General features: G+C 59.1%; 49 protein-coding genes and 3 pseudogenes (1 of these 52 only partly in view). 28 read left to right on the top strand and 24 right to left on the bottom strand.

The window, feature by feature from the left end:
* Both recO and pdxJ read left to right on the top strand, forming a co-directional pair.
* Positions 1-604 carry the 3' portion of a DNA repair protein RecO gene (gene recO / locus DU29_RS0123405; protein WP_028623896.1) on the top strand. Its footprint begins 80 nt before the window's first position, so 604 of the gene's 684 nt are visible here — the last part of the coding sequence; the start codon falls outside the window, past its left edge; it ends in the stop codon at positions 602-604.
* A gap of 51 nt (positions 605-655) precedes the next feature.
* Positions 656-1,402, top strand: coding sequence for a pyridoxine 5'-phosphate synthase (gene pdxJ, locus DU29_RS0123400; RefSeq protein ID WP_008151581.1), 747 nt, complete (start codon positions 656-658; stop codon positions 1,400-1,402).
* A 127-nt stretch (positions 1,403-1,529) separates the two neighbouring features.
* Here the strand turns inward: pdxJ and mltF are convergent, their stop codons facing one another.
* Complete coding sequence (mltF, locus tag DU29_RS0123395; RefSeq protein WP_028623895.1) at positions 1,530-2,990, bottom strand: membrane-bound lytic murein transglycosylase MltF; 1,461 nt, start codon at positions 2,988-2,990, stop codon at positions 1,530-1,532.
* 274 nt (positions 2,991-3,264) lie between these two features.
* Here mltF and purL point away from each other — a divergent pair, with 274 nt between their 5' ends.
* The gene (purL, locus tag DU29_RS0123390) at positions 3,265-7,161 is read left to right on the top strand and encodes a phosphoribosylformylglycinamidine synthase (protein ID WP_028623894.1); all 3,897 of its coding nucleotides are present in this window, start codon (positions 3,265-3,267) and stop codon (positions 7,159-7,161) included.
* Between the two features lie 5 nt (positions 7,162-7,166).
* Positions 7,167-7,478: a Nif3-like dinuclear metal center hexameric protein gene (locus DU29_RS0123385; protein WP_028623893.1), complete on the top strand. Its 312-nt coding sequence runs from the start codon at positions 7,167-7,169 to the stop codon at positions 7,476-7,478.
* A 189-nt stretch (positions 7,479-7,667) separates the two neighbouring features.
* Here DU29_RS0123385 and DU29_RS0123380 read toward each other — a convergent pair whose 3' ends face one another.
* Both DU29_RS0123380 and DU29_RS0123375 read right to left on the bottom strand, forming a co-directional pair.
* Positions 7,668-8,174, bottom strand: coding sequence for a L,D-transpeptidase family protein (locus tag DU29_RS0123380; RefSeq protein WP_028623892.1), 507 nt, complete (start codon positions 8,172-8,174; stop codon positions 7,668-7,670).
* A gap of 83 nt (positions 8,175-8,257) precedes the next feature.
* The gene (locus DU29_RS0123375) at positions 8,258-8,809 is read right to left on the bottom strand and encodes an NUDIX hydrolase (protein WP_028623891.1); all 552 of its coding nucleotides are present in this window, start codon (positions 8,807-8,809) and stop codon (positions 8,258-8,260) included.
* A 146-nt stretch (positions 8,810-8,955) separates the two neighbouring features.
* Between DU29_RS0123375 and DU29_RS0123370 the strand changes: the two genes are divergently transcribed.
* The 5 genes from DU29_RS0123370 (at position 8,956) to purT (ending at position 12,303) form a co-directional block, all read left to right on the top strand.
* Positions 8,956-9,555 (top strand): CoA pyrophosphatase, encoded by a 600-nt coding sequence (locus DU29_RS0123370; protein WP_028623890.1) that lies wholly within the window; start codon positions 8,956-8,958, stop codon positions 9,553-9,555.
* Positions 9,556-9,613: 58 nt separating this feature from the next.
* Complete coding sequence (locus DU29_RS0123365) at positions 9,614-10,138, top strand: gamma carbonic anhydrase family protein (RefSeq protein WP_028623889.1); 525 nt, start codon at positions 9,614-9,616, stop codon at positions 10,136-10,138.
* Positions 10,135-10,350 carry a DUF1289 domain-containing protein gene (locus DU29_RS0123360; protein WP_028623888.1) on the top strand — a complete coding sequence of 72 codons (216 nt, stop codon included), beginning with the start codon at positions 10,135-10,137 and terminating at the stop codon, positions 10,348-10,350. The genes DU29_RS0123365 and DU29_RS0123360 overlap by 4 nt, the downstream gene beginning before the upstream one ends.
* A gap of 205 nt (positions 10,351-10,555) precedes the next feature.
* Complete coding sequence (locus DU29_RS0123355) at positions 10,556-11,023, top strand: preQ0 transporter (RefSeq protein WP_028623887.1); 468 nt, start codon at positions 10,556-10,558, stop codon at positions 11,021-11,023.
* 98 nt (positions 11,024-11,121) lie between these two features.
* A complete protein-coding gene (gene purT, locus DU29_RS0123350; protein ID WP_028623886.1) occupies positions 11,122-12,303 on the top strand; it encodes a formate-dependent phosphoribosylglycinamide formyltransferase in 1,182 nt (393 codons plus the stop codon).
* A gap of 102 nt (positions 12,304-12,405) precedes the next feature.
* Here the strand turns inward: purT and DU29_RS01000000130350 are convergent.
* From DU29_RS01000000130350 to DU29_RS0123335, 3 genes and pseudogenes are all read right to left on the bottom strand, one after another.
* Positions 12,406-13,729 (bottom strand): annotated as a pseudogene (locus tag DU29_RS01000000130350) (MFS transporter).
* Between the two features lie 237 nt (positions 13,730-13,966).
* Positions 13,967-15,211, bottom strand: coding sequence for an HlyC/CorC family transporter (locus tag DU29_RS0123340; RefSeq protein ID WP_028623885.1), 1,245 nt, complete (start codon positions 15,209-15,211; stop codon positions 13,967-13,969).
* Between the two features lie 12 nt (positions 15,212-15,223).
* Positions 15,224-16,036: a cytochrome C assembly family protein gene (locus DU29_RS0123335; protein ID WP_028623884.1), complete on the bottom strand. Its 813-nt coding sequence runs from the start codon at positions 16,034-16,036 to the stop codon at positions 15,224-15,226.
* 195 nt (positions 16,037-16,231) lie between these two features.
* On the opposite strand from DU29_RS0123335, the gene ffh reads away from it, so the two are divergent.
* The 11 genes from ffh (at position 16,232) to DU29_RS0123270 (ending at position 26,862) form a co-directional block, all read left to right on the top strand.
* The gene (ffh, locus tag DU29_RS0123330) at positions 16,232-17,608 is read left to right on the top strand and encodes a signal recognition particle protein (protein WP_028623883.1); all 1,377 of its coding nucleotides are present in this window, start codon (positions 16,232-16,234) and stop codon (positions 17,606-17,608) included.
* Positions 17,609-17,857: 249 nt separating this feature from the next.
* On the top strand, positions 17,858-18,109 hold the full coding sequence (gene rpsP / locus DU29_RS0123325; protein ID WP_010463010.1) for a 30S ribosomal protein S16: 252 nt from the start codon (positions 17,858-17,860) through the stop codon (positions 18,107-18,109).
* Positions 18,110-18,114: 5 nt separating this feature from the next.
* Entirely contained in the window at positions 18,115-18,651 is a 537-nt protein-coding gene (gene rimM / locus DU29_RS0123320) for a ribosome maturation factor RimM (RefSeq protein WP_028623882.1), read from the top strand.
* Positions 18,633-19,406 carry a tRNA (guanosine(37)-N1)-methyltransferase TrmD gene (gene trmD / locus DU29_RS0123315; RefSeq protein ID WP_173860472.1) on the top strand — a complete coding sequence of 258 codons (774 nt, stop codon included), beginning with the start codon at positions 18,633-18,635 and terminating at the stop codon, positions 19,404-19,406. The genes rimM and trmD overlap by 19 nt, the downstream gene beginning before the upstream one ends.
* Before the next feature lie 45 nt (positions 19,407-19,451).
* The gene (gene rplS / locus DU29_RS0123310; RefSeq protein WP_003175895.1) at positions 19,452-19,802 is read left to right on the top strand and encodes a 50S ribosomal protein L19; all 351 of its coding nucleotides are present in this window, start codon (positions 19,452-19,454) and stop codon (positions 19,800-19,802) included.
* Between the two features lie 145 nt (positions 19,803-19,947).
* Positions 19,948-20,361, top strand: a complete 414-nt coding sequence (locus tag DU29_RS0123305) for an acyl-CoA thioesterase (protein ID WP_028623881.1) — start codon at positions 19,948-19,950, stop codon at positions 20,359-20,361.
* Between the two features lie 72 nt (positions 20,362-20,433).
* Positions 20,434-21,330: a site-specific tyrosine recombinase XerD gene (gene xerD, locus DU29_RS0123300; RefSeq protein ID WP_028623880.1), complete on the top strand. Its 897-nt coding sequence runs from the start codon at positions 20,434-20,436 to the stop codon at positions 21,328-21,330.
* 255 nt (positions 21,331-21,585) lie between these two features.
* Positions 21,586-22,317: a bifunctional protein-disulfide isomerase/oxidoreductase DsbC gene (dsbC, locus tag DU29_RS0123295; protein WP_028623879.1), complete on the top strand. Its 732-nt coding sequence runs from the start codon at positions 21,586-21,588 to the stop codon at positions 22,315-22,317.
* Positions 22,318-22,450: 133 nt separating this feature from the next.
* The gene (locus DU29_RS0123290) at positions 22,451-23,755 is read left to right on the top strand and encodes a homoserine dehydrogenase (RefSeq protein WP_028623878.1); all 1,305 of its coding nucleotides are present in this window, start codon (positions 22,451-22,453) and stop codon (positions 23,753-23,755) included.
* A 66-nt stretch (positions 23,756-23,821) separates the two neighbouring features.
* The gene (gene thrC / locus DU29_RS0123285; RefSeq protein WP_028623877.1) at positions 23,822-25,231 is read left to right on the top strand and encodes a threonine synthase; all 1,410 of its coding nucleotides are present in this window, start codon (positions 23,822-23,824) and stop codon (positions 25,229-25,231) included.
* Between the two features lie 1,343 nt (positions 25,232-26,574).
* Entirely contained in the window at positions 26,575-26,862 is a 288-nt protein-coding gene (locus tag DU29_RS0123270; RefSeq protein WP_028623875.1) for a DUF3509 domain-containing protein, read from the top strand.
* A 167-nt stretch (positions 26,863-27,029) separates the two neighbouring features.
* Here the strand turns inward: DU29_RS0123270 and DU29_RS0123265 are convergent, their stop codons facing one another.
* Positions 27,030-28,001 carry a TIGR02285 family protein gene (locus tag DU29_RS0123265; protein ID WP_050483164.1) on the bottom strand — a complete coding sequence of 324 codons (972 nt, stop codon included), beginning with the start codon at positions 27,999-28,001 and terminating at the stop codon, positions 27,030-27,032.
* Positions 27,928-29,127 carry a CaiB/BaiF CoA transferase family protein gene (locus DU29_RS0123260; RefSeq protein ID WP_028623873.1) on the bottom strand — a complete coding sequence of 400 codons (1,200 nt, stop codon included), beginning with the start codon at positions 29,125-29,127 and terminating at the stop codon, positions 27,928-27,930. The genes DU29_RS0123265 and DU29_RS0123260 overlap by 74 nt, the downstream gene beginning before the upstream one ends.
* 146 nt (positions 29,128-29,273) lie before the next feature.
* Between DU29_RS0123260 and DU29_RS0123255 the strand changes: the two genes are divergently transcribed.
* From DU29_RS0123255 to DU29_RS0123245, 3 genes are all read left to right on the top strand, one after another.
* On the top strand, positions 29,274-29,816 hold the full coding sequence (locus DU29_RS0123255) for a YaeQ family protein (RefSeq protein WP_028623872.1): 543 nt from the start codon (positions 29,274-29,276) through the stop codon (positions 29,814-29,816).
* A 57-nt stretch (positions 29,817-29,873) separates the two neighbouring features.
* Complete coding sequence (gene recJ / locus DU29_RS0123250) at positions 29,874-31,583, top strand: single-stranded-DNA-specific exonuclease RecJ (protein ID WP_028623871.1); 1,710 nt, start codon at positions 29,874-29,876, stop codon at positions 31,581-31,583.
* A 280-nt stretch (positions 31,584-31,863) separates the two neighbouring features.
* Positions 31,864-32,970, top strand: a complete 1,107-nt coding sequence (locus DU29_RS0123245) for an NADH:flavin oxidoreductase/NADH oxidase (protein WP_028623870.1) — start codon at positions 31,864-31,866, stop codon at positions 32,968-32,970.
* 275 nt (positions 32,971-33,245) lie between these two features.
* Here DU29_RS0123245 and DU29_RS0123240 read toward each other — a convergent pair whose 3' ends face one another.
* The 4 genes and pseudogenes from DU29_RS0123240 to DU29_RS0123225 form a co-directional block, all read right to left on the bottom strand.
* Complete coding sequence (locus DU29_RS0123240) at positions 33,246-34,370, bottom strand: OpgC family protein (RefSeq protein ID WP_028623869.1); 1,125 nt, start codon at positions 34,368-34,370, stop codon at positions 33,246-33,248.
* 301 nt (positions 34,371-34,671) lie between these two features.
* Positions 34,672-36,488, bottom strand: a pseudogene (locus tag DU29_RS01000000130345) (DAHL domain-containing protein).
* The gene (locus DU29_RS0123230) at positions 36,485-37,444 is read right to left on the bottom strand and encodes a cytochrome c peroxidase (protein ID WP_028623868.1); all 960 of its coding nucleotides are present in this window, start codon (positions 37,442-37,444) and stop codon (positions 36,485-36,487) included. The pseudogene DU29_RS01000000130345 and the gene DU29_RS0123230 overlap by 4 nt, the downstream one beginning before the upstream one ends.
* A gap of 44 nt (positions 37,445-37,488) precedes the next feature.
* Positions 37,489-39,363: a putative bifunctional diguanylate cyclase/phosphodiesterase gene (locus DU29_RS0123225; protein ID WP_028623867.1), complete on the bottom strand. Its 1,875-nt coding sequence runs from the start codon at positions 39,361-39,363 to the stop codon at positions 37,489-37,491.
* Between the two features lie 287 nt (positions 39,364-39,650).
* Between DU29_RS0123225 and DU29_RS0123220 the strand changes: the two genes are divergently transcribed.
* Together DU29_RS0123220 and DU29_RS0123215 are read left to right on the top strand one after the other, a co-directional pair.
* The gene (locus tag DU29_RS0123220; RefSeq protein ID WP_028623866.1) at positions 39,651-40,289 is read left to right on the top strand and encodes a LysE family translocator; all 639 of its coding nucleotides are present in this window, start codon (positions 39,651-39,653) and stop codon (positions 40,287-40,289) included.
* A 2-nt stretch (positions 40,290-40,291) separates the two neighbouring features.
* Positions 40,292-40,789 (top strand): GNAT family N-acetyltransferase, encoded by a 498-nt coding sequence (locus DU29_RS0123215; RefSeq protein ID WP_028623865.1) that lies wholly within the window; start codon positions 40,292-40,294, stop codon positions 40,787-40,789.
* Between the two features lie 55 nt (positions 40,790-40,844).
* Here DU29_RS0123215 and metR read toward each other — a convergent pair whose 3' ends face one another.
* Positions 40,845-41,762, bottom strand: coding sequence for a transcriptional regulator MetR (metR, locus tag DU29_RS0123210; protein WP_028623864.1), 918 nt, complete (start codon positions 41,760-41,762; stop codon positions 40,845-40,847).
* A 144-nt stretch (positions 41,763-41,906) separates the two neighbouring features.
* Between metR and DU29_RS0123205 the strand changes: the two are divergent.
* A pseudogene (locus tag DU29_RS0123205) lies at positions 41,907-42,589 on the top strand (5-methyltetrahydropteroyltriglutamate--homocysteine S-methyltransferase); the annotation flags it as partial.
* A 145-nt stretch (positions 42,590-42,734) separates the two neighbouring features.
* Positions 42,735-43,769, top strand: coding sequence for an alpha/beta fold hydrolase (locus tag DU29_RS0123200; protein WP_028623862.1), 1,035 nt, complete (start codon positions 42,735-42,737; stop codon positions 43,767-43,769).
* A gap of 24 nt (positions 43,770-43,793) precedes the next feature.
* On the opposite strand, the gene DU29_RS0123195 is transcribed toward DU29_RS0123200, so the two are convergent.
* The 11 genes from DU29_RS0123195 to DU29_RS0123145 form a co-directional block, all read right to left on the bottom strand.
* Positions 43,794-44,123 (bottom strand): GlpM family protein, encoded by a 330-nt coding sequence (locus DU29_RS0123195; protein ID WP_177326981.1) that lies wholly within the window; start codon positions 44,121-44,123, stop codon positions 43,794-43,796.
* A gap of 8 nt (positions 44,124-44,131) precedes the next feature.
* Positions 44,132-45,460, bottom strand: a complete 1,329-nt coding sequence (locus DU29_RS0123190; RefSeq protein ID WP_028623860.1) for a sigma-54-dependent transcriptional regulator — start codon at positions 45,458-45,460, stop codon at positions 44,132-44,134.
* Positions 45,457-47,358: a sensor histidine kinase gene (locus DU29_RS0123185; RefSeq protein ID WP_028623859.1), complete on the bottom strand. Its 1,902-nt coding sequence runs from the start codon at positions 47,356-47,358 to the stop codon at positions 45,457-45,459. Before DU29_RS0123185 ends, DU29_RS0123190 begins: the two co-directional genes overlap by 4 nt.
* A gap of 221 nt (positions 47,359-47,579) precedes the next feature.
* A complete protein-coding gene (locus DU29_RS0123180) occupies positions 47,580-48,314 on the bottom strand; it encodes an amino acid ABC transporter ATP-binding protein (RefSeq protein WP_028623858.1) in 735 nt (244 codons plus the stop codon).
* On the bottom strand, positions 48,311-48,982 hold the full coding sequence (locus tag DU29_RS0123175; protein WP_028623857.1) for an amino acid ABC transporter permease: 672 nt from the start codon (positions 48,980-48,982) through the stop codon (positions 48,311-48,313). The genes DU29_RS0123180 and DU29_RS0123175 overlap by 4 nt, the downstream gene beginning before the upstream one ends.
* Positions 48,982-49,728, bottom strand: a complete 747-nt coding sequence (locus tag DU29_RS0123170; RefSeq protein WP_028623856.1) for an amino acid ABC transporter permease — start codon at positions 49,726-49,728, stop codon at positions 48,982-48,984. Before DU29_RS0123170 ends, DU29_RS0123175 begins: the two co-directional genes overlap by 1 nt.
* 193 nt (positions 49,729-49,921) lie before the next feature.
* On the bottom strand, positions 49,922-50,836 hold the full coding sequence (locus DU29_RS0123165; RefSeq protein ID WP_028623855.1) for a glutamate/aspartate ABC transporter substrate-binding protein: 915 nt from the start codon (positions 50,834-50,836) through the stop codon (positions 49,922-49,924).
* A gap of 346 nt (positions 50,837-51,182) precedes the next feature.
* Positions 51,183-52,721, bottom strand: a complete 1,539-nt coding sequence (gene glpD / locus DU29_RS0123160; RefSeq protein ID WP_028623854.1) for a glycerol-3-phosphate dehydrogenase — start codon at positions 52,719-52,721, stop codon at positions 51,183-51,185.
* Between the two features lie 294 nt (positions 52,722-53,015).
* On the bottom strand, positions 53,016-53,771 hold the full coding sequence (locus DU29_RS0123155) for a DeoR/GlpR family transcriptional regulator (RefSeq protein WP_028623853.1): 756 nt from the start codon (positions 53,769-53,771) through the stop codon (positions 53,016-53,018).
* Between the two features lie 95 nt (positions 53,772-53,866).
* Entirely contained in the window at positions 53,867-55,369 is a 1,503-nt protein-coding gene (glpK, locus tag DU29_RS0123150) for a glycerol kinase GlpK (protein WP_028623852.1), read from the bottom strand.
* A 73-nt stretch (positions 55,370-55,442) separates the two neighbouring features.
* The gene (locus tag DU29_RS0123145) at positions 55,443-56,294 is read right to left on the bottom strand and encodes an MIP/aquaporin family protein (RefSeq protein WP_028623851.1); all 852 of its coding nucleotides are present in this window, start codon (positions 56,292-56,294) and stop codon (positions 55,443-55,445) included.
* A gap of 369 nt (positions 56,295-56,663) precedes the next feature.
* Here DU29_RS0123145 and ybaK point away from each other — a divergent pair.
* Positions 56,664-57,129: Cys-tRNA(Pro) deacylase (ybaK, locus tag DU29_RS0123140; protein ID WP_028623850.1), on the top strand; the 466-nt coding region annotated here is incomplete at its 3' end.

Here is a 57,129-nt window from a genome sequence, read left to right as displayed (position 1 = left end):
CACGCCGCAAGGTCGGCTGCGGGCGGTGTTGCGCAGTGCGCGGGGCAAGGCGGGCACATTGGCGCGGCCGTTCGTGCCGCTGGAAGTCGAATTTCGCGGACGCGGCGAACTTAAGAACGTCGGCCGCATGGAGGCCGCCGGCGTTTCAACCTGGCTCAATGGCGAGGCGCTGTTCAGCGGCCTCTACCTCAATGAACTACTGATTCGCCTGTTGCCCGCCGAAGATCCGCACCCCGGTGTATTCGATCACTACGCCGCGACGCTGCTCGCGCTCGCCGAAGGTCGTGCGCTGGAGCCGCTGTTGCGCTCCTTCGAGTGGCGGCTGTTGGACGACTTGGGCTATGGCTTTGCGCTGACCACCGACATCCACGGCGAACCCATCGCGCCGGACGGTCTCTACCGATTGCAGGTGGACGCCGGTCTGGAGCAGGTCTATCTGCTGCAACCCGGCCTGTTCAACGGCACCGAACTGCTGGCCATGGCTGAGGCTGACTGGGCGGCACCGGGTGCGCTGTCTGCTGCGAAACGACTCATGCGCCAGGCGCTGGCCGTGCATTTGGGCGGGCGTCCGCTGGTTTCCCGAGAGTTGTTTCGAAAGCCGTAAATTCCTTGTGTATGCTGTGCACCGAACTTTCCCCTCTTCAGGAGCGCTTCCGTGACCACCAGCAATCGCATTCTTCTCGGCGTGAACATCGACCACGTTGCCACGCTGCGTCAGGCCCGGGGTACACGGTATCCGGATCCGGTCAAGGCGGCACTGGACGCGGAAGAGGCGGGCGCAGACGGCATCACCGTGCACCTGCGTGAAGACCGTCGGCACATTCAGGAACGCGATGTGCTGCTGCTCAAGGACGTGCTGCAAACGCGCATGAACTTTGAAATGGGCGTCACCGAAGAAATGATGGCGTTTGCCGAGCGCATCCGCCCGGCGCACATTTGTCTGGTCCCTGAAACCCGTCAGGAGCTGACCACCGAAGGCGGTCTGGACGTGGCGGGGCAGGAGGCGCGGATCAAGGCGGCGGTGGATCGTCTGGCGAAGATTGGCTGCGAAGTATCGCTGTTCATTGATGCGGACGAGCGTCAGATCGAAGCGTCGCGTCGCGTCGGTGCGCCTGCCATCGAATTGCACACAGGCCGTTATGCTGATGCCGAGACGCCGACGGACGTCGCCGAAGAACTCAAGCGTGTCGCCGATGGCGTGGCGTTCGGTCTGGCGCAGGGTTTGATCGTCAACGCCGGTCACGGTTTGCACTATCACAACGTTGAAGCGGTCGCAGCGATCAAGGGCATCAACGAGCTGAACATCGGTCATGCCCTGGTGGCGCATGCGTTGTTTGTCGGGTTCAAGTCGGCGGTATCGGAAATGAAAGCGCTGATTCTGGCGGCTGCGCTGAAGGGGTAAGACCGAGGCGCTCCCATCGCCGGCAAGCCAGCTCCTACAGAAACGTGTTGCAAACCTGACCTGCGCAGCGACCCGAACTTGTAGGAGCTGGCTTGCCGGCGATAGCGTCTTCGAACATCGCGCAAATCTAGAGCTGCGGGCTTTCCTGATTCGGCTTGGATTTGTCGATCGCCGGTACGTGCAGGTTGCCCTCGGCGACCTGATCACCTTCGAGCTGCGGCTGCGTCACCCACGTGAGAATGTCGTAGTAGCGACGAATGTTCGCCACGAAATGCACCGGCTCGCCGCCCCGGGCATAACCGTAGCGGGTCTTGCTGTACCATTTCTTCTCGGACAGCCTTGGCAGGATTTTCTTCACGTCCAGCCATTTGTCCGGGTTCAGCCCTTCCTTTGCCGCCAGTTTGCGCGCGTCATCCAGATGGCCGCTGCCGACGTTGTAGGCTGCCAGAGCGAACCACGTACGATCCGGTTCCTGAATGGACGAATCGAGCTGATCTTTCATGTAAGCCAGATACTTGGCGCCGCCCATGATGCTTTGCTTGGGGTCCAGACGATTGGACACGCCCATGGCCTGCGCGGTGTTCTGGGTCAGCATCATCAAGCCGCGCACACCGGTTTTAGACGTCACCGCGGCCTGCCACAGCGATTCCTGATAACCCACTGCGGCCAACAGGCGCCAATCGACTTTTTCCTTCTTCGCGTAATTTTTGAAGTGCTGCTCGTATTTGGGCAGCCGTTGCTGCAGATGCTGTGCGAATGTAGTAGCGCCGACGTAGCCAAGCATGTCAACGTGACCGTAGTAGCGGTCCTTCAGGCGTTGAAGGGTGCCGTTTTTCTTCACCTTGTCGAGGTACGCGTTGATCTCGTTGAGCAGGCTGTTGTCATCGCCGGGGGCTACCGCCCAGCTCTGATTGCTGGCGTCACCGAGGTCGAAGGCCACCCGCACGTTCGGGAAATAAACCTGGTTCATCGCCACTTCGTTGGAGTCGACGAGGGTCAGGTCGATCTGGCCCTCATCCACCATGCGCAGCAGGTCAACCACCTCAACCGCGTCGGATTCTTCGTATTCAATGCCGGGAAACGTCTGCTTCAGCGCTAGCAGTTGCCCGGCGTGAGTGCTGCCCTTGAGCACCATGATCTTCTTGCCCACCAGATCCTTCGCATCGGTCGGCCGCGACTGGCCGTTGCGATAGATAATCTGCGGGGTGACTTCCAGGTAAGAGTGGGAAAACCGCACCTGCTTCTTGCGTTCTTCGCTGCTGACCAGGCCGGCAGCCGCCAGCACCGGGCCGGTGGGCTTGCCGACCTGATTGAACAGGTCGTCGAGGTTGTCGGCAGTTTCAATCTTGAGCTCGACCCCCAGATCGTCGGCAAAGCGCTTCACCAGCTCGTATTCGAAGCCGGTTTCACCGTTGCGATCCTGGAAGTAGGTAGCGGGGCTGTTTCGGGTAACCACCCGCAGCACGCCATCCTCCTTAACGCGCTCAAGCGTGTTGGGTTTATCAACACAGCCACCGAGCACCAGGAAGAGTCCGGTTGCGATCAGCCATTTGGCGTACCGCGGACGCAAAGCCGTTGGAGAAAACATCTGCGCAGTATACGCAAAGGACAACGAGCGCCATATCTCGACAGCGAAGGGCTTGTCTGCTAGAGCGCAAGAAACTTGCCCGCAGCCCGTAGGAATAGGCTCCGGGGGCAATTTGTCACATAAAAATTAAGCGCCCGGAAGTGCTCCTCCAAGGCGCGATTGGCCTGCCCGACGTCCGGGGATTGGCGTGCGTAGCGTTTCGGGTGATGTCGCGGGCGGTTTAGGCTAGAATGCACGGCCTCAAAGCACACCCCTTCCCGAGGCTGTCCCGAAGATGTTGATCCTGCGCGGCGCTCCTGCCCTTTCTGCCTTTCGCCACAGCAAACTCCTTGAGCAACTGAGCCAGAAGGTCCCGGCTGTCAGTGGCCTGTACGCTGAATTCGCTCACTTCGCCGAGGTTACCGGCGTCCTGACCGGCGATGAACAGCAGGTGCTCGCGCGCCTTCTGAAGTACGGCCCGACTGTCCCGGTACAAGAACCCACCGGCCGTCTGTTCCTGGTGTTGCCGCGTTTCGGCACCATCTCGCCATGGTCCAGTAAAGCCAGCGACATCGCACGCAACTGCGGCCTGAGCAAGATCCAGCGCCTGGAACGCGGCATCGCGTTCTACGTGGCGGGCCAGTTCAGCGACGCCGACGCGCAGTTGATCTCGGCTGCTCTGCACGACCGCATGACCCAGATTGTCCTCGACAACCTCGAACAGGCCGCAGGCCTGTTTAGCCATGCCGAACCGAAGCCACTGACCGCGATTGATGTGCTGGGTGGCGGCCGTGCTGCGCTGGAAACAGCCAACACCGAGCTGGGCCTTGCGCTCGCTGAAGACGAAATCGACTACCTGGTCAACGCCTTCATCGGCTTGAAGCGCAACCCGCACGACATCGAACTGATGATGTTCGCCCAGGCCAACTCCGAGCACTGCCGTCACAAGATCTTCAACGCCAGTTGGGATATTGACGGTCAGAGTCAGGAAAAAAGCCTGTTCGGCATGATCAAAAATACTTACCAGATGCACAGCGAAGGCGTTTTGTCGGCGTATAAGGACAACGCCTCGGTGATCGTCGGTAACGTCGCCGGCCGTTTCTTCCCGGACCCGGAAACCCGCCAGTACGGCGCGGTGCAGGAGCCGGTGCACATCCTGATGAAGGTTGAAACCCACAACCACCCGACCGCGATTGCCCCGTTCCCTGGCGCATCGACCGGCAGTGGCGGCGAGATTCGCGACGAAGGCGCGACCGGTCGCGGTGCCAAGCCCAAGGCTGGCCTCACCGGTTTCACCGTATCGAACCTGCAGATCCCCGGTTTTGAACAGCCGTGGGAAGTGCCGTACGGCAAGCCCGAGCGCATCGTTACCGCCCTGGACATCATGATCGAAGGCCCGCTGGGCGGTGCCGCGTTCAACAACGAATTCGGGCGTCCGGCCCTGACCGGTTATTTCCGTACCTTCGAGCAATCGATCACCACTCCGCGTGGTGACGAAGTTCGCGGCTACCACAAGCCGATCATGTTGGCCGGTGGCATGGGTAACATCCGTGCCGAACACGTCCAGAAAGGCGAGATCACTGTCGGCTCCAAGCTGATCGTGCTCGGCGGCCCGGCGATGCTGATCGGTCTGGGTGGCGGTGCAGCGTCCTCGATGGCCACCGGCACCAGCTCGGCCGACCTCGATTTCGCTTCGGTGCAACGCGAAAACCCGGAGATGGAACGTCGCTGCCAGGAAGTCATCGACCGTTGCTGGCAACTGGGTGACAAGAACCCGATCAGCTTCATCCACGACGTAGGTGCGGGCGGTCTGTCCAACGCCTTCCCGGAACTGGTCAACGACGGCAACCGCGGTGGCCGCTTCGAACTGCGCAACATTCCAAACGACGAGCCGGGCATGGCCCCGCACGAAATCTGGAGCAACGAATCCCAGGAACGCTACGTTCTGGCGGTGGGTCCGGCGGATTTCGAACGCTTCCAGGCGATCTGCGAACGTGAGCGTTGCCCATTTGCGGTTGTGGGTGAAGCCACCGCCGAGCCGCAGCTTACTGTTACAGATAGCCACTTCGGCAACAGCCCGGTGGACATGCCGCTGGAAGTGCTGCTGGGCAAAGCCCCGCGCATGCACCGTTCGGCCGTTCGCGAAAACGAACTGGGCGACGATTTCGATCCGTCGACGCTGGACATCGCAGACTGCGTCGAACGCGTCCTGCATCACCCGGCCGTGGCAAGCAAAAGCTTCCTGATCACCATCGGCGACCGCACCATCACCGGCCTCGTGGCCCGTGATCAGATGGTCGGCCCATGGCAAGTGCCGGTGGCCGACGTTGCCGTCACCGCCACCAGCTTCGACGTCTACACCGGTGAAGCCATGGCCATGGGCGAGCGTACTCCGCTGGCGCTGCTGGACGCTCCGGCGTCGGGCCGCATGGCCATCGGCGAAACCCTCACCAACATCGCCGCGTCGCGCATCAACAAGATCTCCGACATCAAGCTGTCGGCGAATTGGATGTCCGCGGCCGGCCACCCGGGTGAAGACGCGCGTCTGTACGACACCGTGAAAGCGGTCGGGATGGAATTGTGCCCTGAGCTGGGCATCACCATTCCAGTGGGCAAGGACTCCATGTCCATGGCCACACGCTGGAACGACGAAGGCGTCGACAAAACCGTGACGTCGCCGATGTCGCTGATCGTGACCGGTTTCGCGCCAGTGGCTGACATCCGTCAGACCCTGACCCCGGAACTGCGCATGGACAAAGGCACCACTGACCTGATCCTGATCGATCTGGGCCGTGGGCAGAACCGCATGGGCGCCTCGATCCTGGCCCAGGTTCATGGCAAGCTCGGCTCGCAAGCGCCGGACGTCGATGATGCCGAAGACCTCAAAGCCTTCTTCGCGGTAATCCAGGGCCTCAACGCCGACGGTCATCTGCTGGCCTACCACGACCGTTCCGATGGTGGTCTGCTGACCAGCACCGTGGAAATGGCGTTCGCCGGCCACTGCGGTCTGAGCCTGAACCTCGACGGTCTTGCGGAAACCTCTGCCGACATCGCGGCGATCCTGTTCAACGAAGAGCTGGGCGCGGTCATCCAGGTTCGCCAGGACGCTACCCCGGACATCCTCGCGCAATTTAGCGCTGCCGGTCTGGGCGATTGCGTGTCGGTGATCGGTCAGCCAATGAACAACGGCCAGATCAACATCACCTTCAACGGTGACACGGTGTTCGAAGGTCAGCGTCGTCTGCTGCAACGTCAGTGGTCGGAGACCAGCTACCAGATCCAGCGTCTGCGTGACAACGCCGATTGCGCCGAGCAAGAGTTCGACGTGTTGCTGGAAGAAGACAACCCGGGCCTGAGCGTCAAGCTGAGCTACGACGTCAATCAGGATGTCGCGGCGCCCTACATCAAGAAAGGCATCCGCCCACAGGTGGCGGTGCTGCGTGAGCAGGGCGTCAACGGTCAGGTGGAGATGGCAGCTGCGTTTGACCGCGCCGGTTTCAACGCGATCGACGTGCACATGAGCGACATTCTGGCCGGCCGTGTCGACCTGAACGAGTTCAAAGGTCTGGTGGCTTGCGGCGGTTTCTCCTACGGCGACGTACTGGGTGCCGGCGAAGGCTGGGCCAAGTCCGCACTGTTCAACAGCCGTGCTCGCGATGCGTTCCAGGGTTTCTTCGAGCGCACCGACAGCTTCACGCTTGGCGTGTGCAACGGTTGCCAGATGATGTCCAACCTGCATGAACTGATCCCTGGCAGCGAGTTCTGGCCACACTTCGTGCGCAACCGTTCCGAGCAGTTCGAAGCGCGCGTGGCGATGGTTCAGGTTCAGGAGTCGAACTCGATCTTCCTGCAGGGCATGGCCGGTTCGCGTATGCCGATCGCCATCGCTCACGGCGAGGGGCATGCCGAGTTCTCCAGCGAAGAAGCCTTGCTCGAAGCCGATCTGTCCGGTTGCGTGGCAATGCGTTTCGTCGATAACCACGGCAAGGTCACCGAAAGCTACCCGGCCAACCCGAATGGCTCGCCGCGCGGGATCACCGGGCTGACCAGCCGCGACGGTCGCGTGACGATCATGATGCCGCACCCGGAGCGCGTGTTCCGCGCCGTGCAGAACTCGTGGCGTTCGGAAGACTGGAACGAAGACGCGCCATGGATGCGCATGTTCCGCAACGCTCGCGTGTGGGTGAACTAAGTACTGTGTACAAGCTGAGTTTTTTTGTTCCTGACAGTCACGTCGACGGTGTCAAGAGTGCCGTATTCGCCGCCGGTGGCGGTCGGATCGGCGCTTACGATCACTGTGCGTGGCAAGTGCTGGGCCAAGGCCAGTTTCGTCCGCTGGAGGGCAGTCAGCCCTTTATCGGTGAAGCGGGGCAGGTCGAGCAGGTTGAGGAATGGAAGGTTGAGCTGGTAGTGGCAGACGAGTTGATTGTGGCCGCAGTAGCCGCGCTGAAACTCAGCCACCCTTACGAAACACCGGCTTATGAAGTGGTGCGGTTGGAGGAGTTCTAGGTCTCCGGTCGCTGAAATGAAAAACCCGCTGATGCAGATCAGCGGGTTTTTTATTGCCCGGTGCGGCGTTATCTCTCAGGGCCTCTTTCGCGAGCAAGCCTGCTCTGACATTTGTTCTGTCGTATACCGATCAAATGTGGGAGCGGGCTTGCTCGCGAAGGCGGTCTGCACGGCGCCAGACATTCAGGCCTACGGGCGAATCTCGATCATCGTGCCGTCTGGCACCAGATCCCACACTTCGCGCATGTCGACATTGCGCATGGCGACGCAGCCGTCAGTCCAGTCCAGGGTATGGAACAGGTCTTCGGGGTTTTCCTCTGAATGCGGAGTGCCATGGATCATGATCATGCCGCCCGGCTCAACGCCCTCACGGCGGGCTCGCGCGGCATCGCTGATGTTCGGATAGGAAATGTGCATCGAAAGGTTGAATTTGTCGCTGGTCTTGCGCCAGTCCAGCCAATAAAACCCCTCCGGGGTGCGTTTGTCGCCTTCTATCAGTTTCGGGCCTTTCTTCGCGCCTTTGCCCAGGGAGATGCGATAGGTCTTGAGTGCCTTGCCGTCGTTGATCAATTGCAACTGGTGGGCGGATTTGAGAACCAGGACTTTCTCGATGACTTTGCCGTCATAGGTTCCCACGGGGGACGCTTGGGACACTGCAACCAACGACAGGCAAAAAAAGGCAAGCAACCAGCGCATCAAAACGGTATCCCAAAGAGTGTCGCGATGTTTGTAGGAGCTGCTGCAGGCTGCGATCTTGCCACGTCTGCGCAGAGTGCGAATCAAGTCAGGGCGGATTGCACCAGTGGTGGAATCGACTCCGAACGCACGGGATAGACCTCATTGCGCCGATCGGCGAAGAAGCATTCTAAAGTACGGCCCACCGTGCGGAAAGCCAGCTCGGACCAAGGGATGTCGGTTTCCTCAAACAAAGCCACTTCGAGACTTTCGGGGCCGGCAGCAAAATCCAGGTCAACCAGTTCGGCGCGAAAAAAAACGTGCACCTGACTGATGTGCGGCACGTCGATCAATGTATAGATATTCAAATCACGCACCCGCGCGCAGGCTTCTTCCGCCGTCTCGCGGACGGCTGCCTGCTCGATGGTTTCGCCGTTTTCCATGAAGCCGGCCGGCAGCGTCCAGTAGCCGAGTCGCGGCTCGATCGCGCGGCGACACAGCAACACCTTGCTGCCCCACGTCGGCACGCAACCGGCCACGATGTTGGGGTTCTGGTAATGAATGGTCTGACAGCTGTCGCAAACAAATCGCAGGCGTGAATCGCCTTCTGGAATGCGCTGGGTCACCGGTTTGCCGCACTGACTGCAAAATTTCATGCTTGGGTTCCTGAAGTCTGCGCCTATCTTGGCGTGTGGCGGTGTCAGTCGGCAAGTTGTCGTTTCGCGACACGAGGCTGTTCGGGGGTTGGGCGGCCGATGTGATTGGTGCATGATGCAAGGTAGCGAATAAATCGAGAAGACTCATGCTGGACGAGCTACTTCACCGTGTAAGCAATCACACGCCGCGAACGCTGGAAACCGATAAACGTTTCCCCGAGGCCGCCGTCCTGGTGCCTATCACCCGCAGCGATGAACCGGAGCTGGTGCTGACCCTGCGCGCCAGCGGGCTCTCGACTCACGGCGGCGAAGTCGCATTCCCCGGCGGTCGTCGTGACCCCGAAGACCCGGACCTGATTTTCACAGCCTTGCGCGAAGCCCAGGAAGAAATCGGTTTGCCGCCGGGCCTGGTCGAAGTGATTGGCCCGCTCAGCCCGCTGATTTCTCTGCACGGCATCAAAGTGACGCCCTATGTCGGGGTGATCCCTGATTTCGTCGAGTATCAACCCAATGATGCCGAGATCGCTGCGGTGTTCAGCGTGCCGCTGGAGTTCTTTCGCGAGGACCCGCGCGAACATACGCACCGCATCGATTACCAGGGCCGCAGCTGGTATGTGCCAAGCTACCGTTATGGCGAGTACAAGATCTGGGGTTTGACGGCAATCATGATCGTCGAGTTGATCAACCTTCTGTATGACGCGAAAATCAGCCTGCACCAACCGCCCAAGAGTTTCATCAATACCTGAAGCCATTCGTATGGTGTGAATTAGCGTGTGAGCCTGCCTGGCCCTTGAGGACAATAAAATGAAATATCGCTTGGGCGACGCCCGCGTCGAAACCCACCCACAGAGCTGGGTCGCGCCTAACGCCGTGCTGGTGGGCAAGGTCAAGCTGGAGGAGGGCGCCAACGTCTGGTTCAACGCCGTGTTGCGTGGCGATAATGAGCTGATCCTGATCGGCAAGAACAGCAACGTGCAGGACGGCACGGTGATGCACACCGACATGGGCTACCCGTTGACCCTCGGCACCGGGGTGACCATCGGCCATAACGCCATGCTTCATGGCTGCACGGTGGGTGATTACAGCCTGATCGGGATCAATGCGGTGATCCTCAACGGCGCCAAAATCGGCAAGCACTGCATCATCGGCGCCAACTCGCTGATCGGCGAGGGCAAGGAGATTCCCGACGGTTCGCTGGTCATGGGGTCGCCCGGCAAAGTGGTGCGCGAATTGACCGAGCAACAGAAGAGCATGCTCGAAGCGAGCGCCGCGCATTACGTGCATAACTCGCAGCGTTATGCCCGCGATCTGGCCGAGCAGGAGCAATGACCACAGCGGAGCGCCCGGTCCGCTCACCCTGCGTGAATATCTGTGCGCTGGACGAGGCGGACATCTGCACCGGGTGTCAGCGCACCGTGGAAGAGATCACGCGCTGGAGCCGGATGAGTAACGACGAGCGCCGAGCGGTGCTGGGGTTTTGTCATGAGCGGGCCAAATCCAGTGGGCTGCTCTGGATGCTGGGAAAAACCCCCGACCTGTAGCAGCTGGCGAAGCCTGCGTCCGGCGGCGCAGCCGTCGTGAGTTCAGGCGACGCGGTGTTTCAGAAAGACCTCGCGCTCAGGTTTTACGACGGCTGCGCCGCCGAACGCAGGCTTCGCCAGCTGCTACAAAGACCGTATCCAGGTTTGGCAGCTGTGGATGGCTGCAGTACCCTGCGCACCAAACTGACAGGTATCACCCGCCAACATGCTCTTCCTGATCGCCTACATCAGCAGCGTCGTGCTGATCAACTACGCCTTTTCCACCGCGCCACACCTGGACATCATCTGGTCGGCGTGGGGCGGGCTGGTGTTCGTTCTCCGCGACATGGTGCAAATCCGCTTCGGCCACGGTGCAATTGTGGCAATGCTAGCTGCGCTGGTACTGTCCTACGTCACCTCCGACCCCTCCATCGCCTTGGCCAGCGCGACGGCATTCGCTGTGTCGGAGTGCATCGACTGGCTGGTGTTCACCATCACGAAACGCCCACTGCACGATCGCCTGTGGATAAGTTCCGCGCTGAGCATCCCGCTCGATACTTTCATCTTCTTCGGCATGATCGACGCCTTCACCCCGGCCGTGATAATCACCGCCATGGCCTCGAAATTTGCCGGCGTCACGGCCGTGTGGCTGATCATGGCGTGGCGTTTGCGCAAACAGGCCGTCACCGGCTGAGCGAAACCCTCCGGTTCATGTAAAATGCCGCGCTTTCTCCCCATGGGAAGCGTGCCAGGCTCGCGTCCCTCGCTGATCCGCTTCTTTGAGGACCTGAGATGACCCGTATCGGAACTCCATTGTCGCCCACCGCGACCCGCGTATTGATGTGTGGCTGTGGCGAGCTGGGCAAGGAAGTGGTGATCGAGCTGCAACGCCTGGGCGTTGAAGTGATTGCCGTGGATCGCTACGCCAACGCACCGGCCATGCAGGTGGCCCATCGCAGCCACGTGATCAACATGCTCGACGGCGCTGCCCTGCGTGCGGTCATCGAAGCCGAGAAGCCGCACTTCATCGTGCCGGAAATCGAAGCCATCGCCACTTCGACCCTGGTCGAGCTGGAAGCTGAAGGCTTCACCGTGATCCCGACCGCGCGCGCCGCGCAGCTGACCATGAACCGCGAAGGCATCCGTCGTCTGGCCGCTGAAGAACTGGGCGTGCCGACCTCGCCGTACTTTTTCGCCGATACCTTCGAGGACTACAGCAAAGCCGTCGAAGACCTCGGTTTCCCGTGCGTGGTCAAGCCGGTGATGAGTTCGTCGGGCAAAGGCCAGAGCCTGCTGCGCAGCGCCGATGACGTGAAAACCGCCTGGGATTACGCCCAGGAAGGTGGTCGCGCCGGTAAAGGTAGGGTGATCATCGAAGGCTTCATTGATTTTGATTACGAAATTACCCTGCTGACCGTGCGCCACGTCGGCGGCACCACCTTCTGCGCACCGGTGGGTCACCGTCAGGAGAAGGGCGACTATCAGGAATCCTGGCAGCCGCAAGCCATGAGCCCGGTGGCACTGGCTGAATCCGAGCGTGTCGCCAAAGCCGTCACCGAAGCCTTGGGCGGTCGTGGCCTGTTTGGTGTCGAGCTGTTCATCAAGGGTGATCAAGTGTGGTTCAGCGAAGTCTCGCCGCGCCCGCACGACACGGGTCTGGTCACGCTGATTTCTCAGGACTTGTCGCAATTCGCTTTGCATGCGCGGGCGATTCTGGGCCTGCCGATTCCGTTGATCCGCCAGTTCGCGCCTTCGGCATCGGCGGTGATCCTGGTGGAAGGGCAGTCGACGCAGACAGCGTTCGCCAATCTCGGTGCTGCGCTGAGCGAACCGGATACGGCGTTGCGTTTGTTCGGCAAGCCAGAAGTGCATGGCCAGCGTCGGATGGGTGTGGCGCTGGCGCGGGATGAGTCGATCGAGGCTGCTCGCGCTAAAGCGACCCGTGCTTCGCAGGCTGTTGTTGTAGAGCTTTAAAAGCATCGCGAGCAAGCTTTGCTCCCACAGGTTCGCGTCGCACGCATAATTGGGTGTCGACATTGACCTGTGGGAGCAAGGCTTGCCCGCGATGGCGGTCTATCAGGCAACCCGATTCAAATCGTTATCGCGCGTCTCTTTCAGACACAGCACCGCAATCAGACTCAGCACCGCTGCTCCCGACACATACCCGCCGACGTAACTCAATCCGCCCATCGCCACCAGCTTCTGCGCAAAAAACGGCGCCGCTGAAGCACCGACGATTCCGCCAAGGTTGTAGGCCGCCGACCCTCCGGTGTAGCGCACATGCGTCGGAAATAACTCGGGCAGTAGCGCCCCCATCGGCGCGAACGTTACGCCCATCAAAAACAACTCGATGCACAGGAACAGCGCCACGCCCCAGGTCGAACCCTGGGTGAGCAACGGTTCCATCAGAAACCCGGACAGCACCGCGAGCACGCCACCGACGATCAGCACCGGTTTGCGCCCATAGCGATCGCTCGCCAGCGCTGACAACGGCGTTGCCGCCGCCATGAACAGCACCGCGAAGCACAACAGCGCGAGGAAGGTTTCGCGGGTATACCCCAGCGTCGACACGCCATAACTCAGTGAGAACACGGTCGAGATGTAGAACAGCGCGTAACAGACCACCATCGAGCCGGCGCCCAGCAACATGGGTGCCCAGTATTGGCTGCACAGTTCGACCAACGGGATTTTTACCCGTTCCTGGCGGGCCATGGCGTTGGCGAATACCGGCGTTTCATGCAGCTTCAGGCGCACGTACAGGCCCACCATCACCAGCGCAGCACTCAGCACTCAGCAGGAACGGGATGCGCCAGCCCCATGAGCGAAACTGTTCGTCATCCAGAGTCATGGCCAGCGTCAGAAACAGCCCGTTCGCCGCCAGGAAACCGATCGAAGGGCCGAGCTGCGGAAACATGCCAAACCAGGCACGCTTGCCTTTGGGCGCGTTCTCCGTCGCCAGCAATGCCGCACCGCCCCATTCGCCGCCCAGTCCCAAGCCTTGGCCAAAGCGCAACACGCACAGCAGAATCGGTGCCCAGGCGCCAATGCTGTCATAACCCGGCAGCACGCCAATCAGCGTCGTGCACACGCCCATCAATAGCAACGAGGCGACCAGCGTCGACTTGCGCCCGATGCGATCACCGAAATGGCCGAACAGCGCCGAACCCAGCGGGCGGGCGAGGAAGGCGATACCGAACGTGAGGAATGCCGAGAGCATTTGCGCGGTGCCGGAGGTCTGCGGAAAGAACACAGGGCCGATCACCAAGGCGGCGGCCGTGGCGTAAACGTAGAAATCGTAGAACTCGATGGCCGTGCCGATAAAGCTCGCCGTGGCCACGCGGGTGGCGGAGTTGGTCGGTTGTTCGGGCGTGGTTTCGCTGTAAGTCGTGCTGGTCGTCATGCGTTAATCCCTGACAGTCATGCCCCAGTGGAGAGAATTATTATGGTGGAACACCCAGGGATGTGGGTTTGACTCGGGGTGCGGGTAGCACGGGGTGGGGCGGGGCTTGGGTAAGCGGATTCGATTATAGGAAGGCGGCTAACGATTGAACAAGGGGAACAACCTGAAAAGATCGCAGCCTCCAGCGGAGCACATTCCAACTGTGGGAGCTGCCTCAGGCTGCAACCTTTTTGATATCTAGCGGGCGGGCACAACGGTTGGAACGGTGCTGTTATGCCAGATCAGCACGCGCGTAACGCGGTTGTCCTCGGTTTCGAGAATCTCCAGCCGATAACGTCCGATCTTCAGGCACACCGGACTTTTGGGGATCGTCTCCAGCGCCTCGGTGACCAGCCCGTTGAGGGTTTTCGGGCCGTCACTGGGTAAGTGCCAGCCGAGGTTCTTGTTCACATCGCGAATCGACGCGGCACCGTCTATCATCATGCGCCCGTCGGCCTGCGGATGAATGTGCGGATTCTCCAGGCTGTGCTGGCTTTCGAATTCGCCGACAATTTCTTCAAGAATGTCTTCGAGGGTGACAATACCCAGCACTTCACCGTACTCGTCGACCACCATGCCCAGGCGTCGCTGCTGCTTGTGAAAATTGAGCAGTTGTAGCTGCAGAGGGGTGCTTTCCGGCACGAAGTAGGGGTCGTGACACGCGGCCAGCAGCGCTTCGCGCGTCAGCTCGCCACCGGCCAGCAGATGGCGGATCTGCCGGGTATTGAGCACCGCTTCCACCTGATTGATGTCGCTATGGAATACCGGCAGGCGCGTGCGTCGGTTGGCGCGCAGCTGTTCTAGGATTTCTTCAATCGAGTCATCAAGGTTGATCCCGTCGACTTCGCTACGCGGCACCAGAATGTCGTTGACCGTAATGTTGTCCAGTGCATGGATGCCCGGCAGCGGGTGCGGGCGACTGACCTGGCTGTCATGGTCCTCATTGCGGTCAGTCGGCGCTTCGTCTTCGCTTTGCTGCACCACTTTGCTCTTGCGTGCGAACGGTCGCGTCAGCAGCTGGCTGATGCCGCTGAGCAGCCAGGCGGCAGGGTAAAGAATTTTCAGAGGGATGCGCAACAAAGTGTTGCCCAAGGCCAGCACGGCATCCGGATAGCGCACGGCGAGGGTGCGCGGCAGGTAGTCGGCGAATACCAGCAGAATCGCGGCTGCGCCAAGGCATGCCGCCCACGGACCGTTTTCGGCCCAGGTGAAAATTGCCAGCAAGGTGCAGATCACCACCACGAGCGAGCGGCATAGCGTGTTGCAGAGAATCAGGCTGCTGAGTGGAAAACTCAGCTTTGCCAGCGGCTTGTCTTTGGCGCGCGACGCCGTGCGCTGGGCGAGCACATGTTGTTGTGCCGCTTCGATCGCGGTAAACAGGCCCGACCATAAAATCAGCAGGGCCACCACTGCGAGCATCGGCCCCAAGGGCAAGTCGTCCATTAGTGCCGCCCGTCAGATGTGCAGAATGTATTCACGGACCAGCTTGCTGCCGAAGTACGCCAGCATCAGCAGGCAGAAACCGGCGAGGGTCCAGCGAATGGCCTTGTGCCCGCGCCAGCCGAGGCGGTTGCGACCCCACAGCAGCACGCTGAAAACAATCCAGGCGAGGCATGCCAGCAAGGTTTTGTGCACCAGATGTTGGGCAAACAGGTTTTCGACGAAAAACCAGCCGGAGATCAGTGACATCGACAGCAAGGTCCAGCCGGCCCACAGGAAACCGAACAGCAGGCTTTCCATGGTTTGCAGCGGCGGGAAGTTCTTGATCAGCCCGGACGGGTGCTTGTGCTTGAGTTGATGGTCCTGAACCAGCAGCAACAAGGCCTGGAACACCGCGATGGTAAACATGCCATACGCGAGGATCGACAGGAGGATGTGAGCGAGAATACCCGGTTCTTCGTCGATGATCTGCACCGTGCCGGCCGGCGCGAACTGCGCCAGCAAGACGGTTGCAGCGCCCAGCGGGAACAGCAATACCAGCAGGTTTTCCACCGGAATCCGTGAGCAGGCCAGCAGCGTCAGGGCGATGACCGCAGCGGCGATCAGGCTGGCGGCACTGAAGAAGTCCAGGCCCAGGCCGATCGGCGTCAACAGGTGAGTCAGCAGGCTGGCGCTATGGGCCAGCACCGCAAGCACGCCGAGCGTGACCAGCAGGCGCTTGTTCGCCTTGGCGCCGGTGGCCAGACGAGTGCCTTGATAGAGAGTCGCAGCGGCATAGAGGCAGGCGGCGGCGAGGGTGGTAAGCAAACTGGGTGACAAGGGGAGCATAAATCCTGTTAGGCAAGCCCGAAAGGCGCTGAGTTTGGCATAGAACCCCCACACCACGAAAGTGCGAGGTGTCCGCCAGACGCAGTCTTCGCTATAATCCGCGACCTGCCCACGCCGCAGGCTCGCCGAGCTCATGTTTATCACGGTCCGGGCCGCCATTATCCCGGTCAACACAGGGCCTGAAAGGATCGCGCAATGTTTGAAAACTTAACCGACCGTCTCTCGCAGACGCTGCGCCATGTCACCGGCAAGGCCAAGCTGACCGAAGACAACATCAAAGACACCCTGCGCGAAGTGCGCATGGCGTTGCTCGAGGCTGACGTTGCCTTGCCGGTGGTGAAGGACTTCGTCAATTCGGTCAAGGAACGCGCTGTCGGCACGGAAGTGTCGCGCAGCCTGACGCCGGGTCAGGCGTTCGTGAAAATTGTCCAGGCCGAACTCGAAAGCCTGATGGGCGCGGCCAACGAAGACTTAAACCTGAGTGCCGTGCCACCCGCCATCGTCTTGATGGCCGGTCTGCAGGGCGCGGGTAAAACCACCACCGCCGGCAAACTTGCGCGCTTCCTTAAAGAGCGCAAGAAGAAGTCCGTCATGGTGGTGTCCGCGGACATCTACCGTCCGGCAGCAATCAAGCAGCTGGAAATGCTGGCCGGTGAAGTCGGTGTGACCTTCTTCCCGTCCGACCTGAGCCAGAAGCCGGTCGAGATCGCGCAAGCCGCTATTAAAGAAGCAAAGCTCAAGTTTATTGATGTAGTCATCGTCGATACCGCCGGTCGTCTGCACATCGACGAAGAGATGATGGGCGAGATCAAGGCGTTGCACGCCGCGATCAATCCGGTCGAAACCCTGTTCGTGGTCGACGCCATGACCGGTCAGGATGCCGCGAACACGGCCAAGGCCTTCGGTGATGCATTGCCGCTGACCGGTGTGATCCTGACCAAGGTCGACGGCGACGCCCGTGGCGGTGCGGCGCTGTCGGTTCGCGCCATCACCGGCAAGCCGATCAAGTTCATCGGTATGGGCGAGAAGAGCGATGCGCTCGAACCGTTCCACCCTGAGCGGATCGCTTCGCGCATCCTCGGTATGGGCGACGTGCTCAGCCTGATCGAACAGGCTGAACAGACCCTCGACAAAGACAAAGCCGACAAGCTTGCTAAAAAACTGAAGAAGGGCAAGGGCTTCGATCTCGAAGACTTCCGTGATCAGCTGCAACAGATGAAGAACATGGGCGGCCTCGGTGGCCTCATGGACAAGCTGCCGAACATCGGCGGTGTCAATCTGGCGCAGATGGGCAATGCCCAGGGCGCGGCAGAGAAGCAGTTCAAACAAATGGAAGCCATCATCAATTCCATGACCCCGGCCGAGCGCCGCGACCCTGAGTTGATCAGCGGTTCGCGCAAGCGCCGGATCGCCATGGGTTCCGGCACCCAGGTGCAGGACATCGGTCGCTTGATCAAGCAGCACAAGCAGATGCAGAAGATGATGAAGAAATTCTCCGCGAAAGGCGGAATGGCCAAAATGATGCGCGGCATGGGCGGTATGTTGCCCGGCGGCGGCATGCCGAAAATGTAAATATTTCGCGCAAAAGTCCGCTTTTGCGCAGCCCACACGGAAGTGGGATCAACAGCAAACCCGCACTTGGCGGGAGCTGACTGGCCGTTTTCAACGACGGCTCTATAGCAAATCTGGATGGCGGCTGGTAGAGCGCTGGAAAAAGACATTTGCAAAAGTCCGGATATTCCTTAGAATATGCGGCCTTTCGGGCACCTATGCCCGCTGTGCCTTTAGATTTGCAGCACCGACTACAGGAACGATGTTCACATGCTAACAATCCGTCTTGCCCTTGGCGGCTCCAAAAAGCGCCCGTTTTACCACTTGACCGTAACCGACAGCCGCAACCCGCGCGACGGTTCGCACAAGGAACAGGTTGGTTTCTTCAACCCTGTTGCTCGTGGTCAGGAAGTTCGTCTGTCCGTGAACCAAGAGCGCGTAGCCTACTGGCTGAGCGTTGGTGCACAACCTTCTGAGCGTGTTGCTCAGTTGTTGAAGGACGCGTCTAAGGCTGCGGCCTGAGCAATATGAACGCGACGCCAGCGGTTGCTGATGATTTGATCGTTATCGGCAAGATTTATTCTGTTCATGGCGTTCGCGGCGAAGTGAAGGTGTATTCCTTTACTGATCCGACTGAAAACCTGTTGCAGTACAAAACCTGGACGCTCAAGCGCGAAGGCAATGTCAAACAGGTCGAGCTGGTCAGCGGACGTGGGAACGACAAGTTCCTGGTCGCAAAGCTCAAGGGTCTTGATGATCGTGAAGAAGCGCGTCTTCTGGCCGGTTATGAGATCTGCGTGCCGCGTAACCTGTTCCCTGAATTGACCGACGGCGAGTACTACTGGTACCAGCTGGAAGGTCTGAAGGTTATTGATCAACTTGGGCAAATGCTCGGGAAAATCGATCATCTTCTGGAAACCGGCGCCAATGATGTAATGGTGGTCAAGCCTTGCGCTGGCAGCCTGGATGATCGCGAACGCCTGTTGCCCTATACGGAGCAATGCGTGTTGGCCGTCGACCTTGCCGCAGGCGAGATGAAGGTGGAATGGGATGCGGACTTCTAAGCGTGGCTAACTTGCGCGTAGAAGTGATCAGTTTGTTTCCCGAGATGTTCTCCGCCATCAGCGAGTACGGCATCACCAGTCGTGCGGTGAAACAGGGGCTCTTGCAGCTCACCTGTTGGAATCCGCGAGACTACACGACGGATCGACATCACACTGTGGACGATCGCCCATTTGGCGGTGGCCCGGGCATGGTGATGAAGATCAAGCCCCTGGAAGATGCTCTGGTTCAGGCCAAGGCAGCAGCCGGGGAGGCGGCGAAGGTGATTTACCTGTCCCCCCAAGGCCGTCAACTGACTCAGTCGGCGGTACGCGAGTTGGCGAATCTGGATGCATTGATCCTGATTGCCGGCCGTTATGAAGGCATTGACGAGCGTTTTATTGATGCTCATGTCGATGAAGAGTGGTCGATTGGCGACTATGTACTGTCTGGTGGCGAGCTGCCGGCGATGGTCCTGATCGATGCGGTTACACGACTGCTGCCTGGAGCTTTAGGGCATGCGGACTCCGCCGAGGAAGATTCCTTTACGGATGGTTTGCTGGATTGCCCGCACTACACCCGACCGGAGGTGTATGCGGATCAGCGTGTTCCCGACGTATTGCTAAGTGGCAATCACGCGCACATCCGGCGTTGGCGTTTACAGCAGTCCCTTGGTAGGACCTTTGAACGACGCGCCGATCTTCTGGAAAGCCGCTCGCTTTCTGGAGAAGAGAAGAAGCTGCTCGAGGAATACATCCGCGAGCGGGACGATAGTTAACAACGTATCGATGGTAAATCCGACGATTTACCTTAGGAGCACAGCATGACTAACAAAATCATCCTTGCACTCGAAGCAGAGCAGATGACCAAAGAAATCCCTACCTTTGCCCCGGGCGACACCATTGTCGTTCAGGTGAAAGTGAAGGAAGGCGACCGTTCGCGTCTGCAAGCGTTCGAAGGTGTTGTTATCGCCAAGCGTAACCGCGGCGTAAACAGTGCTTTCACCGTGCGTAAAATTTCCAACGGTGTTGGCGTAGAGCGTACTTTCCAGACCTACAGCCCGCAAATCGACAGCATGGCCGTTAAACGTCGCGGTGACGTACGTAAAGCCAAGCTGTACTACCTGCGTGACCTGTCTGGTAAAGCAGCTCGCATCAAGGAAAAACTGGCTTAAGTCCAGCTTCCCGATGCAGAAAAAAGCAGCCTACGGGCTGCTTTTTTGTTGGCCGCCGTTTATGCGATCCCCTGTAGGAACTGCCGAAGGCTGTGATCTGTTGATCTTGCATTCCTCTGCGGTCCACCCTTTATGAGCCATGCCCATGACCACCCGTGAACAGGAAATCGAACGCCGCACCGAACTCTCGGTGAGCCGCGTGACCAAGGCGGTTTTCCCGTCGACCACCAATCACCACAACACATTGTTCGGCGGCACGGCGCTGGCCTGGATGGACGAAGTATCGTTCATCACCGCTACACGCTTCTGCCGCTTGCCGTTGGTGACCGTGTCCACAGACCGCATCGACTTCAATCACGCGATCCCTGCCGGTTCCATCGTCGAACTGGTGGGGCGCGTGATTAAAGTGGGCAACACCAGCCTGAAGGTAGAGGTCGAGGTGTTTGTTGAAAGCATGAGTTGCGATGGCCGCGAGAAAGCCATTCATGGGCAGTTCAGCTTCGTGGCGATCGATGAAGATAAACGACCAGTGCCGGTGCTGCCGGGTTTCGCCGCCTGACATACCTTGGTGGTTCCGCGAATGAACGGGCTGTGAAAGACTTGCTGTCTGATTCCCGTTGCCTGAGCGCTTATGCCCGCCATCGATCATCCATTGATAGACCAGTTCCTTGATGCCCTGTGGCTGGAGAAAGGCCTTTCCGACAACACCCGTGATGCCTATCGCAGCGATTTGGCGCTGTTCAACGGCTGGATGCAGGAACAAGGGCTGGAGCTGCTAAGCGCGGGCCGCGAATTGATCCTCGATCATCTGGCCTGGCGTCTGGAGCAAAACTACAAACCACGTTCCACGGCGCGATTTTTATCCGGCGTGCGTGGCTTTTATCGCTATCTGCTGCGGGAAAAGCTGATTGCTGTGGACCCGACTCTGCGTGTCGATATGCCGCAATTGGGTAGGCCGCTGCCGAAGTCCCTGTCAGAAGCTGACGTGGAAGCATTGTTGAAAGCGCCGGACTTGAGTGAAGCCATCGGTCAGCGCGATCGCGCCATGCTCGAGGTGCTTTATGCCTGTGGGTTACGGGTCACCGAGCTGATCAGTTTGACGCTCGAGCAGGTGAATCTGCGCCAGGGCGTGCTGCGGGTGATGGGCAAAGGCAGCAAGGAACGGCTGGTGCCGATGGGCGAAGAGGCAATTGTCTGGGTCGAGCGCTATATGCGCGATGCGCGTGGCGAACTGCTGGGCGGACGTCCCAGTGATGTGCTGTTCCCCAGCCTGCGCGGCGAGCAGATGACCCGACAGACGTTCTGGCACCGCATCAAGCACCAGGCCAAGGTGGCCGGGATCGGCAAATCACTGTCACCCCACACCCTGCGCCATGCCTTCGCCACGCACCTGCTGAACCACGGCGCCGATCTGCGCGTGGTGCAAATGCTGCTCGGCCACAGTGACCTGTCGACTACGCAAATCTATACCCACGTCGCCCGCGCACGTCTGCAGGACCTGCACGCCAGGCACCACCCCAGAGGCTGAACAAAATCCCTGTAGGAGTGAGCCTGCTCGCGATGGCGGTTTGTCAGCCACCGCTGTGTTGGCAGGACTAATGCTATCGCGAGCAGGCTCACTCCTACAGGTTCTTCGACGCTCTGAACATCTCTGGCGACAGCCGCATTCGGCCACAGGACCCTTATGTGATAGGCTTTGCCGGTTTGCACGGTGGGCGGTTATGACCCGGTGTTTCGGCACGGGCGTTCTGATCGACCCATTTGTCCGTCTTCAGGAGTTCTCATGCGTCTGACCCAGATTTTCGCCGCCGCAGCCCTTGCGTTGGTCAGCACCTTTGCCGTCGCCGATGACGCGGCCGACAAAGCCATCCGTAAAAGCCTGGAAAACCTCCAGCTCGAAGTCCCGGTAGAAAGCATCTCCGCCAGTCCGTTGCCGGGCCTTTACGAAGTCAAGCTTCAGGGCAGCCGCGTGCTCTACGCCAGCGCCGATGGCCAGTACGTGGTTCAGGGTTACATGTTCCAGCTCAAAGATGGCAAGCCGGTCAACCTGACCGAGAAAACCGAGCGCCTCGGTGTGTCCAAGCTGGTCAACGCCATCCCGCTCGCGGAAACCGTGGTTTACTCGGCCATCGGCGAAACCAAATCGCACATCACCGTCTTTACCGACACCACTTGCCCGTACTGCCACAAGCTGCACGCCGAAGTGCCCGAGCTGAACAAGCGCGGCATCGAAGTGCGCTATGTGGCGTTCCCGCGCCAGGGCCTTGGCTCGCCGGGTGACGAACAGTTGCAAGCGGTGTGGTGCTCGAAAGACAAGAAAGCGGCGATGGACAAAATGGTCGACGGCACGGAAATCAAAGCCGCCAAATGCGATAACCCGGTTTCCAAGCAGTTCGCCCTCGGTCAGTCGATCGGCGTGAACGGCACACCGGCCATCGTTTTGGCGGACGGCCAGGTCATTCCGGGCTACCAGCCTGCGCCACAAGTCGCCAAACTGGCGCTGGGCGCGAAGTAAATTCGCATCGTCACGGCCAGCCTTTGACGATCATGGTCCGGCGGCATTATTGCCGGGCCATTAATAGAGAGCCGCGAGCTTGCGGCTGTTTTCACGGCCGGCCTTGAGTCGGCCGTTTTATGGGGAGTTCACAGTGAAACCGGTCAAAGTAGGCATCTGTGGGTTAGGGACCGTCGGTGGCGGAACCTTCAACGTACTTCAGCGCAACGCCGAGGAAATTGCTCGTCGTGCCGGGCGTGGAATCGAAGTGGCACAAATTGCCATGCGCACGCCAAAGCCTCAGTTCCAGACGACCGGTATTGCGATTACCAACGATGTCTTCGATGTGGCCACGAACCCTGAGATCGATATCGTCATAGAGCTGATGGGCGGCTACACCGTTGCCCGCGAGCTGGTACTCAAAGCGATCGAGAACGGAAAACACGTAGTAACCGCGAATAAGGCGCTGATCGCCGTTCACGGCAATGAAATTTTCGCCAGGGCTCGCGAAAAGGGCGTGATTGTAGCGTTCGAAGCAGCCGTAGCCGGTGGCATTCCGGTGATCAAGGCGATCCGTGAAGGCCTGTCTGCTAACCGCATCAACTGGGTCGCCGGCATCATCAATGGCACCGGCAACTTCATTCTCACGGAAATGCGTGAGAAGGGTCGTACCTTCGAAGACGTCCTCGCGGAAGCGCAAGCGCTGGGTTACGCCGAGGCGGATCCGACCTTCGACGTGGAAGGCATCGACGCGGCTCACAAGCTGACGATTCTCGCGTCCATCGCGTTCGGCATTCCGCTGCAGTTCGACAAGGCTTACACCGAAGGCATCACCAAACTCACCACCGCCGATGTCAATTACGCCGAGGCGTTGGGCTACCGCATCAAGCACCTCGGTGTGGCGCGCAGTACGGCTTCCGGCATTGAATTGCGCGTGCACCCGACGCTGATCCCGGCTGATCGTCTGATCGCCAACGTCAATGGCGTGATGAACGCCGTGATGGTCAATGGTGATGCCGCCGGCTCAACCTTGTTCTACGGTGCCGGCGCCGGCATGGAACCGACCGCTTCGTCGGTGATTGCCGACCTGGTCGACGTGGTTCGCGCCATGACGTCCGACCCTGAAAACCGCGTGCCGCACCTGGCCTTTCAGCCGGATTCGCTGTCCGCGCACCCGATACTGCCGATCGAAGCCTGCGAAAGCGCCTATTACCTGCGCATTCAGGCCAAGGATCATCCGGGTGTGCTGGCGCAGGTCGCAAGCATTCTCTCGGAACGCGGGATCAACATCGAGTCGATCATGCAGAAGGAAGTCGAAGAACACGACGGCCTGGTGCCGATGATCCTGATCACGCATCGTGTGCTCGAGCAGCACATCAACGACGCGATCGCCGCGCTTGAGGCCTTGGCGGGTGTGGTCGGTCCGGTTGTACGGATTCGTGTCGAGCACCTGAACTAAGCCTTCAACGTTCGCCGGGTTCTCTGAAGGGCCCGGTTCTACGAACACTGTCTATTGGAGCCAGTCATGCGTTATATCAGTACCCGCGGCCAGGCACCGGCCCTGAATTTCGAAGATGTCCTGCTGACCGGTCTTGCCACCGACGGCGGTCTGTACGTCCCGGAAAACCTGCCGCGCTTCACCCAGGAAGAGATCGCATCCTGGGCCGGGCTGCCGTATCACGAGCTGGCCTTCCGGGTGATGCGTCCGTTCGTTACCGGCAGCATTCCCGATGCTGATTTCAAAAGAATTCTGGAAGAGACCTACGGTGTGTTTTCGCACAGCGCCGTCGCACCGTTGCGTCAGCTGAACGGTAACGAGTGGGTTCTGGAACTGTTCCACGGCCCGACGTTGGCGTTCAAGGATTTCGCTCTGCAACTGCTCGGTCGTTTGCTCGACTATGTGCTGGAAAAGCGCGGCGAGCGCGTGGTAATTGTTGGCGCGACCTCGGGCGATACCGGCTCGGCGGCGATCGAAGGCTGCAAGCACTGCGAAAACGTCGACATCTTCATCCTGCACCCGCACAACCGTGTGTCCGAAGTGCAGCGTCGGCAGATGACCACCATCTTCGGCGAGAACATCCACAACATCGCCATCGAAGGCAACTTCGATGACTGCCAGGAAATGGTCAAGGCGAGCTTCGCGGACCAGAGCTTCCTCAAGGGCACGCGTCTGGTGGCGGTGAATTCGATCAACTGGGCGCGGATCATGGCCCAGATCGTTTACTACTTCCACGCGTCCCTGCAGTTGGGTGGCCCGGCGCGTTCGGTGTCGTTCTCGGTGCCAACCGGTAACTTCGGCGACATTTTCGCCGGTTACCTGGCGCGCAACATGGGCCTGCCGATCAACCAACTGATCGTAGCCACTAACCGCAATGACATCCTGCACCGCTTCATGAGCGGCAATCAGTACGCCAAGGAAACCCTGCACGCGACGCTGTCGCCGTCGATGGACATCATGGTGTCGTCGAACTTCGAACGTTTGCTGTTTGACCTGCATGGTCGCAACGGCGCGGCGATTGCCGGTTTGATGGACAGCTTCCGCCAAGGGGGTGGTTTCAGCGTCGAACAGGAGCGCTGGACCGAGGCTCGCAAGCTGTTCGATTCGCTGGCAGTGGATGACGCGCAGACGTGCGAGACCATTGCCGAGGTTTACGAGCAGACGGGTGAGTTGCTGGATCCGCACACTGCAATCGGTGTGAAAGCTGCGCGCGAATGCCGGCGCAGTCTGGATACTCCTATGGTGATCCTGGGGACGGCGCATCCGGTCAAGTTCCCGGATGCGGTGCTGAAAGCGGGCGTGGGTAAAGCGCTGGAGTTGCCGGTGCATTTGACTGATCTGTTTGAGCGGGATGAGCGTTGCACGGTGTTGCCTAATGATTTGAAGGCGGTGCAGGCGTTTGTTGCTCAGCATGGGAATCGCGGGAAGCCGCTTTGACTTGTGTGTCTGACTGACAGGTCCTAGCCGTCGCTTGCGAGCTTTGTGGGAGCAAAGCTTGCTTACGATGGCTTGTCTGGATTCGGCGGATTACCAAGGACGTCCGCGGTCCACTGTGGGAGCTGCGGGCGGCGTTCCGACTTGCCAGCGATGGCTGTGTCTTGGGCTGCAAGGTTATGTGGGTGTACATATCCCTTTCTGCTGCGATGGCTGATATTGGTTTCGCCCTTACGGCGAGTCACTTGGAGAAGCACCAAGTAACCAAGTGCTCTTGCCCCTGACGTACGGTAGCTCGCTAGTGCTCGCCATGCCTTCGCTCCGGTCCTGCTCCGTGGGCCCGGCGCGATCGGCCATCCTTGGCCGTGCGCGCCTAACCCGGCATCCATGCCGGGTTGCCCACTGCGCAGAACCTCCACTCAGCCTCCCGACGGTGCGCTCAAATCTACAGCGCGCCGAGGCGGCCTACGGCCGACCTGGCTGCGCATGTTACGTTGCGCCGTATGCTGATCGTTCCCACGCTCTGCGTGGGAATGCATCCCGTGACGCTCTGCGTCACGACGGTGCACGGCTGCAGTCTTGCGTCGGCTTGGAACGCGGAGCGTCCCTGGCGGCATTCCCACGCGGAGCGTGGGAACGATCAGCCGCGGGGCGTGAATCTGGGCTTTGCTTTGCTTTGCTTTGCTTCAGATCTTGATATTGATCTGCCCCGTCGGAAGGCCGAGTGCAGGTTCTGCGCAGTGGGCAACCCGGTAAGGATGCCGGGTTAGTCGCCCCCGGCCATGGATGGCCGATGGCGACGGGCCCACGGAGCAGGACCGGAGCGAGGGTATGGCGAGCCTAGGCGAGCCACCGTACGTCAGGGGCGCAGGCGCTTTGGTTACTTTGGCGCTTTTCCAAAGTGACCCGCCGTAAGGGCGGAACCAATATCAGCCATCACCGCAGCAACGGATATGTACACCCTCAAAACAGACGTGGCCTGTTACATCGCCATCGCGAGCAAGCTCAGCTCCCACAGTTGATCGAGTGCATCCGCAGGGGAATGGTCGTCTATCAGCGAGCTATCGCTGGCAAGCCAGCTCCTACAGTTGGTCGAGGACATTCGCAGAGGTTTGTCGCCTGACCCAACGCCAACGCCAACGTCATCAGCTCCGCTCCCACACAGTGCAAAGCCACCCCAGGCAGTCACTGTTTTCTCCCTGTCATATTCGCCATGCATGCTCAGTCAACCAAACACACCAAAGCGCTCGCAGCGCAAATCCAGAACTTTCCTAACGGCCCGGTGGTCATTTACTGTGGACACGCCCCCAGGCACATTGTTTTCGGACTATTGAGTGGTGATCGAGATGGAAAGTATCAGTCTATTGCTCGGCGAGGCTCTGAGCCCTTATCAGGTTTCGTTGACGCCGTCGGGCGCGCAGGGCGAATGCCTCGTGACACTCAAGAGCTCAACCGGCGCAATCGTGGTCGAGCGCGAATTCAACCAGGCACAACTGAGCGACAAACGCCTGCTCACGGACGTGGTCGACGGTCTGCGTCGCGATCTGATGATCGCTGAAGGACGCCTGGAGCCCTGCGTCATCGCAGCGTTGCGCAATGCCGCTCAGGACAAGGTGCTGGCCGGCCGAAATTGAATTATTTTTGGTAGGAAACTTCCTGCGTTGACGTCAGTCAGAGCATGTAACGACGGGATCGAGCATTGTGCTCCGGTGCTTGTAGCCTGGCGTTACTGGTCTTTATAGACCACGTTTAACCCCGAGTTGTCTCCCCACTTCTCGGGGTTTCTTTTGCCTGCGATTTGTCACCAAGCGTCGTGCTCGATAAAGAACAACCTGCTGGCTTCCAGATAATCATGCCGACTCTCAGGGTCGAGCCAGGCGGCGTACGCCTGGCTCACGGCTGCGCGAGGGAGGGTGCGCAGCAGTTGATCGATCTCCCGGATCACCTGTCGACCCTGTGTTGTGGCGCTGCAGCCGATGTAGCCGGAGAGGTACTTGCCCGTGTCGCGAATCGGAAAAAACTGCAGTTCGTCTTCGGCGATGCCCTGATGCCTGGCCTGGTAGCGGATCTCCGGGCGGTAGCCCAAGAGCATTCGCAAACGTCCCAGGCGCTGCATCTGCAACAGACTGCCAAGGGCATCATTTCCGTAATGCAGGGTCAGCGAAGAGGCCGGCGCATGTTGGATCACGGCATCGAGATGGTCGCCATAATTGCGCTCGGCAATGACGCCGAGCTTCTCGTCACCGTTGGCCAGTAACGCCCCGAGGTCAACTTCGCCTTCCTTGATGAAGGGTTTGAGGAATTCCTGATCGGAGCGCCGCACCGCCAGCACGTTACTCATTGCTCGGAAAACCGGGGCGGTGAAAACAATCCACTGTTCGCGGACCTCGCTTCGGTTCAGCGCCGCATCGCAGACGAGTGTCTGCTCCTGAAGTATTTGCAAACCGCGCGCGCGATTTACCCGCATCAGGATGTGTTGGTATTGCGGCATCCGCGCGATCAGCAACGGCAACAACTGATCGATGACGCCGCGACTCTTTTCCGGCCCTTCGAAAATCATCAGCGGCGGCAGATCGCGCAGTAGCCAGACGAGCGTTTGCTTTGGTTGCGCGAACGCTGACGAAGTCGGCGTGGCGAGCAGCAGCAAAACCGCGAGCGCACGATGGCCGAGCATCGCGCAGGCAAACAGGCGTCTCAGCTTAAATGGCTCCGTCTGTACGAAGCTTCGCGATCTGTTGCAAGTCGTAGCCAAGGTCGTTGAGTACCTGCGCATTATGTTCGCCCAACTGCGGTCCGACCCATTCCGAACTGCCGGGTGTCTCAGACAGTTTCGGCACGATGCCCGGCATCTTGAAATCTTTGCCATCCGGCAGTTTTGCCTTAAGGAACATTTCCCGCGCCAGGTACTGCGGATCACTGAACATGTCTTCGGCACTGAAGATACGGCTGGCCGGTACATCGGCCTGATTCAGTTGCTCGATGATGGTGTCCAGCGGCAACGAATTAGCCCAGCGATCAATCACGCCATAGAGCTCGTCGCGCCGGCTGTCACGGCCGTCGTTACTGGTCAACAGGGGATCGTTGGCGAGGTCTTCGCGGCCGATGATCAGCATGAAACGTTTGAAGATCGCATCGCCATTGGCGCCGATCTGCACGTGTTTGCCGTCCGCGCTGGTGTGAATCGAAGAGGGCGTGATGCCGGGCATGATGTTGCCGGTTCTTTCGCGGATGAAGCCGAACACGTCGAACTCCGGGACCATGCTTTCCATCATCGCAAAGATCGCTTCATACAATGCCACGTCGACCACTTGGCCGAGACCGCCGTTGACTTCGCGATGACGCAACGCCATCAGCGCGCCAATCACACCCCACAGCGCGGCGATCGAATCGCCGATGGAAATCCCGGTGCGCACCGGCGGGCGGTCTTCGAACCCGGTGATGTAGCGCAAGCCGCCCATGGATTCGCCGACCGCGCCAAATCCTGGCTGGTCTTTCATCGGGCCGGTCTGACCGAAACCCGAAAGTCGCACCATCACCAGCTTCGGGTTGAGGGCGTGCAGAACGTCCCAGCCCAAGCCGAGTTTCTCCAATACGCCGGGGCGAAAATTCTCGATCAGAATGTCGGCTTCACTGAGCAGTTTCTTGAGAATCGCCAAACCCTCCGGGTGTTTCAGGTTCAGCGTCAGAGACTTCTTGTTGCGCGCCTGGACGAACCACCACAAGGACGTGCCTTCATACAGCTTGCGCCATTTACGCAACGGATCACCGCCGTCGGGCGACTCGACCTTGATCACGTCGGCCCCGAACTCGCCGCAAATGCGCGAGGCAAAGGGCCCGGCGATCAAGGTTCCCAATTCGATGACTTTCAGGCCTGAGAGCGGTTTGGCGGTGAACGGCATGCTGGCTCCTGTAGGACAATGGTTGACTGGTAGAGGGTTTTAGCACAGCCCGTCGTCAGTCGCTCGGGGTTGATCGCCTTCTATTCGATGATTGCCCGCTGCATCGGTTAGACTTGCCGCCTTTCCACGTATCAAGAAGCCCGTTCATGGCCCAGCCGTCCACCACTTACAAGTTCGAACTGAACCTTACCGACCTCGATCGCAGCGTCTACGAGAGCGTGAAGCAGACCATCGCCCGTCACCCTTCGGAAACCGAAGAACGCATGACCGTTCGGCTGCTGGCCTACGCCTTCTGGTACAACGAGCAGCTGTCGTTTGGCCGCGGTCTGTCAGACGTGGACGAGCCTGCCCTGTGGGAAAAGAGCCTGGACGATCGCGTTTTGCATTGGATCGAAGTCGGCCAGCCTGACGCCGACCGTCTGACCTGGTGCTCGCGGCGCACCGAACGCACCAGTCTGCTGGCCTACGGCAGCCTGCGCGTCTGGGAAACCAAAGTGATCCCGGCGATCAAGAACCTGAAGAATGTGCACATTGCGGCCGTGCCTCAGGAAATCCTCGAAACCCTGGCCAAAGACATGCCACGCGTTATCAAGTGGGATGTGATGATCAGCGAAGGGACGATTTTCGTCACCGACGACCGCGGTCAACACGAAGTCCAGTTGCAGTGGCTGAGCGGCGAACGCGGCTGATTTCCGTCGCTTCATCCGGTTTTATCCTACGTCTAGAAGAGAAGCACCTGTCACCCCATGCGCATCGAACCTCGCCTGTTGCCCGACACCCTGCCATTCCTTGGTGATCTGCCACCGCTTTTGACCCGTTTATATGCGGCGCGAGGCGTGCAGTCTGAAGCCGAACTGGACAAGAGCCTGGCGCGGTTGATCCCGTTTCAGCGACTCAAAGGCATCGATGCCGCAGTGGATTTGTTGGTGACGGCGCTGGAGCAGCGCCAGCGGATTCTGATCGTCGGCGACTTTGACGCGGACGGTGCCACGGCCAGTACCGTTGGCGTACTGGGCTTGCGGTTGCTGGGCGCAGCTCATGTCGATTATCTGGTGCCGAACCGTTTCGAGTATGGCTACGGTCTGACCCCGGAAATCGTCGAAGTGGCGCTGACGCGAACGCCACAGCTGCTGATCACGGTGGACAACGGCATCTCCAGTGTCGAAGGCGTGGCCGCCGCGAAACTGGCTGGCCTGCAAGTGCTGGTTACCGATCACCATTTGCCAGGCGACGAGTTGCCATTGGCCGACGCCATCGTCAATCCGAATCAGCCAGGCTGTGAATTTCCGAGCAAGGCGCTGGCCGGCGTCGGGGTGATTTTTTATGTACTGATGGCCTTGCGTGCACGGTTGCGCAGTTTCGGTTGGTACGACAACACGCCGCAGCCGAACATCGGTGAGTTGCTCGATCTCGTGGCATTGGGCAGCGTCGCCGACGTGGTGCCACTGGACGCCAACAACCGCATTCTGGTGCATCAGGGACTGGAGCGGATTCGCGCAGGGCGTGCTCGGCCGGGCATCAAGGCGATCCTCGAAGTGGCCAAGCGTGATCACGCGCGCATTACCTCCACCGACCTGGGCTTCATTGTCGGCCCGCGCCTGAATGCGGCGGGCAGGCTGGATGACATGAGCCTGGGCATCGAATGCCTGCTGACCGACAGTGCAGCGCTGGCGCGGGAAATGGCGGTGCAACTTGACGGCATGAATCAGGATCGCAAATCCATCGAGCAGGGCATGCAACGCGAAGCGCTGGCTCAGCTCAAGGATTTGCCGGTGGATTCGATGCCGTTCGGTTTGTGCCTGTTCGATCCGGAGTGGCACCAAGGCGTCATCGGAATCCTCGCGTCGCGTATGAAAGAGCGCTATTTCCGTCCGACATTTGCCTTCGCTGATGCGGGAGACGGCCTGCTCAAAGGCTCGGGACGATCGGTTCAGGGCTTCCATATCCGCGACGCCCTGAGCGTGGTGGCGGCACAGCATCCCAACCTCATCAGCAAATACGGCGGCCACGCCATGGCAGCCGGTCTGACTTTGCCGCAAGCGAATTTTCCGTTGTTCGCTGAAGCCTTCGATGCAGAAGTGCGCCGGCAATTGCGCGAGGAAGACCTGACCGGAAGAATGCTCTCGGACGGCACGCTGGCCGTGGAGGAATTCCATCTGGAATTGGCCCGCGCGCTGCGGCATGCCGGGCCTTGGGGCCAGCATTTTCCGGAGCCGCTGTTTCATGGCGTGTTTCAGTTGGTCGAGCAGCGAGTGGTCGGCGAGCGACATTTGAAAGTGGTGCTCAAAAGCGAATGCGGTGCGGTGAAGCTGGACGGGATCGCGTTTGGCATTGACCGCGAGGTGTGGCCGAATCCGACCATCAAATGGGTGGAGTTGGCGTACAAGCTGGACCTCAACGAATTTCGCGGGAATGAAACCGTGCAGTTGATGATTGCCCATATCGAACCGCGTTGACCCCTTCGCGAGCAAGCCCGCTCCCACATTGGTTTTGTGCTCAACGGAGATCCACTGTGGGAGCGGGCTTGCCCGCGAAAGCGATCTTCCCTCACACCGAATCGCTATGAACCCTCGCTCATCCCGCGATGTCGACTAGGCTCTAAGCACTGCTTGAAATCCTTGTGACGTCTTGTCGAATTTTTTGCCCGCGGGGGCGGGTGCTGTGCCTTCTTTTCTGTCACTCGTCGACTTTTCAAACAGAACCCTGGAGCCTGCCCACTGATTTGAGAGGTGCCCCATGAGTCTGCTGCTTGAACCCTACACACTTCGCCAATTGACCCTGCTCAACCGCATCGCGGTCTCGCCCATGTGCCAGTACTCGAGCGTTGATGGTCTGGCCAATGACTGGCACCTGGTCCACCTCGGCAGTCGCGCTGTCGGCGGCGCCGGGCTCATTTTCACCGAAGCCACGGCGATCACTGCCGACGGCCGTATCACGGCCGAGGACCTCGGCCTGTGGAACGACGAACAGATCGAACCCCTGCAACGCATCACTCGCTTCATCGCGGCTCAAGGGGCTGTGGCTGGTATTCAACTGGCGCACGCCGGGCGTAAGGCCAGCACTTTTCGGCCATGGCTGGGCAAGCATGGCAGCGTCAAACCGGACGACGGCGGCTGGACCCCGGTCGGCCCTTCGCCGATTGCCTTCGACCCGCAACACACTCAGCCCAAGCCACTCGACGAGGGCGCGATTGCCGAGGTTATCCAGGCTTTTGTCGACTCGGCGAAGAGGGCACTGACGGCGGGTTTCAAAGTGGTGGAAATTCATGCGGCGCATGGTTATCTGCTGCATCAATTTCTTTCACCGCTGAGCAATCAGCGACGCGATCAGTATGGCGGATCGTTTGAAAATCGTATTCGTCTGGTGCTGCAGGTGACCGAAGCGGTGCGTGCGGTATGGCCTGAGGAGTTGCCGCTGTTCGTGCGGGTGTCGGCTACCGATTGGGTAGAGGATGGTTGGAATCCGGATGAAACCGTTGAACTCGCGCGACGGCTCAAGGATTTGGGCGTGGACCTGATCGACGTTTCTTCAGGCGGCACTGCGGCCAACGCGGAGATTCCTACGGGGCCGGGTTATCAGACGCGGTTTGCCGAGCGCGTGCGCAAAGAATCGGGCATGGCCACCGGCACGGTGGGGATGATTACCGAGCCGGCGCAGGCTGAGCATATTTTGCGAACCTGTCAGGCGGACATTATTTTCCTGGCGCGGGAGTTGCTGCGGGATCCGTATTGGGCGTTGCATGCGGATGATGATCTGGGTGGCCGCAAGGCAATCTGGCCAGCGCAGTATCAGCGGGCGACGCATCGGGATCAGCCGATTCATGAGTCGGATTTGCGGGATTGAGTTGAGCTGGTTCTGAGGTGAGCCCTGGTTTTTGGTGACTGGGGCTTTTTTTGTGGGGCTTGGTGTCGATCGCCGCTCACCGATCGTTCCCATGCTCCGCGTGGGAATGCATCCCGTGACGCTCTGCGTCACACTCATGCATGGCTGCAGTTTTGCGTCCATTCTGGAACGCTGAGCGTCCCTGGCGGCATTCCCACGCGGAGCGTAGGAACGATCCTCAAAGCCACAGTGCGCCGAGGCTGCGTGAGGAGGAACGGACCCAATATCTGCCCTATTTACGCCGGAATGGCGGTAAGCGGGCGATTCAGACGCTTGGTGAAATCCAGCCACGCCCCGAGCAACGCCATCAACCCGACCCCCAAAAACGCCGTCGTGATTTGCATGACGACAGCATCGTCAGCCATCGCATTGACCATATCCGCCAACGGCGCCAACAGCACACCCAGGCAAAAAATCTCTAGCGAGTAGCGCCCCATTCGACAACTCTGCTGTGCCGCCCAGTTCTGCGTCCAGCCCCCGTTCGGCAACAGCTTTGCAGTGACATAAGCGATGGCTAAAAAGTGCAGCAACCGCACCGGTGACAGATCGGTCTTGCTGATCGGGTACAACACACTACTCAGACTTGCTGGCATCAACGCGTCGTGAACGTCCGGCCAGCGCCACAGCAGCGTAATGATCCCGGTCACCAACGCGTACAGTGCCGCCACCCTAAACAGCGGCTGACGCCACACGGGCCGCGTCTCCGGCACGCGTGGGCGCTGCCCCTGAATCGCCGCAAATCCGCCCAGCACAAACAGCAACTGCCACGTCACCGGGTTGAAGTACCAGACGCCGTCCTTGATCGCCGCAAGGTTCCAGCCGAACGCAGGCGCGAGCAAATACACCGTCAGCGATGCCCCAACGACCGCCCAAGCGCTACGCATCATCAACGGCAACACCAGCGGCAGGCCCGCCAGCAGCACGATATACAGCGGCAGCGGGTCCATCAGGTTCGGTTTAAAGCGCAGCAGCAACTCGTCCGTCAGCGCCTGTTGAGGATTGCTGATGAAGTGTTGCAGCCCCATCTCCTCGACCAGGTCGCGGGTCTCCACGTGGCTGTTGGCGAAGAACACAATGCCCATCAGCATCGCCAACAGGAAAATGTGTACTACATAGAGCACCCAGGCACGGCGTAGAATTTTCACGCAGGCGATCAGATAACCGTCGCGCTGAAGGATTTTTCCGTACGCCAGAACGGCTGCATAACCGGCGAGAAATACGAAGATCTCGGCGGCATCGCTGAAGCCGAAATTGCGCGGGGTAATTTGCCCCAGCGGGTTTTGCGGCACGTGATCCCAGAAAATGAAGATCAGCGCCAGGCCTCGAAAAAAGTCGATTCGGTGATCGCGTTCAGACGTCATGGCTACGGTCTCGTGAACGGGTATTGAGTAATGAGTCGTTGGTTCAGGCATATCGCGCAAGCAGGTTGTACGACGGTTTCGCCGCCGAACGGGGGCAAGCCCCCTCGCCACAGGTGCAAGGCGGCGCGCAGGGTGGCGCGAATTGCAGAGAATTGCAAAAAAACGGCTATTACTGAATGTCTCGATTACGGCCCGCAGGCGGGGTCAGGCTGTACATCCGCAATGGCTCGCGGAGTGGACCGGTGGGTTCCGGCGCCAACCGCCGGAAATGGATTTTCAGGAAGCCACTTGATATCCGCAGTCACTCCTCAAGCGGCACAGGCGTCAGGGGAATTTGCAGGGTAAACCTGGCACCCTTGCCCGGTCCGTCGCTGTGGGCGCTGAGTTGCCCATTCATCTCGATCGCGGCCAAGGCGCAGCTGTGCAATCCGAAACCATGGCCTTCTTTGCGGGTCGTGAACCCGTGGGCAAAAATGCGCGTCATGTTCTCCGCAGCGATGCCTTCGCCATCGTCCTTGACGCTGATCTGCAGGGTCGTCTCATCGATGATTCTGACACTCAGCGTCATTTCGCGCGGTCGCTTTTTGAGGTCGGACATCGCGTATTTGGCGTTGCTGATCAGGTTAATCAAAATCAGCAGCAGGCGGTGCTTGTCGCCCATGACCGACGGCACTTCGCTGTAATCTCTGACCACGACGACCTGATGCCGGGTCAGCGCGCCGGCATTCATGCGCAGGGCATCTTCCAGCAATTCGCTGATGTTCAGCGGCTCCATCGGGCTGTTGGCACCAGCGTAGGATTGCTGGGTGGAAACGATGTCCTTGATGTGATCGACGCTTTTACTCAACTGCGCCAGCTCCTCAGCCATGTCGTGCTGCTCCTGAGCAATCGCATCGACCAGTTGATTGAGGTAATTGACCACTAACTTGCCTTTCTCGTCGCGGGTCGGGTCAGGAAAGTGCCGAGATCATCTGGATGTTCGTTGATCAGTTGCATGGCTTTACCCAGCCCCAAGGCTTTGCTGCCGCGCAGTTTGCGACTGACCTGATCCGCCGAGATGTTCACGCTGTTGAGTACATTGCCGACGTTGTGCAACACATTCGTCGCGATCTCTGCCATGCCGGCCAGGCGCGCTGTGTCGAGCAGTTCGCTTTGTGTGTCCTGGAGTTCACGCGTGCGTTCTTCGACCCGTACCTCCAGTTCGTCATTGGCGGTTTGCAGGTCGTTGTTGACCCGATGAATCACCGTGAAACTGCGCATCAGGTGAATCGCCAGGTACACCAGCAACAGCACCAGCAGCACCGAAAATAACAGCATGAGGAAGTGGTAGCGCTGGTCGACCGCATCAGCCTGCTGCTGATCCGCATTCAGCAAGTGGGTGATCTCATCCAGGCGTTCAGCCACAGGAATCGCTTCAATACGTTGGAGCAGATCGTTGACCACCGGCTGCTCGCGCAGGATCAGCCCGATGTGGTTGCTGAGAATCTCGATGGGGCTGTGAAACTGCTCGGGCAGACGCAGCTTGTTCACGGCCAGCTTGTTCAGGCCGACTAAAATGTCGGCGGCTTTTTCGTCGGAAGTGACCTGGGCAAACTCGAGGCTGCTGAGCAGCAGATCGTAAGTATCGGTGGCGAAGTTCTGCAGTTGCAGTTTGTCGCCATCGACGAGTTGAGCGAGTTGCTCTTGAATAGCGTCTTCAGCCGCCGGCAGAAAGGCCAGTGAGTTGCGCAGCAGTGCATTGTGGGATTTGAACTGCTCGACCAGTCGGATTTTTTCCGCGAGTGCATCGCTGTAGCCCGCATGACTGGCGCGCCAGACTGGCGAGACGTTACGGCCGTGATTCGATTTCATGGTGTCGAAGCGTTCCCACAACTCGCTCATCTCGGCCAGCGGTATCACCAGAAGATCGTAATTGGGATCGGTAGCGACCCTGGCTTTGAGAATCTGTAACTCCCAATGCGCGTTCAGCTGTTTGATCCGGCCGATGAGGTCTCGCGACTCTGCGTAGGTGGATGTCTGGTTGGAGTTTGATTTGAGGTACAAGAAAAGCAGGGTCGATGCCAGTAGAACAGCAACGACACTGAGCAGTATCAGGCTGCGCCCGCGGGACATCTTCATAACGGTTTGCCCTCCCACTCACCGGTCAGGGTCTTGAGAAACTTGATGATCAGCGTCTTGTCTTCGGCAGAAGGAATGCGCCCCAGCTGGTACCTGAACATGACCTCTACCGCTTCTTCGAGGGTTTCTGCCGAGCCGTCATGAAAGTACGGCGCGGTCACGGCAACGTTGCGCAGGCTAGGCACCTTGAACACGTTGCGGTCCATGTCGTCCTTGGTGACTTGATAGCGTCCCAGGTCAATCGGGGTGGGATTGCCGCGAGCCTTGAAGTAGTCGCCCATCACGCCGAATTTCTGCAGCATGTTGCCGCCGATGTTCACCCCTTGATGGCAGGCTATGCAGCCGTTGCTTTTGAAACGCTGGTAGCCATATTTTTCCTCCTGGCTGAGGATCCCGGTATCGCCTCGCAGGTACTGGTCGAAACGCGAATTGCTACTGATCAGCGTCCGTTCGTAAGTAGCGAGCGCGTTATTTACGTTGCTTTCAGTCACCCCGTCCGGATACGCCTTCTCGAATGACGCCCGGTAGTTGGCATCGGCGCCCAGCATCTGCACCACGTCCCTCCAGTTGCCGCTCATTTCGCCCGGGCTCTGCACGGCTTCGTGTACCTGGGCGCGCAGCGTCATGCTACGCCCGTCCCAGAAGTGGCTGAAGTTCAGCGCAGCGTTGAAAATGCTGGGGGTGTTCACCGAAACCGGCAGGCCCAGGACGCCCACTGAAAAGGCTACGGTATCAGCCCCGCCTTTGTTCAGTTGATGGCAATTGGCACAAGACAGCTTGCTGTTGGCGGATAGCCGTGGTTCGTTGAACAGCTGGCGCCCCAGTTCGACCTGTAATGGATTGAGCTGCGGTACGGCCGGTAACGGTTTGATCGGTTCGTTGAGCATCCCGGCCTGGGCGTTCAGGCCGAGCCCAGACAGCAGCATCAGAATCAGGCAGAGCAGGGACGGCGATATCATGTGATTCCTTGGTTGAACGCACGCCTGCCGTTGGGCACCGTTCACAGAGGGGCAGAGGAAGCGGTCTTCACCGATTTCAGGTATTGCACGAAGGCATCCGGTTCCACCGGTTTGCTGAAGTAATAACCCTGCACTTCCTCACATTGGCGGGCCTTGAGAAATTCCAGTTGTTCGAGCGTTTCCACACCTTCGGCAATGATGGTCAGGTTGAGGCTGCGGCCCAGGCTGATAATCGCGCTGACCAGCGCCGCGTCATTGCTGTCGCTGCTCAAGCCACGGATGAATGACTGATCGATTTTCAACACATCGATCGGGAAGCGACGCAGGTAACTGAGGCTGGAGTAGCCGGTGCCGAAATCGTCGATGGCCAGGCGAACCCCTAACGCTTTGATCCGGTTCAACGTATTGACCGTGGCTTCGACGTTTTGCATCAGTACGCCTTCGGTAATCTCCAGCTCCAGGCAGGTCGGGTCCATACCGGTTTGCTGGAGGATCTGCTCGATACTTTCAACGAAGTCGCGTTGGCGAAAGTCGATCGCCGAGATGTTTACCGACATGCAGATCTTTGGCAGACCGGCCTTACGCCAGGCACACGTTTGTCGACAGGCCTGGACCAACACCCACCGGCTGAGGGGGACGATCAGGCCGCTGTCTTCGGCAACCCCGATAAAATCCGAAGGGTAGATATAACCCTGCCCCGGTTTCTGCCAGCGGATCAGCGCCTCGGCACCCACCACCTGGCCACTGCTGAGGCCCAGTTTCGGCTGGTAATGCAGGACAAATTCGTTGCGTTCCAGCGCCAGCCTAATGCCGGTTTCGATGCTTTGCTGGTCCCGGGCACGCTGGTTCATTTCTTCGATGAAGAAGCTGAAATCGTTCGGGCCGCTTTCCTTGACGTTGCGCATTGCGGTTTCGGCTTTCTTGATCAGATCGATGGCGTCCACACCATCGTCCGGGTAAATGCTGATGCCCAGGCAAGCAGTGACGCTTAAATCGTGGCCGGCAATGTGCTGCGGACGGCGGATGGACTTGAGCAGCTTTTCGGCAATGCCTTTGGTTTGTTGCGGATGGCGGATGTCAGAGAGGATCAGCACAAACTCGTCCGAGCCGTAACGAAACACCGAATCGGACCCGCGCACGGTCGCCACCAGGTTTTGCCCGACCCGTTTCAGCATTTCATCACCGGCCGGATGACCGAGGGCATTGTTGATGCGCTTGAAACGGTCGAGCCCGAGAAACATCACCGCCAGTTGCTTGTCATGCCGACGCGACAGTGCCAGCGATTGATTCAGGCGGTCGCCAAGCAAGGTGCTGTTGGGCAACTCGGTGAGAACATCGAACTGCAGGAGATGGGAGACCTTGAGCAGCTCGTGAACCCGAGCCTCGATGGTCTGCTCCAGGCTGAGCATCTTGCTGGCCGCGTCCTGAGCCATCTGCCATTTCCAGGTGAGGGCGCTGGCCATCTGGCGGATTTCCAGGCTGTCGAAGGGCTTTTTCAACACCAGCAACTGGTCGCCGAACTCCAGTCGATCGGCCATGGCTTCCCAGCTGTAGTCGGAATACGCCGTGCACAACGCAATTTGCAGGTGCGGATCGACTTTCCACAGCTGTTCGATCGTCTCCAGACCGTCCCAGCCCGGCGGCATGCGCATGTCGGTAAACACCAGCGAATAGGGGCGGCCCTCTGCCAGCGCACGTTTTACCAGCTGCAGGGCTTCTTGGCCCTGATAGGCGGAATCCAGTTCAAAGGTCGGCCGTTGTGGCTGCAAGGTGCCGAACAGAGCTGCTTCGGTGTCTGCCAGAGATTGCTCGCCGTCCGGTACAGGGCCGAGGATTTTGCGAAAATCCTGATGGATGGAGGGCGCGTCGTCGACGATCAGGATGCGCCGATTGGCCCGGGCCAGCGGCCTGCTCATCAACATCTGCCTGCAATGGCAGGGAGTGGGTGTGAAACATTCATACGGGGCATCCTTTCCCTGATCACCTGGCGAAGGGGAGATTGTGGATCCGAGTCAATGGAGCATAGTCGCCCGGCTTCGACTTCGCGTAGCTGACTGAGACGAATCATTTCCGGAGCCTTGGAATCTCCTTTCCGTTGCCCCGGTGATGTCACGCTGGCGCCATTGACACAAACCTCATCCTGCCGTTTGATCGAGGTTCGCCAAGCGCGACCATCTACCCATTCATGTCAAAGGGACTCGCCATGATTCCGCTTCAAGATCTGCTGATCTTCGCCGCCGCCGCACTGATCATGGTGCTCACGCCGGGGCCGAACATGATCTATCTGATCTCCCGTTCGATCTGTCAGGGCCGCAGGGCCGGGGTGACCTCGCTGCTGGGCGTGGTCGCGGGTTTTTTTGTGCACATGTTCACGGCAGCCGCCGGTTTGACCGCAGTGTTTCTGGCGGTACCGATGGCCTACGAAGTCCTCAAGTGGGCCGGTGCCTTGTACTTGTTGTGGCTGGCGTGGCAGGCGGTCAGACCGGGCGCCCGTTCGCCGTTTGAAGCCCGGCAATTGCCACCGGACTCCTCGCGAAAACTGATCACCATGGGTTTTCTCACCAGTGCGTTAAACCCGAAGATCGCGGTTTTTTATCTCTCGGTGTTTCCGCAGTTCATCACGCCGGAGCATGGCTCGTTGTTCGCCCAAAGCATTGTGCTGGGGCTGACCCAGATCAGCGTCAGTTTCAGCGTCAACCTGCTGATCGCGCTGTTTGCGGCAGGTATTGCCTCATGGTTCGTCAGTAACCCGACGTGGCTGGCGGTGCAGCGCTATTTGATGGGGTTCGTGCTGGCGGCGCTGGCGGTGCGGCTGATGCTCGAGCAACGCAGGACGGCATGACGATGTGGATCGAGCGATTGGATGTCAGCCATGCGCTGGATTATCGGGCGCTGATGCTCGAAGCCTATGACCTGCATCCCCAGGCGTTTACTTCCAGTGTCCGCGAGCGCGCGGTGACGCCGCTAAGTTGGTGGGAATCGCGCCTCACCGGCAAGCTGGATGTGGTGCTCGGTGCATTCGACGAGGCGGGCCTGGCCGGCATCGTCGGCCTTGCGTTCGAACCTCGAGAAAAAGCCTGGCACAAGGTGACCCTGTTCGGCATGTACGTGTCGGCCAGAGCCCGTCAACGTGGGCTGGGTGCTCAACTGGTGCGGGCAGCATTGGCTGAAGCGAAAAACCATCCCAAGCTGAGGCTGATCCAGTTGACCGTCACGGCCGGCAACGACGCAGCGTTCAAGCTGTACCAGCGCTGCGGTTTTGTTCAGTTCGGACTGGAGCCGATGGCTGTGCGGGTGGGCGAGGATTATTTCGACAAGATCCACATGTGGCGCGAGCTCTGAAACTTCCCCGGTGATCGTTTCGCCAAGTCCCCTCGCCACAGGGAGCGTGGCGTGATCAACGAACTGCACTGACCCCGTCGAGCGTCGAGAACGAGGTGTCCTTCGCTGTCAGCAAAAAATCACGCATGTACGGCGCATCCAGCATGTCCGCGCGAATCCCCGCATACAGCGTCGCAAACAGACCTTTCTCACCCAACCGCTTGGCTTTCACGTAACCCCGTGAGCTGTATTCATGCAGCGCCCAATGCGGCATGCCGCACACGCCGCGTCCGCTGGCGACCAGTTGCATCATCATCACCGTCAGTTCCGAGGTGCGCACCTGCGCCGGTTCGATATCGGCCGGCTCAAGGAAACGAGTGAAGATATCCAGCCGATCGCGCTCCACCGGGTAGGTGATCAGGGTTTCGCTGAGCAGGTCCTCCGGGACGATATAAGCCTTGCTCGCCAAGCGGTGCTGATTGGCCACCGCGAGCATCGCTTCATAGGTGAACAGCGGCACATAAGTGATGCCCGCCAGCTCCAGAGGATCGGACGTCACCACCAAATCCAGATCGCCGCGGGCCAGGGCTGGCAGCGGTGCGAAAGCAAAACCTGACGCCAGGTCAAGTTCGACTTCCGGCCAGGCATCGCGGAACTGGTCGATGGTCGGCATCAACCACTGAAAACAGCTGTGGCATTCGATCGCCATGTGTAGACGCCCTGCGGTGCCGCCCGCCAGCCGCGCAATGTCGCGCTCGGCGCCGCGCAGCAACGGCAGCGTCGCGTCGGCCAGTTGCAGCAGGCGCAAACCGGCGCTGGTGAACCGCACCGGTTTGGTCTTGCGCACGAACAAGGGCATGCCCATGCGCTCTTCAAGTTCCTTGAACTGGTGCGACAGTGCCGATTGTGTCAGGTGCAGGCGATCAGCCGCATCGACCAGGCTGTCGGCTTCGCGCAAGGCATGCAGGGTTTTCAGGTGACGGATTTCAAGCACCGGCGGCTCCATGAGGAAAATTTGTGATCAACACGAAAAGGTTGAGTTTGTCTCATGTTGCTTTAGCTGTCGACAATGGCGCCATGGTTTACAGCATCTTTTATGGAGCGCAATTTCATTATGGTCTTGGCACACACACTTGGTTTCCACCATCAGGTTCCGGACTTCAGCGCTGAACAGTCGTTCAAACTGAGCTGGGAGCAGCTGTTCGATGAAGTCTGTGAAGCCCGGGCACTCGGTCAGGTCAAACCGGTGATCATCGGCCCGCTAACTTACCTTTGGCAGGGCAAGGTCAACCCCGGTGGCAAGGGCGATGGCAAGGACTTCGACAAGCTCGACCTGCTGGAGCGGTTGCTGCCGGCTTACAACGAAATTCTTGTGCGCCTTGCCGGGCAAGGTGTGGAATGGGTCCAGATCGACGAACCGATTCTGACCCTCGACTTGCCGCAGGCCTGGAAGAACGCGTTCGAGCGTGCTTATCACATCCTTCAATACTCGCCGTTGAAAAAACTTGTGGCCACTCACTTAAGTGGTCTGGGAGGCAACCTCGGCCTGGCAGTCAGCCTACCTGTGCAAGGCTTGCACATCGACGCAGTGCGCGCGCCGGATCAACTTGGTCAGGTGCTGGATCGCCTGCCGACTTACAAAATTCTGTCGGTGGGCCTGGTCAGCGCTGCCAACGCCTGGCGCTGCGAACTGGAGCAGGCGCTGGCGCAACTGCAACCGGCGCAGGAACGCTTCGGCGACAACCTGTGGGTCAGCAGTTCCTGTTCGCTGCTGCACAGCCGGCAGACCTCTTTCGCGAACACAATCTCGACCCGGAACTGATCAGGCGGCGCGGCAGTTGCCTAGCCAGCCGCAATACGACCGCTCAGCACTCTTCATCAAACTGTCACGTAACTGTGGCAGCGCGCTTGAACAAAATTCATCAGACTCGCGCTCTACTGGGGTTCTGTGTTTCGGTGTTTTTTCATGCGTGCTTTGTTTTTATCAAGGGCCATATTTTTGGCCGCGTTATTTTTCGGCTTGCCGTCCTTTGCGGCTTCGCGATGTGATGTCGATGTTCCCACCGAGCGGGTCGATCTGGCGCAGGTCAGCCTGGCGTACCAGAGCATCGGCCGTGCGTCGGACCCGGCGCTATTGCTGGTGATGGGCCTGGGCGGACAGTTGATTCACTGGCCGGACGAGGTGGTGGTCGCCCTCTGTCAGCAAGGCTTCCGGGTGATTCGTTACGACAATCGCGATGTCGGCCTGTCCACTTGGCGGACCTCACCGGTGGACGCCAACCTGACCTTCGAAGTGCTGCGCTACAAACTCGGCTTGCCCGTCGCGGCGCCTTACACGCTGACCGATATGGCCGGTGATGCCTTCGGTTTGATGGACGCGCTGCACGTCGAGCAATTTCACGTGCTGGGCGCAAGCATGGGCGGCATGATCGCCCAGCACATGGCCGCCATGGCGCCAGAACGGGTCGAGACCCTGACGCTGATCATGACCACCTCCGGTGCCGAAGGACTGCCGGCGCCGACGGCGGCATTGGTGCAATTGCTCTCGCGCCGCAGTGCACCGAATCGCGAGGTGGCCCTTGAGCAACAGGCGGATTTGCTTGCGGCACTGGGCAGCCCGACGATCAACGATGACCGACAGGCGTTGCTGGAGCAAGCGGCGCAATCCTATGACCGGGCATTCAACCCTGAGGGCGTAAAGCGCCAGATCATGGCGATTCTTGCGGAGCGGAGCAGGGTGGCGCTGCTCAATCAGTTACGCGTGCCGACCCTTGTCGTGCATGGCACGGCGGACCCTTTGTTACCGGTGATGCATGGCGTTCATCTGGCGGCGCACATCCGGGGCAGTCAGTTGAAATTGATCCCGGGGTTGGCCCATCGCTTTCAGGAGGCGTTCAAGGTGCCACTGCTCGCGGCTGTGTTGCCGTACTTGCAGGCGCACCGCGAAGACACGTCGCATTGGGCGCAAGTCGATCCCGCGCCGATTCCCAACCTGTTGTAGCGTCGCCCTCCACAGCTGATTGATTCAGCCGTGGATTCGCACCCAGACCGAGACCAGCGCCGTGGCCGCCATCAGCCACGCCACGGCCGCTACCGCCAACGAAGCCTCCAGGCGCATCCGGTCAACCATCACGTACAACGTCGCCAGGTAAATGAAATACGGAATGATCGACCACATGCCAAACACGATGGTGGCTTTGAGGTCCTCCAGCGAACGTCCCTTGCCGACAATGTAGTGAGCGATTAACGCAAACGTCGGAAACAACGGCACCAGCCCGGCAATGTAATAGTTTCTGGTTTTGGCCAGTGCGGCGAGGATCAATACCACCCCGGCGCCGAGGAGCGCTTTGAACATCAGGTCCATCAGTGGCTCAACCCGTATTTCTTCACTTTGTCGAATAGCGTGGTTTTGGCCATGCCCAGTTCCTGGCTGGCTTGAGTCAGGTTGCCGCCACTGCGCTGCAAGGCATCGCTGAGCAGATTGCGCTCAAATGCTTCGACCGCTTCGGCAAACGCCAAGCCTTGATTGCTGCCGCTCGGACCAGTCTTCTTGAAGGCTGGCAGGCCGAGGGCGAAGCGTTCGGCGACGTTGCGCAGTTCGCGCACGTTGCCCGGCCAGTCGTGGCTCATCAGGTTCGACAGGGTCTGGTTGTCCAGCTCCGGCACTGCACGGTCGAAACGCAGCGATGACTGCTGCAGGAAATGTTCGAACAGTTGCAGGATGTCTTCGCGACGTTCACGCAACGGCGGCAGTTCGAGGGTTACCACGTTGAGGCGGTAATACAGGTCACTGCGAAATTCGCCGGCCTTGCTCGATTCATCCAGGTCGGATTTGGTCGCGGCGATTACCCGGCAATCCACGGCGACGCTCTGGTTCGAGCCGAGGCGTTCGAGGGTGCGTTCCTGCAGGACCCGCAGCAATTTGATCTGCAGCGGCAGCGGCATGCTTTCCACTTCATCAAGAAACAGCGTGCCACCGTCGGCGTGTTCGATCTTGCCGATCCGCCGTTTGCCCGCGCCGGTGAAGGCATTGGCCTCGTGCCCGAAAATTTCACTTTCGAAGAGATTCTCTGGCAAACCGCCGCAGTTGAGTGCGACAAACTGTTTGGTGTGGCGCCGACTGAAATCGTGCAGACAACGCGCGACCAGCTCTTTACCAGTGCCGGTCTCGCCTTCGATCAACACATTGGCCGAGGTGTCGGCGACGTTGGCGATCAGTTCGCGCAGGTTTTGCATAGCGGGCGAGCGGCCAATGATTCGCCCTTCGAGGGAGTCGCGCTCGGCCAGTTGTCGCCGCAGCGACGAGACTTCCCGCGCCAGACTGCGCTGCTCCAGCGCGCGGCGGGCGACGTCGACCAGGCGTTCCGGGGAGAACGGTTTTTCCATGAAATCGTAGGCGCCTTTTTGCATGGCTCCGACGGCCATGGAAATGTCACCGTGGCCGGTGATCAGCACCACCGGCAGACTGCGGTCGCGGGCCTTGAGACGGGTCAGCAGTTCCAGGCCATCAATGCCCGGCAGGCGAATGTCGCTGATGACGATGCCGGCAAAGTTATCCCCAACGCGTTCGAGCGCTTCTTCGGCACTGCCGACGCCCACGCAGGGAATGTCTTCGAGGGTCAAGGCCTGCTGGCAACCGAGCAGCACATGGGGATCGTCTTCGACGATCAATACACTTAGGTCTTTGTTCATATTGGCTCGGCGGGAGAAAGGCTTACCAACGGTAAACTGAGAACGAAGGTGGTACCGCCGCTGGACGGATGCTCGACACCCAGATGTCCACCCGTGGCAGCGGCGAGGCTGGCGGAAAGTGTCAGGCCGAGGCCCAGACCCTGTTCGCCGGGTTTTGTCGTGAAAAACGGTTCGAACAAATGCTTGCGCGCTTCGGCATCAATGCCATGGCCGTTGTCGCGCACGCGCAGGCGATATTTGTCATCGAGTGTTTCGCCTTCCAGCCATAACGCCGGCGACGGCTGCGCCTGCATGGCGTCCAGCGCGTTTCCAATCAGGTTGACCAGAATCTGTTCCAGCCGGGTCTGGTCGATCTGCACCTGGACGTCGGCGAAATCGCGAAGCACTTGCAAGTTCGCGCTTTCAATACGACTGCCCAGCAATTGCAATGCCGCCTCAACGGCTTTAGCGAGGCTCGCCTGACCTTTGTCGTCGCCGCGACGGGCAAAGGAGCGCAGGCTGGCGGTAATCCGGCCCATGCGGTCGATCAATTCGTTGATGGTTTTAAGGTTGGTACTGGCGACGTCCAGCTGACCGCGCTCGAGAAAACGCACGGTGTTGCCGGACAACGTCCGCAGCGCGGCGAGCGGCTGGTTCAGTTCATGGGCGATGCTGGTGGACATTTGACCGATGGCCGCCAGTTTTCCGGCCTGCACCAGTTCATCCTGAGCGCGGCGCAAGGTCTCTTCAGCCTGCCGCCGCTCGCGGATCTGGCTCTTGAGCCGATCGTTGCTGGCGCGCAGATCGGTGGTGCGTTCGGTAATCCGACGCTCCAGTTGATTGTTGGCTTCCTGCAAGGCTTCCCGCGCGGCGAGGCGGGTGGCGATGACCTTGCGGCGTTCATTCCAGGCGATCAGCAGGAAGGCCACCAAGGCAAACGCGACCGCCACCAGAATGCCCTGATTGATCGCCTCACGGCGCAAATCCTGCAACGGCGTGAGCAGAGTGAAATTCCATGGGGTGTCGCTCAGCGGGCGGGTTTGCGAGAGGTAGCTGATGTCTTCCGCCTCGGATTCCACCTCACTGTTGGCGGGGAAGGTCAGTTTCTCCACCCCTTCGGCAAGTTTCTCCCGGGCGAGCGGTTGCAATTCGTTCAGTGGAAACCAGTAGTACTGCAGGCTTCGCGCCAGTTTTTCCTTGGTTTCTTCGCTCAGCGGTATGACTGACTTGAGGCGTCGCGCCGGATCGCTGGAGAGAATGATGATGCCGTTTTCGTCACTGACGAAGGCTTCCAGGCGCGCTCGCTGCCAGCGTTCTTCCATGGCTTCGAGGCGCACTTTGACCACGGCCACGCCGATGATTTTGCCTTGTTCCTCGAGGCCGTGGGCCAGGTAGTAACCCGGCTCGCCATTGGTGCTGCCGATGCCATAGAAGCGTCCCGGCTGACCGCGCACGGCGTCCTGAAAATAAGCGCGAAAGGACAGGTCTTCTCCAAGGTAGCTGTCGAAGTCACGCCAGTTGCTGCTGGCCATGACACGACCGGTGGTGTCCATCACGTAGATGGCCCGGCTCCGGCTGCGTCGATTGAGGCCTTCGAGGTATTCATTGACCGTTTGCCGGTTCGCCGCAGAAGGCTCGGCCAACAAGTCGGAAACACTGGATTCGAGTTCCAGCAGGCTGGGCAGGTAAGTGTATTTGCTGATTTCGCTTTCCACGGCGCGGGCGTGCAGTTCGAGCTGTCGCTGGCCGTTTTCGCTGAGACTGCGAATTCCATAATGTTCACTGACCCAATAGCCGACATAGCCCAATCCGATCATCAGGGCGATGACCAGCGGCGGCAGGAACAAATGACGGATCAGACGGGGTTTCACGGCGAGTGATGGCGGCGCGGCGCGATAAAGAGTGGGGTCGCATTTCATCACAGATGCCTTGGGTCAACCACAACACAAAATACGAAGCCTCTACCAATCCCATTGTGGGAGCGGGCTGTTGTGGTGAGGGGATTATCCCCGTTGGGCTGCGAAGCGGCCCCAGAGTTTCAAAGGTGGACCAAGTGTACGGTTTAGACTGCTTCGCAGCCGAACGGGGATAAATCCCCTCACCACAATGCCCGCTCCCCGTGTGGGGAGCGGTGTACCTCTTAGTGCTGCAGAATTTTCTCGAGGAAATGCTGCGCACGTTCGGAGCGGGCGCTGATGTCGCCGAAGAATTCCTCTTTCTGGCAGTCTTCGATGATCTTGCCCTGGTCCATGAAAATCACCCGGTCGGCCACTTTGCGAGCGAAGCCCATTTCGTGGGTCACGCACATCATGGTCATGCCTTCGTGGGCCAGTTGCACCATCACGTCGAGCACTTCGTTGACCATTTCCGGATCGAGCGCCGAAGTCGGTTCGTCGAACAGCATGACGATCGGGTCCATCGCCAGCGCACGGGCAATGGCCACACGCTGTTGCTGACCACCGGAGAGCTGACCCGGATGCTTGTGGGCGTGAGCGGAGAGGCCGACGCGCTCGAGCAATTGCATGCCTTTCTTGGTCGCTTCTTCCTTGCTGCGGCCCAGCACCTTGATCTGCGCGATGGTCAGGTTTTCGGTGATGGTCAGGTGCGGGAACAGCTCGAAGTGCTGGAACACCATGCCCACCCGGGAGCGCAGTTTCGGCAGGTCGGTCTTCGGGTCGGCGATGGATGTGCCATCAACCACCACGTCGCCTTTCTGGAACGGTTCCAAGGCATTGACGCATTTGATCAGGGTGGATTTGCCGGAACCCGACGGCCCGCACACCACGATCACTTCGCCTTTTTTGACCTCGGTGCTGCAATCAGTCAGTACCTGGAAGTCCCCATACCACTTGTTGACGTTCTTGATAGAGATCATACGGCGAACCTTTTTTGCAGACGCTTGACCAGCTGCGAGGCGGCAAAGCTGATGATGAAGTACACGAGACCTGCGAAGATCAGGAACTCATTGGAGCGGCCGATGATGTCGCCACTGGCCCGCGAAGCATTGAGGAAGTCCACCAGGCCGACCGCGTATACCAGCGAGGTGTCCTGAAACAGGATGATGCTCTGCTGCAGCAACAGTGGGGTCATCTTGCGGAATGCCTGCGGCAGAATGATCAGACGCATCACCTGGCTGTAATTCATCCCCAGCGCCTGGGCTGCACCCATCTGGCCTTTGGGAATGGATTGCACACCGGCGCGGACGATTTCGCAGAAGTACGCGGCTTCGAACATCATGAACGCCACGATGCACGAAGCGAACGCGCCGATCGGGGTGTCTTCGCCGGTGATCCAGCGCAGCACGAACGGCACCGCCAGGTAGAACCAGGTGATCACCAGCAGCAGCGGAATCGAGCGGAAATAGTTGACGTAGGCGCCCGCGATGTTCGACAGCAGCTTGCTGTGGGACAGACGCATCAGGGCCAGGATCGTACCGAGGATGATCCCGCCGACCACGCCCAACACCATCAGTTGAAGGGTCATGACCATACCGTTCCACAAACCCGGCAGGGAAGGGATGATGCCCGAGAAGTCGAATTCCATCATTTACCCCCAACGGAGATCAGGCCCGGTACGGCGACTTTCTTCTCGACCATGCGCATCAGCAACATCAGGCTCATGTTCAGGGTGAAGTAGATCAGGGTCGCCAGGGTAAAGGCTTCAAAGAGGTTGGCGGAGAACTCGGCAGTCTGTTTGGTCTGCGCGAGCAGCTCCATCAGGCCGATCAGCGACGCAACCGAGGAGTTCTTGAACACGTTCAGGAATTCGGAGGTAAGCGGCGGAATAATGATCCGGTAAGCCTGGGGCAGCAGCACGTTCGAGTAGATCTGTGGCAGTTTGAAACCCATCGCGCGAGCGGCGAATTCCTGACCACGAGGCAGCGCCTGGATCCCCGTTCGCACTTGCTCGCAGACGCGGGCAGCGGTGAACAGACCGAGGCAGACGACCACGCTCAGGTAAGCGGATGTGGTCGGATTGAGGTCTTGCTTGTACCAGTCCTGCAGGTTTTGCGGCAGCAGGTCGGGTACCAGGAAGTACCAGACGAACAGTTGAACCAGCAAGGGTACGTTACGAAACAGTTCGACGTAGCAGGTTGCGATGCCTGCCACGAAGCGGTTAGGCACGGTGCGCATGACGCCCAGAATCGAGCCCAGCAGGAGGGCAATGATCCAGGCCACAATGGCGATGGCAATGGTCCAGCCCAAACCGGAGATGTACCAGTCGAGATACGTCTCGCTGCCCACACCGGTGGACCTGAAGAACACGCTCCAGTCCCAGTTGTAATTCATCAGGGGTCTCCCCTCGGATACGATCAATGTACAAGTGCCCGCCTGGGGAAGTCCGTTCCCGTCCGACCTTGACGGTCAGACACACACGAGCGGCTCGACAGCGACCGGTTCGAGTGTTTCCAAAAATGCCAGCAGGGAGTGACAAACCCCTGAAAGGGCAGCTGCCCTCTCAGGAGACAACATTAGTCAGTAATCAGGATTTCTTGTCGTCAGCCGCTTTGTCGGTCGGATTGGCGATCAGGGCCTTGAGCTCGTCGCTCATCGGGAAGTTCAGGTTCAGGTTTTTTGGCGGGATCGGTTGCATGAACCATTTTTCGTAGATCTTGTTGATGTCGCCAGACTTGTAGGTGGCAACGATCGCGTCATCTACAGCTTTCTTGAACGGTGCGTCACCCTTGCGGACCATGCAGCCATAGATTTCGTAGGACTGCGGATCGCCGGTCACTTCCCAGTCAGCGGCCTTCTTCGCCTTGGCCGCTTCGCCTGCCAGCAGTGCGTCGTCCATCATGAACGCGACGGCACGGCCCGATTCCAGCATCTGGAAGGACTCGCCGTGGTCTTTGGCAGAAATTACGTTCATGCCCATCTGCTTGTCAGCGTTCATCGACTTGAGGATGCGCTCGGAGGTAGTGCCCGCCGTGGTCACGACGTTCTTGCCTTTCAAGTCAGCGAAGTTTTTGTACTGGGAGTCTTTCTTCGACAGCAGGCGGGTGCCGATTTCGAAGATGCCAACGGAGAAGTCGACTTGTTGCTGACGTTCGACGTTGTTGGTGGTGGAGCCGCACTCAAGGTCCACGGTGCCGTTCTGCACGAGCGGGATGCGTGTCTGCGAGGTCACCAGGTTGTATTTGACCTGCAAATTAGGGATGTCCAGGTCTTTTTTGATGGCTTCGACAATTTTCAGCTGAATATCGTGGGAGTAGCCAACCGGCTTGCCGGAAGCGTCCGCGATGTAGGAAAAAGGAATGGAGGCGTCACGGTGCCCGAGGGTGATAGTGCCGGACTCTTTGATCTTCTTCAGTGTGCCGGTGAGTTCGGCAGCGAAAACTGGAGTGGTAATCAGAGCGGCAGCAATGGCTGCGCCCAGGATATGGGGAACGATGCGCATCAAATTTTCCTCGACATTGTTTTTTTTATGGAGCCAGTTCATCGGCCCTTTTGTGCTTCGATTGTCTGCCGGCTCCCAGGAGGATGCACGACAGGCCTTCGCTTAAGAGTGTAGAGCATGACTCGTGCCAGGCCAGGCTGAACACGTCAAGGGATTGATTTTTATGGAGATTAAATATTTAAGATAGGTTTGCGGAAGCCAGCTAATCCGGTTAACCGAATCGACCGATGAGTCGCGTTCGGAAAACCGAATGAGCGGGTGACTCGAATTGGGCAAAAATGGCGACAAATGCAAAAAGCCCCTGATGGGTAAGATTCAGGGGCTTTGCTGTAACCGACTTAAGCGATCAGGCCGCTTCGATCTTGCTGCGGTTCTGTTCAACCTTGCTCAGGTAATCCGCGAGTTTCTGCTGTTCTTCCGGGGTGGTGAACAAGCCGAGCTTGCTGCGGCGCCACAGAATGTCATGGGCGGTGGTTGCCCACTCTTCACTGCACAGATAATCCACTTCGCGGGTATAGAGACCGCCGCCGATGTGTTCGCCCAGATCGTTCAGATCCTGCACGCCTTCGAGCATCCGCCAGGTGCGGCTGCCATAGGTGGTGGCCCAGCGCCGCGAGATTTCGCTCGGTATCCAGTCAAACTGGTCACGAATACGCAAGCTCAGTGCCTGCGGCGTGGTCATGTCTTCACCGCCAGGCAGCGTCGCGCTCGCCGTCCAGCTTGGCTGGATGTGCTTGAAGTAAGGAGCCAGTTGCGCAAGCGCCGATTCGGCAAGTTTACGGTAAGTGGTGAGCTTGCCACCGAACACCGACAGCAGCGGCGCCTCTTCGCCGGCGCCCGAGAGTGCCAAGGTGTAATCGCGAGTGACGGCTGAAGGGTTATCGGATTCGTCATTGCACAGCGGACGAACGCCGGAATAGCTGTGCAGGATATCGTCGCGGCTGACCTGCTTTTTGAAGTGGGCGTTGACCACTTTCAGCAGGTAATCGGTTTCACCTTCGGTAATTGCCACTTTCGCCGGGTCGCCGGTGTACTCGCGGTCCGTGGTGCCGATCAGTGTGAAGTGGTTCAAGTATGGAATGGTGAAAACGATGCGCTGATCTTCGTTTTGCAGGATATGCGCGTGTTCACCTTCGTAAAGTTTCGGCACGATCAGGTGGCTGCCCTGAATCAGACGAATGCCATACGGCGATTCCATCTTCAGGTCGTCCCGAATGAACTTGGCGACCCAAGGGCCCGCCGCATTCACCAACGCTTTGGCACGAATCGAAAACAGGCTGCCATCGGCGCGTTCCAGGTGCAGGTGCCACAAACCCTTGGTGCGACGAGCGCTGACGCAGCGGGTCTGGGTGTGAACGTGCGCGCCTTTTTCGCGGGCGGCCATGGCGTTGAGCACCACCAGACGCGCGTCATCGACCCAGCAATCGGAGTATTCAAAGCCCTTGGTGATTTCGCTTTTCAGCGCGCTGTCCGCACCGAACTTCAGGCTTTTCGAACCTTGCAGTTGCTCGCGTTTGCCGAGGTTGTCGTACATGAACAGGCCGGCGCGAATCATCCAGGCCGGACGCAGATGCGGACGATGCGGCAACACGAAGCGCATTTGCTTGACGATGTGCGGCGCCTTCTTCAGCAGCACTTCGCGCTCAGCCAGCGCTTCACGCACCAGACGGAATTCGTAATGTTCGAGATAGCGCAGGCCACCGTGGATCAGCTTGCTGCTGGCCGACGAGGTATGGCTGGCCAGATCGTCCTTCTCGCAAAGGAACACCGAGAGGCCGCGGCCGGCTGCATCTGCTGCGATTCCCACGCCATTAATCCCGCCACCAATCACGGCGACGTCGTAGACCTCTGCGAGAGGGGGCGTAGGCAAGGTAGAAGTTGGCATCGGCTGGCCTCGGGCTTTATCGGTTTTATGTTTGGAATTCGAACATTAATGTTCATTTGCGAAAATGGTAGCCCATAAAGACGCGCACAGCCAGCTTACTTCGATTGAAAATACTGATCGAAGAGCGCTTAAAGGAAAATTTCCGAACATTTATATGCGTAGGAGCGATATATCGAGGTTGCCGGATAGATCGCCATCGCGAGCAGGCTCACTCCCACAGGTCCAGCGCAATCCTTGTGGGAGTGAGCCTGCTCGCGATGGCGTCGGTGCAGACGAAGACAATAGGGCAGTAAGTTAAACCACTTCCAGACGAATCTTGTGCTGCGTCAGCAACTGCGCCAGCGCCGGGGAGGGCGGCTGATCGGTTACCAGGCAATCGATCAGACTGATCGGCCCCAGGCGGATCATGGCATTGCGTCCGAATTTGCTCGAATCCGCCGCCAGAATCACTTGCCGCGCGTTGGCAATGATCGCCTGCGAGACACGAACTTCCTGATAATCAAAATCCAGCAGGCTACCGTCTTCATCAATGCCGCTGATGCCGACAAGGGCAAAATCGACTTTGAACTGGTTGATGAAATCGACACTTGCCTGACCGACCACACCACCGTCGCGTCGCACATTGCCACCGGTCAGCAGCACGTCGAAATCGTCCTTGGCACTGAGCATCGAGGCCACGTGCAGGTTATTAGTGATGATCTTCAGATGATTATGATTGAGCAACGCCCGGGCAATCGATTCGGTGGTAGTGCCGATATTGATGAACAGCGAGGCGTGATCGGGGATCTGTGAGGCGATGGCTTCACCGATACGCTGCTTCTCATCGCGCATCTGATCGGCACGCATTGCATAAGCGGTGTTTTCGACACTGGAATCGTAGGCCGCGCCGCCGTGATAGCGGCGCAACAGATTGGCTTCCGCGAGTTGATTGATGTCGCGGCGGATGGTTTGCGGTGTAACAACGAACAGCGTAGCCATTTCCTCAATGCTGACATAGCCGCGTTCGCGGACCAGTTCGAGGATTTGCTGCTGACGGGGAGGCAGATTCATGGGGCGTCCTTTGGGCTGCCGTGCAAAATTTGCCCATGATGACGCAGGAATCTGCTCCCGACCAGTTACAACCTTTTACGATCCCGGTTTGTGGCTTATTCAGCGTCTTCACGTGCCCAGTCGCGGGTACGGCTGACTGCTTTTTTCCAGCCTTTATAAAGCTTTTCCTTTTCGCCTTCGTCCAGAGTCGGTTCGAATTCGCGCTCAATTACCGCTTTGTTGCGCAGTTCATCCAGGCTGCCCCAGAAACCGCACGCCAGGCCTGCAAGGTACGCCGCGCCAAGGGCTGTGGTTTCGCGCATTTTCGGCCGCTCGACTTGAGTGCCGAGGATGTCCGCCTGGAATTGCATCAGGAAGTTGTTCGCTACAGCGCCGCCGTCAACGCGCAGCGCCTTCAGGCGTTCGCCGGAATCCTGTTGCATGGCGTCAAGTACGTCGCGGGTCTGGTAGGCAATCGACTCCAGCGCGGCACGAATGATGTGATCCACGCGCACGCCGCGAGTCAGGCCGAACAGCGCGCCACGGGCATAGGGGTCCCAATACGGAGCGCCCAGACCGGTGAAGGCCGGCACCAGGTACACGCCATTGCTGTCCTTGACCTTGCTGGCGAAGTATTCGGTGTCATGGGCATCGGCGATGATTTTCAGCTCATCGCGCAGCCATTGAACGGTCGAGCCGCCATTGAACACAGCGCCTTCCAGCGCGTAAGCCACTTCGCCGCGTGGACCGCAAGCGATGGTGGTGAGCATGCCGTGGTTGGACTTCACGGCTTTGTCGCCCGTGTTCATCAACAGGAAGCAGCCGGTGCCGTAGGTGTTTTTCGCCTGACCGGGCTCGACACACATCTGACCGAACAGAGCCGCCTGTTGGTCGCCAGCAATACCGCCGATAGCGATGCCGCTTTTAGTGTGGCCGTAGATTTCCGACGAGGATTTAACTTCCGGCAACATCTCGCGCGGAATATCCAGCACCTCCAGCATCTTCGCGTCCCACTCCAGCGAATGAATGTTGAAGAGCATGGTGCGCGAGGCGTTGGTGTAATCAGTGACGTGTACTTTGCCGCCGGTAAATTTCCAGATCAGCCAGCTGTCGACGGTGCCGAACAGCAGTTCGCCGTTGCGCGCGCGTTCGCGACTGCCCTCGACGTTGTCGAGGATCCACTTGAGCTTGGTGCCGGAGAAGTACGGGTCGGTGACCAGTCCGGTGGTTTCACTGATGTATTGCTCGTGACCATCGCGTTTGAGCTGCTGGCAGATTTCGGTGCTGCGGCGGCACTGCCAGACGATGGCGTTGTAGATCGGGCGACCGGTGGTTTTGTCCCAGACGACGGTGGTTTCGCGCTGGTTAGTGATGCCGATGGCCGCGACCTGATCGTGATGCAAGCCGGCCTGCGCCAACGCTTCGACCATTACCGCGCTTTGCGTGGCGAAGATTTCCATCGGGTCATGCTCGACCCAACCCGCCTGTGGGTAATGCTGAACGAATTCGCGCTGTGCGGTGCAGACCACGTTCGCATCGCGATCGAAAATGATCGCGCGCGAGCTGGTCGTGCCCTGATCAAGGGCAATGATGTAGTTCTTATTCTGAATGTCGGTCATGTCGATTGCCTTGCACGAAATAAAGGAGAGGTCGGGCGCGGGATCACGAGGGCAGGATCACGCGCCTACGGTATCAAGAAGTTCTTGGTTTGCCGTCAATGGCCGGTGCTGCGTCCTTTGTAGCAGGTTCGGCGCTGGGCAAATGACGGGCTATGAGCCCGCGATACGCGGCAGCGCCAAGGCAGGCACCGACAATCGGTGCAAAAATCGGAATCAGGAAATACGGAATATCACGGCCGCCGGTGAAGGAAATTTCACCCCAGCCAGACAAGAAAGTCATGAGCTTGGGGCCGAAGTCTCGGGCCGGATTCATCGCGAAACCGGTCAGAGGGCCCATCGAACTGCCAATCACCGCAATCAGCAACCCGATCAGCAACGGCGCCATTGGGCCATTAGGCAGGCCATTGTTGTCGTCAGTCAGGGACATGATCACGCCCATCAGGATGGCAGTGATGATCATCTCGACCAGGAAAGCCTGTGCAGTCGACAGAGCCGGGTTCGGGAACGTGGAGAAAACCGATGCCAGTTCGAGGCTGGCTTGAGTGCCGCGAACCATTTGGTGAGTTTGTTCGTAATCGAAGAATAGATTGCTGTACAGCGTGTAGACCAGCAATGCGCCGCAGAAGGCGCCGGCGATCTGCGCCAGGATATAAAAAGGCAGTTTGCGTTTTTCGAAATCGGCAAAAATGCACAAGGCGATGCTGACCGCTGGGTTGAGGTGAGCCCCTGATACCCCGGCAGTCAGGTAGATCGCCATGCTGACGCCGACCCCCCAGATGATGCTGATTTCCCACAGACCGAAGCTCGCACCCGCGACCTTGAGCGCGGCAACGCAACCGGTACCAAAAAAGATCAGCAACGCAGTGCCCAGAAACTCGGCCATGCATTGGCTGGAGAGTGACGGTTGTCGTAAAGCAGTTGTCATGGAAAACCTCATTGTTTTTGTTGTCTGGCGCTTCTTTCGTTAAGGCCAAAGCGCGATTTTCACCGAGAGAGGATCCCCATCCTGTTCTCGGCCTGCTGCAATCTCAAAGCATTGGTACATTTGTACGGTATTCAGATTCGAAAAAATATAGACAAGAAACGCTACTGTCAAAGGTCGAAAGTGAACTGCCAGTCACATTGAAGCTATTAGTCACATGAATGATCGTTTTGTTTTACGGCTCGACCATTCACTGACGAACGGTCCAGCAGCCCGGCAACTCTTTGAAATGCAGTCATTTCGAGCCTTTCGCTGAATGTTGGCCTAGAATTCAGCGCAGGATTTTTCACCTCCGATCAGTCTGGAGCTGTCATGACCCCCGCATTGGATTTGTTGAAAAAAGTTCGAGCCGAACATCGCGTGCACAGTTACGAACATGACCCGAAGGCGGCTTCATATGGTCTGGAGGCTGCGGAAAAACTGGGGCTGGACCCGGCTCAAGTGTTCAAGACGTTGCTGGCAGCCAGCGAGAAAGGCGAATTGCTGGTTGCCGTGGTGCCGGTCGTCGGAACCCTGGACTTGAAAGGCCTCGCGCATGCCGCAGGCGTCAAAAAGGTCGAAATGGCTGACCCCGCCGCAGCGCAACGCTCGACCGGTTATCTGCTCGGAGGCATCAGCCCGTTGGGGCAAAAGAAGCGTCTGCGTACGTTCATCGACAATTCGGCTCAGCCCTTCGTCAGCATTTTTGTCAGTGCCGGGCGGCGCGGACTGGAAGTCGAACTGGCACCGGCGGTGCTGGCCGAACACACCCAGGCGAAGTTCGCCGACATTGGCCGCG

It is taken from the genome of Pseudomonas sp. Ant30-3, assembly GCF_000690905.1.
Lineage (GTDB): Bacteria > Pseudomonadota > Gammaproteobacteria > Pseudomonadales > Pseudomonadaceae > Aquipseudomonas.
This window is presented reverse-complemented; position numbering and strand designations above follow the sequence as displayed.

Excerpts from the sequence above, each read along its gene's own strand:
- mltF (WP_028623895.1), bottom strand. The coding sequence starts at position 2,990 with ATGTTTTCTCCAACGGCTTTGCGTCCGCGGTACGCCAAATGGCTGATC.
- purL (WP_028623894.1), top strand. The coding sequence starts at position 3,265 with ATGTTGATCCTGCGCGGCGCTCCTGCCCTTTCTGCCTTTCGCCACAGC.
- DU29_RS0123380 (WP_028623892.1), bottom strand. The coding sequence starts at position 8,174 with ATGCGCTGGTTGCTTGCCTTTTTTTGCCTGTCGTTGGTTGCAGTGTCC.
- DU29_RS0123375 (WP_028623891.1), bottom strand. The coding sequence starts at position 8,809 with ATGAAATTTTGCAGTCAGTGCGGCAAACCGGTGACCCAGCGCATTCCA.
- DU29_RS0123370 (WP_028623890.1), top strand. The coding sequence starts at position 8,956 with ATGCTGGACGAGCTACTTCACCGTGTAAGCAATCACACGCCGCGAACG.
- DU29_RS0123365 (WP_028623889.1), top strand. The coding sequence starts at position 9,614 with ATGAAATATCGCTTGGGCGACGCCCGCGTCGAAACCCACCCACAGAGC.
- DU29_RS0123360 (WP_028623888.1), top strand. The coding sequence starts at position 10,135 with ATGACCACAGCGGAGCGCCCGGTCCGCTCACCCTGCGTGAATATCTGT.
- DU29_RS0123355 (WP_028623887.1), top strand. The coding sequence starts at position 10,556 with ATGCTCTTCCTGATCGCCTACATCAGCAGCGTCGTGCTGATCAACTAC.
- purT (WP_028623886.1), top strand. The coding sequence starts at position 11,122 with ATGACCCGTATCGGAACTCCATTGTCGCCCACCGCGACCCGCGTATTG.
- DU29_RS0123340 (WP_028623885.1), bottom strand. The coding sequence starts at position 15,211 with ATGGACGACTTGCCCTTGGGGCCGATGCTCGCAGTGGTGGCCCTGCTG.
- DU29_RS0123335 (WP_028623884.1), bottom strand. The coding sequence starts at position 16,036 with ATGCTCCCCTTGTCACCCAGTTTGCTTACCACCCTCGCCGCCGCCTGC.
- ffh (WP_028623883.1), top strand. The coding sequence starts at position 16,232 with ATGTTTGAAAACTTAACCGACCGTCTCTCGCAGACGCTGCGCCATGTC.
- rpsP (WP_010463010.1), top strand. The coding sequence starts at position 17,858 with ATGCTAACAATCCGTCTTGCCCTTGGCGGCTCCAAAAAGCGCCCGTTT.
- rimM (WP_028623882.1), top strand. The coding sequence starts at position 18,115 with ATGAACGCGACGCCAGCGGTTGCTGATGATTTGATCGTTATCGGCAAG.
- trmD (WP_173860472.1), top strand. The coding sequence starts at position 18,633 with ATGGGATGCGGACTTCTAAGCGTGGCTAACTTGCGCGTAGAAGTGATC.
- rplS (WP_003175895.1), top strand. The coding sequence starts at position 19,452 with ATGACTAACAAAATCATCCTTGCACTCGAAGCAGAGCAGATGACCAAA.
- DU29_RS0123305 (WP_028623881.1), top strand. The coding sequence starts at position 19,948 with ATGACCACCCGTGAACAGGAAATCGAACGCCGCACCGAACTCTCGGTG.
- xerD (WP_028623880.1), top strand. The coding sequence starts at position 20,434 with ATGCCCGCCATCGATCATCCATTGATAGACCAGTTCCTTGATGCCCTG.
- dsbC (WP_028623879.1), top strand. The coding sequence starts at position 21,586 with ATGCGTCTGACCCAGATTTTCGCCGCCGCAGCCCTTGCGTTGGTCAGC.
- thrC (WP_028623877.1), top strand. The coding sequence starts at position 23,822 with ATGCGTTATATCAGTACCCGCGGCCAGGCACCGGCCCTGAATTTCGAA.
- DU29_RS0123270 (WP_028623875.1), top strand. The coding sequence starts at position 26,575 with ATGGAAAGTATCAGTCTATTGCTCGGCGAGGCTCTGAGCCCTTATCAG.
- DU29_RS0123265 (WP_050483164.1), bottom strand. The coding sequence starts at position 28,001 with ATGCGCAGGTACTCAACGACCTTGGCTACGACTTGCAACAGATCGCGA.
- DU29_RS0123260 (WP_028623873.1), bottom strand. The coding sequence starts at position 29,127 with ATGCCGTTCACCGCCAAACCGCTCTCAGGCCTGAAAGTCATCGAATTG.
- DU29_RS0123255 (WP_028623872.1), top strand. The coding sequence starts at position 29,274 with ATGGCCCAGCCGTCCACCACTTACAAGTTCGAACTGAACCTTACCGAC.
- recJ (WP_028623871.1), top strand. The coding sequence starts at position 29,874 with ATGCGCATCGAACCTCGCCTGTTGCCCGACACCCTGCCATTCCTTGGT.
- DU29_RS0123245 (WP_028623870.1), top strand. The coding sequence starts at position 31,864 with ATGAGTCTGCTGCTTGAACCCTACACACTTCGCCAATTGACCCTGCTC.
- DU29_RS0123240 (WP_028623869.1), bottom strand. The coding sequence starts at position 34,370 with ATGACGTCTGAACGCGATCACCGAATCGACTTTTTTCGAGGCCTGGCG.
- DU29_RS0123225 (WP_028623867.1), bottom strand. The coding sequence starts at position 39,363 with ATGAGCAGGCCGCTGGCCCGGGCCAATCGGCGCATCCTGATCGTCGAC.
- DU29_RS0123220 (WP_028623866.1), top strand. The coding sequence starts at position 39,651 with ATGATTCCGCTTCAAGATCTGCTGATCTTCGCCGCCGCCGCACTGATC.
- DU29_RS0123215 (WP_028623865.1), top strand. The coding sequence starts at position 40,292 with ATGTGGATCGAGCGATTGGATGTCAGCCATGCGCTGGATTATCGGGCG.
- DU29_RS0123200 (WP_028623862.1), top strand. The coding sequence starts at position 42,735 with ATGCGTGCTTTGTTTTTATCAAGGGCCATATTTTTGGCCGCGTTATTT.
- DU29_RS0123195 (WP_177326981.1), bottom strand. The coding sequence starts at position 44,123 with ATGTTCAAAGCGCTCCTCGGCGCCGGGGTGGTATTGATCCTCGCCGCA.
- DU29_RS0123190 (WP_028623860.1), bottom strand. The coding sequence starts at position 45,460 with ATGAACAAAGACCTAAGTGTATTGATCGTCGAAGACGATCCCCATGTG.
- DU29_RS0123185 (WP_028623859.1), bottom strand. The coding sequence starts at position 47,358 with ATGAAATGCGACCCCACTCTTTATCGCGCCGCGCCGCCATCACTCGCC.
- DU29_RS0123180 (WP_028623858.1), bottom strand. The coding sequence starts at position 48,314 with ATGATCTCTATCAAGAACGTCAACAAGTGGTATGGGGACTTCCAGGTA.
- DU29_RS0123175 (WP_028623857.1), bottom strand. The coding sequence starts at position 48,982 with ATGGAATTCGACTTCTCGGGCATCATCCCTTCCCTGCCGGGTTTGTGG.
- DU29_RS0123170 (WP_028623856.1), bottom strand. The coding sequence starts at position 49,728 with ATGAATTACAACTGGGACTGGAGCGTGTTCTTCAGGTCCACCGGTGTG.
- DU29_RS0123165 (WP_028623855.1), bottom strand. The coding sequence starts at position 50,836 with ATGCGCATCGTTCCCCATATCCTGGGCGCAGCCATTGCTGCCGCTCTG.
- glpD (WP_028623854.1), bottom strand. The coding sequence starts at position 52,721 with ATGCCAACTTCTACCTTGCCTACGCCCCCTCTCGCAGAGGTCTACGAC.
- DU29_RS0123155 (WP_028623853.1), bottom strand. The coding sequence starts at position 53,771 with ATGAATCTGCCTCCCCGTCAGCAGCAAATCCTCGAACTGGTCCGCGAA.
- glpK (WP_028623852.1), bottom strand. The coding sequence starts at position 55,369 with ATGACCGACATTCAGAATAAGAACTACATCATTGCCCTTGATCAGGGC.
- DU29_RS0123145 (WP_028623851.1), bottom strand. The coding sequence starts at position 56,294 with ATGACAACTGCTTTACGACAACCGTCACTCTCCAGCCAATGCATGGCC.